The sequence below is a fragment of the Streptomyces sp. NPDC037273 genome (assembly GCF_055603625.1).
In genome coordinates, this window is sequence record NZ_JBVJVO010000007.1 from 342,696 (window position 1) to 398,698 (window position 56,003).

The 56,003-nt window shown below is 72.0% G+C and carries 48 protein-coding genes and 1 pseudogene (1 of these 49 only partly in view); 20 read left to right on the top strand and 29 right to left on the bottom strand.

Annotation, left to right across the window (positions count from 1 at the left end; genetic code table 11):
- Nucleotides 1-1,169, bottom strand: partial view of an adenylosuccinate lyase gene (gene purB / locus ACZ7G1_RS21170; RefSeq protein ID WP_470872821.1) — the 5' portion only. 103 nt of this gene lie to the left of the window's left edge; only the first 1,169 of its 1,272 coding nucleotides appear in the window; it begins with the start codon at nucleotides 1,167-1,169; its stop codon lies beyond the left edge, outside the window.
- A 64-nt stretch (nucleotides 1,170-1,233) separates the two neighbouring features.
- Complete coding sequence (locus tag ACZ7G1_RS21175) at nucleotides 1,234-1,497, bottom strand: hypothetical protein (protein WP_470872819.1); 264 nt, start codon at nucleotides 1,495-1,497, stop codon at nucleotides 1,234-1,236.
- A gap of 247 nt (nucleotides 1,498-1,744) precedes the next feature.
- Between ACZ7G1_RS21175 and ACZ7G1_RS21180 the strand changes: the two genes are divergently transcribed.
- Nucleotides 1,745-2,926 carry a glycosyltransferase gene (locus ACZ7G1_RS21180; RefSeq protein WP_470872818.1) on the top strand — a complete coding sequence of 394 codons (1,182 nt, stop codon included), beginning with the start codon at nucleotides 1,745-1,747 and terminating at the stop codon, nucleotides 2,924-2,926.
- Between the two features lie 253 nt (nucleotides 2,927-3,179).
- On the opposite strand, the gene ACZ7G1_RS21185 is transcribed toward ACZ7G1_RS21180, so the two are convergent.
- Complete coding sequence (locus ACZ7G1_RS21185) at nucleotides 3,180-4,253, bottom strand: nucleotide disphospho-sugar-binding domain-containing protein (protein WP_470872817.1); 1,074 nt, start codon at nucleotides 4,251-4,253, stop codon at nucleotides 3,180-3,182.
- A 71-nt stretch (nucleotides 4,254-4,324) separates the two neighbouring features.
- Entirely contained in the window at nucleotides 4,325-5,194 is an 870-nt protein-coding gene (gene rfbA, locus ACZ7G1_RS21190; RefSeq protein WP_470872816.1) for a glucose-1-phosphate thymidylyltransferase RfbA, read from the bottom strand.
- 206 nt (nucleotides 5,195-5,400) lie between these two features.
- Here rfbA and ACZ7G1_RS21195 point away from each other — a divergent pair, with 206 nt between their 5' ends.
- The gene (locus ACZ7G1_RS21195) at nucleotides 5,401-6,405 is read left to right on the top strand and encodes a Gfo/Idh/MocA family protein (RefSeq protein ID WP_470872814.1); all 1,005 of its coding nucleotides are present in this window, start codon (nucleotides 5,401-5,403) and stop codon (nucleotides 6,403-6,405) included.
- A gap of 67 nt (nucleotides 6,406-6,472) precedes the next feature.
- On the opposite strand, the gene ACZ7G1_RS21200 is transcribed toward ACZ7G1_RS21195, so the two are convergent.
- The 4 genes from ACZ7G1_RS21200 to ACZ7G1_RS21215 all read right to left on the bottom strand — a co-directional run bounded on the left by ACZ7G1_RS21200 (nucleotide 6,473) and on the right by ACZ7G1_RS21215 (nucleotide 8,771).
- Entirely contained in the window at nucleotides 6,473-6,928 is a 456-nt protein-coding gene (locus ACZ7G1_RS21200) for a nitroreductase/quinone reductase family protein (RefSeq protein ID WP_470872812.1), read from the bottom strand.
- Nucleotides 6,929-7,037: 109 nt separating this feature from the next.
- Nucleotides 7,038-7,634, bottom strand: a complete 597-nt coding sequence (locus tag ACZ7G1_RS21205) for a dTDP-4-dehydrorhamnose 3,5-epimerase family protein (protein ID WP_470872810.1) — start codon at nucleotides 7,632-7,634, stop codon at nucleotides 7,038-7,040.
- A gap of 18 nt (nucleotides 7,635-7,652) precedes the next feature.
- On the bottom strand, nucleotides 7,653-8,315 hold the full coding sequence (locus tag ACZ7G1_RS21210; RefSeq protein WP_470872809.1) for a sulfotransferase family protein: 663 nt from the start codon (nucleotides 8,313-8,315) through the stop codon (nucleotides 7,653-7,655).
- An 18-nt stretch (nucleotides 8,316-8,333) separates the two neighbouring features.
- On the bottom strand, nucleotides 8,334-8,771 hold the full coding sequence (locus ACZ7G1_RS21215) for a carboxymuconolactone decarboxylase family protein (protein WP_470872807.1): 438 nt from the start codon (nucleotides 8,769-8,771) through the stop codon (nucleotides 8,334-8,336).
- 187 nt (nucleotides 8,772-8,958) lie between these two features.
- Between ACZ7G1_RS21215 and ACZ7G1_RS21220 the strand changes: the two genes are divergently transcribed.
- The 6 genes from ACZ7G1_RS21220 (at nucleotide 8,959) to ACZ7G1_RS21245 (ending at nucleotide 15,258) form a co-directional block, all read left to right on the top strand.
- On the top strand, nucleotides 8,959-10,380 hold the full coding sequence (locus tag ACZ7G1_RS21220) for an amidase (protein WP_470872805.1): 1,422 nt from the start codon (nucleotides 8,959-8,961) through the stop codon (nucleotides 10,378-10,380).
- Complete coding sequence (locus tag ACZ7G1_RS21225) at nucleotides 10,377-10,628, top strand: hypothetical protein (RefSeq protein WP_470872804.1); 252 nt, start codon at nucleotides 10,377-10,379, stop codon at nucleotides 10,626-10,628. The genes ACZ7G1_RS21220 and ACZ7G1_RS21225 overlap by 4 nt, the downstream gene beginning before the upstream one ends.
- Nucleotides 10,629-10,630: 2 nt before the next feature.
- Complete coding sequence (locus ACZ7G1_RS21230) at nucleotides 10,631-12,136, top strand: glutamine synthetase family protein (RefSeq protein ID WP_470872802.1); 1,506 nt, start codon at nucleotides 10,631-10,633, stop codon at nucleotides 12,134-12,136.
- A gap of 75 nt (nucleotides 12,137-12,211) precedes the next feature.
- A complete protein-coding gene (locus ACZ7G1_RS21235; RefSeq protein ID WP_470872800.1) occupies nucleotides 12,212-13,006 on the top strand; it encodes a DUF3050 domain-containing protein in 795 nt (264 codons plus the stop codon).
- A gap of 30 nt (nucleotides 13,007-13,036) precedes the next feature.
- Complete coding sequence (locus ACZ7G1_RS21240) at nucleotides 13,037-13,372, top strand: 4Fe-4S dicluster-binding protein (protein ID WP_033205660.1); 336 nt, start codon at nucleotides 13,037-13,039, stop codon at nucleotides 13,370-13,372.
- Entirely contained in the window at nucleotides 13,369-15,258 is a 1,890-nt protein-coding gene (locus ACZ7G1_RS21245) for a hypothetical protein (RefSeq protein WP_470872798.1), read from the top strand. Before ACZ7G1_RS21240 ends, ACZ7G1_RS21245 begins: the two co-directional genes overlap by 4 nt.
- Nucleotides 15,259-15,331: 73 nt before the next feature.
- Here the strand turns inward: ACZ7G1_RS21245 and ACZ7G1_RS21250 are convergent, their stop codons facing one another.
- The 6 genes and pseudogenes from ACZ7G1_RS21250 to ACZ7G1_RS21275 form a co-directional block, all read right to left on the bottom strand.
- Nucleotides 15,332-16,075 carry an antibiotic biosynthesis monooxygenase family protein gene (locus ACZ7G1_RS21250; RefSeq protein ID WP_470881709.1) on the bottom strand — a complete coding sequence of 248 codons (744 nt, stop codon included), beginning with the start codon at nucleotides 16,073-16,075 and terminating at the stop codon, nucleotides 15,332-15,334.
- Between the two features lie 56 nt (nucleotides 16,076-16,131).
- Nucleotides 16,132-17,667, bottom strand: a pseudogene (locus ACZ7G1_RS21255) (FAD-dependent monooxygenase); the annotation flags it as partial.
- Nucleotides 17,668-17,671: 4 nt separating this feature from the next.
- The gene (locus ACZ7G1_RS21260) at nucleotides 17,672-18,814 is read right to left on the bottom strand and encodes an FAD-dependent monooxygenase (protein ID WP_470881710.1); all 1,143 of its coding nucleotides are present in this window, start codon (nucleotides 18,812-18,814) and stop codon (nucleotides 17,672-17,674) included.
- Complete coding sequence (locus ACZ7G1_RS21265) at nucleotides 18,811-19,770, bottom strand: aromatase/cyclase (RefSeq protein ID WP_470881711.1); 960 nt, start codon at nucleotides 19,768-19,770, stop codon at nucleotides 18,811-18,813. The genes ACZ7G1_RS21260 and ACZ7G1_RS21265 overlap by 4 nt, the downstream gene beginning before the upstream one ends.
- 29 nt (nucleotides 19,771-19,799) lie before the next feature.
- Entirely contained in the window at nucleotides 19,800-21,263 is a 1,464-nt protein-coding gene (locus ACZ7G1_RS21270) for an FAD-dependent monooxygenase (RefSeq protein WP_470881712.1), read from the bottom strand.
- A gap of 55 nt (nucleotides 21,264-21,318) precedes the next feature.
- Entirely contained in the window at nucleotides 21,319-22,347 is a 1,029-nt protein-coding gene (locus ACZ7G1_RS21275) for a methyltransferase (protein WP_470881713.1), read from the bottom strand.
- A gap of 220 nt (nucleotides 22,348-22,567) precedes the next feature.
- On the opposite strand from ACZ7G1_RS21275, the gene ACZ7G1_RS21280 reads away from it, so the two are divergent.
- On the top strand, nucleotides 22,568-23,353 hold the full coding sequence (locus ACZ7G1_RS21280) for an SDR family NAD(P)-dependent oxidoreductase (RefSeq protein ID WP_470881714.1): 786 nt from the start codon (nucleotides 22,568-22,570) through the stop codon (nucleotides 23,351-23,353).
- A 43-nt stretch (nucleotides 23,354-23,396) separates the two neighbouring features.
- Complete coding sequence (locus tag ACZ7G1_RS21285) at nucleotides 23,397-24,014, top strand: mycothiol-dependent nitroreductase Rv2466c family protein (protein WP_470881715.1); 618 nt, start codon at nucleotides 23,397-23,399, stop codon at nucleotides 24,012-24,014.
- Nucleotides 24,015-24,034: 20 nt separating this feature from the next.
- Here ACZ7G1_RS21285 and ACZ7G1_RS21290 read toward each other — a convergent pair whose 3' ends face one another.
- From ACZ7G1_RS21290 to ACZ7G1_RS21300, 3 genes are all read right to left on the bottom strand, one after another.
- Nucleotides 24,035-24,913, bottom strand: coding sequence for an NmrA/HSCARG family protein (locus tag ACZ7G1_RS21290; protein ID WP_470881716.1), 879 nt, complete (start codon nucleotides 24,911-24,913; stop codon nucleotides 24,035-24,037).
- Between the two features lie 90 nt (nucleotides 24,914-25,003).
- Nucleotides 25,004-25,273 carry an acyl carrier protein gene (locus ACZ7G1_RS21295; RefSeq protein ID WP_367827999.1) on the bottom strand — a complete coding sequence of 90 codons (270 nt, stop codon included), beginning with the start codon at nucleotides 25,271-25,273 and terminating at the stop codon, nucleotides 25,004-25,006.
- Between the two features lie 49 nt (nucleotides 25,274-25,322).
- A complete protein-coding gene (locus ACZ7G1_RS21300; RefSeq protein ID WP_470881717.1) occupies nucleotides 25,323-26,066 on the bottom strand; it encodes an SDR family oxidoreductase in 744 nt (247 codons plus the stop codon).
- 248 nt (nucleotides 26,067-26,314) lie between these two features.
- Here ACZ7G1_RS21300 and ACZ7G1_RS21305 point away from each other — a divergent pair, with 248 nt between their 5' ends.
- From ACZ7G1_RS21305 to hemG, 3 genes are all read left to right on the top strand, one after another.
- Nucleotides 26,315-27,865, top strand: coding sequence for an FAD-dependent monooxygenase (locus ACZ7G1_RS21305; RefSeq protein WP_470881763.1), 1,551 nt, complete (start codon nucleotides 26,315-26,317; stop codon nucleotides 27,863-27,865).
- Between the two features lie 29 nt (nucleotides 27,866-27,894).
- Nucleotides 27,895-29,370 carry an FAD-dependent monooxygenase gene (locus tag ACZ7G1_RS21310; RefSeq protein WP_470881718.1) on the top strand — a complete coding sequence of 492 codons (1,476 nt, stop codon included), beginning with the start codon at nucleotides 27,895-27,897 and terminating at the stop codon, nucleotides 29,368-29,370.
- 125 nt (nucleotides 29,371-29,495) lie between these two features.
- Nucleotides 29,496-30,974 (top strand): protoporphyrinogen oxidase, encoded by a 1,479-nt coding sequence (gene hemG, locus ACZ7G1_RS21315; RefSeq protein WP_470881719.1) that lies wholly within the window; start codon nucleotides 29,496-29,498, stop codon nucleotides 30,972-30,974.
- Between the two features lie 124 nt (nucleotides 30,975-31,098).
- On the opposite strand, the gene ACZ7G1_RS21320 is transcribed toward hemG, so the two are convergent.
- The 9 genes from ACZ7G1_RS21320 to ACZ7G1_RS21360 form a co-directional block, all read right to left on the bottom strand.
- Nucleotides 31,099-32,850, bottom strand: a complete 1,752-nt coding sequence (locus tag ACZ7G1_RS21320; RefSeq protein WP_470881720.1) for an FAD-dependent monooxygenase — start codon at nucleotides 32,848-32,850, stop codon at nucleotides 31,099-31,101.
- Nucleotides 32,851-33,007: 157 nt separating this feature from the next.
- Nucleotides 33,008-33,463 (bottom strand): pyridoxamine 5'-phosphate oxidase family protein, encoded by a 456-nt coding sequence (locus ACZ7G1_RS21325; RefSeq protein WP_470881721.1) that lies wholly within the window; start codon nucleotides 33,461-33,463, stop codon nucleotides 33,008-33,010.
- Nucleotides 33,464-33,479: 16 nt separating this feature from the next.
- Nucleotides 33,480-34,586, bottom strand: coding sequence for a threonine aldolase family protein (locus tag ACZ7G1_RS21330; protein ID WP_470881722.1), 1,107 nt, complete (start codon nucleotides 34,584-34,586; stop codon nucleotides 33,480-33,482).
- A 6-nt stretch (nucleotides 34,587-34,592) separates the two neighbouring features.
- A complete protein-coding gene (locus ACZ7G1_RS21335; RefSeq protein ID WP_470881723.1) occupies nucleotides 34,593-35,996 on the bottom strand; it encodes an aldehyde dehydrogenase family protein in 1,404 nt (467 codons plus the stop codon).
- Nucleotides 35,993-37,093 (bottom strand): hypothetical protein, encoded by a 1,101-nt coding sequence (locus tag ACZ7G1_RS21340; RefSeq protein ID WP_470881724.1) that lies wholly within the window; start codon nucleotides 37,091-37,093, stop codon nucleotides 35,993-35,995. The genes ACZ7G1_RS21335 and ACZ7G1_RS21340 overlap by 4 nt, the downstream gene beginning before the upstream one ends.
- Nucleotides 37,032-38,879, bottom strand: coding sequence for an asparagine synthetase B family protein (locus tag ACZ7G1_RS21345; RefSeq protein ID WP_470881726.1), 1,848 nt, complete (start codon nucleotides 38,877-38,879; stop codon nucleotides 37,032-37,034). Before ACZ7G1_RS21345 ends, ACZ7G1_RS21340 begins: the two co-directional genes overlap by 62 nt.
- Nucleotides 38,867-39,922, bottom strand: a complete 1,056-nt coding sequence (locus tag ACZ7G1_RS21350; protein WP_470881727.1) for an alpha/beta hydrolase — start codon at nucleotides 39,920-39,922, stop codon at nucleotides 38,867-38,869. The genes ACZ7G1_RS21345 and ACZ7G1_RS21350 overlap by 13 nt, the downstream gene beginning before the upstream one ends.
- Nucleotides 39,919-41,328: an MBL fold metallo-hydrolase gene (locus ACZ7G1_RS21355; RefSeq protein ID WP_470881729.1), complete on the bottom strand. Its 1,410-nt coding sequence runs from the start codon at nucleotides 41,326-41,328 to the stop codon at nucleotides 39,919-39,921. The genes ACZ7G1_RS21350 and ACZ7G1_RS21355 overlap by 4 nt, the downstream gene beginning before the upstream one ends.
- Complete coding sequence (locus ACZ7G1_RS21360; protein WP_470881731.1) at nucleotides 41,328-42,695, bottom strand: SUMF1/EgtB/PvdO family nonheme iron enzyme; 1,368 nt, start codon at nucleotides 42,693-42,695, stop codon at nucleotides 41,328-41,330. The genes ACZ7G1_RS21355 and ACZ7G1_RS21360 overlap by 1 nt, the downstream gene beginning before the upstream one ends.
- A 323-nt stretch (nucleotides 42,696-43,018) precedes the next feature.
- On the opposite strand from ACZ7G1_RS21360, the gene ACZ7G1_RS21365 reads away from it, so the two are divergent.
- Entirely contained in the window at nucleotides 43,019-43,816 is a 798-nt protein-coding gene (locus ACZ7G1_RS21365) for a phytanoyl-CoA dioxygenase family protein (RefSeq protein WP_470881732.1), read from the top strand.
- A gap of 204 nt (nucleotides 43,817-44,020) precedes the next feature.
- On the opposite strand, the gene ACZ7G1_RS21370 is transcribed toward ACZ7G1_RS21365, so the two are convergent.
- Entirely contained in the window at nucleotides 44,021-45,283 is a 1,263-nt protein-coding gene (locus tag ACZ7G1_RS21370; RefSeq protein ID WP_470881734.1) for an ATP-grasp domain-containing protein, read from the bottom strand.
- Between the two features lie 77 nt (nucleotides 45,284-45,360).
- On the opposite strand from ACZ7G1_RS21370, the gene ACZ7G1_RS21375 reads away from it, so the two are divergent.
- Complete coding sequence (locus tag ACZ7G1_RS21375; RefSeq protein ID WP_470881735.1) at nucleotides 45,361-46,581, top strand: MFS transporter; 1,221 nt, start codon at nucleotides 45,361-45,363, stop codon at nucleotides 46,579-46,581.
- 74 nt (nucleotides 46,582-46,655) lie between these two features.
- The gene (locus ACZ7G1_RS21380) at nucleotides 46,656-47,984 is read left to right on the top strand and encodes a nucleotide disphospho-sugar-binding domain-containing protein (protein WP_470881737.1); all 1,329 of its coding nucleotides are present in this window, start codon (nucleotides 46,656-46,658) and stop codon (nucleotides 47,982-47,984) included.
- 225 nt (nucleotides 47,985-48,209) lie between these two features.
- Here the strand turns inward: ACZ7G1_RS21380 and ACZ7G1_RS21385 are convergent, their stop codons facing one another.
- A complete protein-coding gene (locus tag ACZ7G1_RS21385) occupies nucleotides 48,210-49,751 on the bottom strand; it encodes an alpha/beta fold hydrolase (RefSeq protein ID WP_470881739.1) in 1,542 nt (513 codons plus the stop codon).
- Nucleotides 49,752-49,913: 162 nt separating this feature from the next.
- Here ACZ7G1_RS21385 and ACZ7G1_RS21390 point away from each other — a divergent pair, with 162 nt between their 5' ends.
- From ACZ7G1_RS21390 to ACZ7G1_RS21405, 4 genes are all read left to right on the top strand, one after another.
- Entirely contained in the window at nucleotides 49,914-50,270 is a 357-nt protein-coding gene (locus ACZ7G1_RS21390) for a VOC family protein (RefSeq protein ID WP_384902740.1), read from the top strand.
- Between the two features lie 204 nt (nucleotides 50,271-50,474).
- A complete protein-coding gene (locus ACZ7G1_RS21395) occupies nucleotides 50,475-52,871 on the top strand; it encodes an ATP-binding cassette domain-containing protein (RefSeq protein WP_470881740.1) in 2,397 nt (798 codons plus the stop codon).
- Between the two features lie 203 nt (nucleotides 52,872-53,074).
- Nucleotides 53,075-54,055, top strand: a complete 981-nt coding sequence (rfbB, locus tag ACZ7G1_RS21400) for a dTDP-glucose 4,6-dehydratase (protein WP_470881741.1) — start codon at nucleotides 53,075-53,077, stop codon at nucleotides 54,053-54,055.
- Nucleotides 54,052-55,440, top strand: coding sequence for an NDP-hexose 2,3-dehydratase family protein (locus ACZ7G1_RS21405; protein ID WP_470881743.1), 1,389 nt, complete (start codon nucleotides 54,052-54,054; stop codon nucleotides 55,438-55,440). Before rfbB ends, ACZ7G1_RS21405 begins: the two co-directional genes overlap by 4 nt.
- An 80-nt stretch (nucleotides 55,441-55,520) precedes the next feature.
- Here ACZ7G1_RS21405 and ACZ7G1_RS21410 read toward each other — a convergent pair whose 3' ends face one another.
- Complete coding sequence (locus ACZ7G1_RS21410) at nucleotides 55,521-56,000, bottom strand: carboxymuconolactone decarboxylase family protein (RefSeq protein WP_470881745.1); 480 nt, start codon at nucleotides 55,998-56,000, stop codon at nucleotides 55,521-55,523.
- Between the last annotated feature and the right edge of the window lie 3 nt (nucleotides 56,001-56,003).

Here is a 56,003-nt window from a genome sequence, read left to right on the forward strand (position 1 = left end):
CTGAGCAGGGTGAAGAAGTCCTCGCCGTTCGCGGCGTCCTGGATCATGCGGTAGGTCTTCTCCCGCTCGCTGCCGCTCTCCAGGAGGTCGGCGAGGACCGCCGAGCTGTAGGCGAGGCCATTGGTCTGGTCGATCGCGGCCCGCATCCGGTCCGGGAACACCTGGAGGTTCCGGACCAGTTCGGCCGCCGCGGTCACCTGGTAGTGCGCGAGGGTGAACGCGTCGGGCAGGACGACCCGTTCGACCGACGAGTGGGACAGGTCCCGCTCGTGCCAGAGCGCCACGTTCTCCAGCATCGTCCCGGCGTACCCGCGCAACAGCCGGGCGATGCCGGAGAGCCGCTCGCTGGTCGTCGGGTTCCGCTTGTGCGGCATGGCGCTCGACCCCTGGTACGCCGCCGTGCGGGGCTCCTCCACCTCGCGGACCTCGCTGCGGGAGAGGAGCCGGATCTCGACCGCGATCTGCTCGACGCAGGCGCCGAGCGTCGCGATCGCCTGGACCAGCTGGGCGTGCCGGTCACGGGCCACGACCTGACTCGGCGCCGGCTCCACGCCGAGCCCGAGCGCCTCGCACACGTGCCGCTCGACGAAGGGGTCGATCAGCGCGTACGTCCCCACGGAGCCGGAGATCGTGCCCACCGCGACCTGCTCCCGCGCGTCCTTCAGGCGCCGGATCGACCGGTCGACGGCGAAGGCGAAGCCGGCGATCTTGTGGCCGAAGGTGGTGGGTTCGGCGTGCATGCCGTGGGTGCGGCCGATGCACGCCGTGTCCCAGTGCTCGACCGCCTTGTCGACCAGCACCCCGCGCAGCCGCTCCGCCGCGCCGGTCAGGAGGTCGCAGGCCCGGGCCAGGGTGTGCCCGAGCGCCGTGTCCACCAGGTCGTAGCTGGTCATCCCGAGGTGCACCCACCGGGCGGAGTCGTCCGGCAGGTCCTCACAGAAGGCGGCCAGGAAGGAGAGGATCTCGTGGTCCCGGTCCCGCTCCAGCTCCGCCACGCGCGCCGCCGCCGGCACCCGGGCCCGCCGGATGTCCGCGAGGGCTGCCTCGGGAACCCGCCCGAGCAGCGCCTGGGCCTCCGAGGCCAGCACCTCGACCTCGGTCCAGGTCGTGTAGCGGGCCTGGTCGGACCAGAGCTCCGCCATCTCGGGCAGTGAATATCGGGCGATCACGACCGTCGTACCTCCTCAGGAATGGCCGCGGGCCCGCCGAAGCGACGGCGCGGCGCACCGGATTTCAGGCGACCTTGCGGACGATCTCCACGACGCCGGAGTTCACGAGGGTCTTGATGTCTTCGTCGCCGCCGGCGAGCGCCAGGTCCATGTCGTGCAGACGCTCGACGATTCCGTGGACGACCTTCTCGGTGTGGGTCTCCTCGGTGCCCTCCCAGATCAGGTCGGGGAAAACGGTCAGATACACCTTGTCGTTGCCCTGCGTGTAGATGTTGACTTCCATGACGTCCCGGAGAGCCATTCGGGCGTTGTAGATCAGCGTGTTCATGGAGACCACCGACTTTCTGTATCCGCTTTTTAAGAGGCTTTCTCGCCTGCACGTCCTGACCATATGGTGGTCAGGACCCGGTGCGGCGGCAACAGGGTCGAGTGTTCACCGTGTTCAACTGCGCGAAATCCGCAATCGAACGCTCTCGCCTTTTCGAGGCCGATTGACAGAAAAAGCGCGCGCTGTGGAACATCGGTGCTGTTCACAAATACGTCAGGCCGCGTCTACGAAAAGCATCCGGAGTGCCATGAAAATCCTGTTCATCACCACGGGCAGCCAGGCCACCTTCTACGCCGCCGCACCGCTGGCGACGGCCGCACGGAACGCGGGACACCAGGTCATGCTGGCCGCCCACGAACCGTGGGTGGACACCGCTGAGGCCATCGGAATCCCCACGTTCTGCTACACGGTCGACCCGATCCGGCACTTCATGCGGATCACCAACCCGGGCAAGGGCCTGCGGTTCCCCCGCGAGCTCGGCGACGAGGAGATGTTCGGCCAGGGCCGCGGCTTCGCCCGCATGGGCCTGGCCGGCGTGGAGTCCCTCCTCGCCCTGTCGAAGGACTGGACCCCCGACCTCATCGTCGGCAGCTCGCAGAGCTACGCGGCGATGCTGCTCGCCGCCCACCTCAAGGTCCCCTACGTCCGTCAGGTCGAGTACCTGGGCATCCCGCTCACCGGCATCGACCCGGGCGCCGAGGCGGAGCTGCGTCCCGAGCTGGAGCGCCTGGGCGTGGACGGGCTGCTCAAGCCCGACCTGCTCCTGGACTCCACCCCGCCGTCGCTGCGCCCCTCGCACGACCCGTCGGCCCAGCCGATCCGCTGGATCCCCAGCAACCCGCAGCGCCGCCTGGAGCGCTGGATGTACACGAAGCCCGAGGGCCGTCGTCGTGTGCTCGTCACCTCCGGCTTCCGCAGCCTGATGTTCCGCGACCCGGGCTGGTCCATGCCGCTGCTCGTCAGCGAGCTGAACAAGCTGGGCGCCGAGGTCCTCATCGCGGCCTCCCCCGGTGCCGCCGAGCGCTTCGGCGGGGAGCTGGGCGACGCCCGCGTCGGCTGGATCCCGATGGACGTCGCCGCGGCCACCTGTGACCTGGCGGTCCACCACGGCGGTGCCACCACGGCCACGACCCTGATGGCCAACGGCGTGCCGCAGCTGATCATCCCGGAGAACCCGCCGGAGTTCCCGCCGAACTACCACCGCGAGTCGATCGCCAAGGCGATCACCGACTTCGGTGCCGGCAAGACGCTGTGGCCGGTGGAGGAGCGGCCCGACCAGGCGCCGGGCGCGACCATCGCCGCCGCCTGCAAGGAGCTCCTGGAGACCCCGAGCTACACCGAGCGGACGCAGTTCCTCGCGAAGGAGATCTCGACGCTGCCGACGCCCGCCGAGATCGTCCCCAAGCTGGAGGCCATCGCCTCCCGCTGACCGCGCATCGGCGCACCGGGATCGCCCCGGGACCACGGAGAGCCCCTCTCCCCGGTCCCGGGGCGATCCGCGTTCCCGGGGGCCGGGGTGCCGGGGTGGTCCGCGCCCTCGGGGGCCGGGGCGCGGGGGTGATCCGCGCGCTCGGGGGCCGGGCCGCGGGGGTGGTCCGCGCGCTCGGGGGCCGGGCCGCGGGGGTACGCGGAAGGGCCGGTCGGTCGTGATGACCGGCCGGCCCTTTCCGTGGACGTACGGCTCAGGCGGCGACGAGCGCTTCGAGTTCGGCGAGCACCTCGGCGGGGGTCGGCAGGGAGACGGACTCCGCGGCGAGGAGCCGGGTCCGCTCGGCGTAGCCGGGGTCCGAGAGGATCGTCAGGCAGGCCTCGACGATGACCTCGTCGGCGTCGCGGCCCGCGAGGCGGTGCTTGTCGACCATCAGGGCGGCGCCGCCGGCGGCCACCGACTCGGCGACGGCCTTGCCGTATCCGTTGTCGGGGATGATCACCTGCGGGACGCCCGCGTTGATCAGCGTCATCGCGGTGGTGGCGCCGCCGTGGTGGACGGCGAGGTCGCAGGTGGGGGCGACGACGTCGAGGGGCAGCCAGCCGATGCGGACGTCGCCGAGCTCGGAGCCGTACTTCTCGGCGGCCTCGGGGAGCGCGGCGATGAGCACCTCGGCGCCGGTGCCGGTGAGTTCGTCGACCAGCTTCCGCAGCGAGCTGCCGGGGGTGTCGAGCATGAGGTTGCGGGTGCCGGCGGTGATGAGCACCCGGCGGCGGCCCTCGGGCTTCGTGTACATCCACGGTTCGAGGCGGCGCTGGCTGACCCGGGGGACCCAGCGCATCGACCGGGCGGCGGGGGCGCCCTCGGGGCGGACGGACGGCGGGCAGAGGTCGATGAAGAGGTCCGGGTCCGGCAGCGCGTCCAGGCCGAGGCGCTCCAGCTCCGGCTGGAGTTCGGCCACCGCGGTGCGGTCGCGGCGGGCCATCGGGGCGATGTGCCAGATGTGGCGGACGTACGGGACCTTGAGGCGGGCGGCGAGGAGCCGCGGGACGTGCGAGAGGCCGCCGACGACGAGGTCGGGCGTCCAGGAACCGGTGAGTTCCAGGAGGGCGTCGAGCCGGACGCCGGCCGTCATGGACTCCTGGCCGTAGCGCATGCGCTCGGGGGTGATGCAGACGGCGGGGAGACCGACGGAGGCCGCGGCGGCCATCAGCGGCTCGTCGGCGGCGAGGAGGATCTCGTGGCCCGCGTTCCGCGCGGCCGAGGCGAGGGGGGCGACGCCGAAGACGGCCGCCTGGCTGCCACCGACGGTGAACAGGATTTTCATGGAGGTCGAACCTCTTCCGTGAGAATGCGGATCAGTTGATTCCGGGGCCCCTTTCCGGGGCCCTTCGGGGGTCAGCCCGCCTCGGCCATTTCCATGATGTATTGGCCGTAGGCCGATTTCGCGAGGCGGCTGCCCAGCCGGTAACAGGTCTCGCGGTCGATGTAGCCCATGCGCCAGGCGATCTCCTCGAGGCAGGCGATGCGCACGCCCTGCCGGTGTTCGAGGACCTGGACGTAGTCGCCGGCCTCCATGAGCGCGTCGTGGGTCCCGGTGTCGAGCCAGACGAAACCGCGGCCGAGCGGGATCAGCGTGGCCTCGCCCCGCTCCAGGTAGACGCGGTTGAGGTCGGTGATCTCCAGCTCGCCGCGCTCCGAGGGCTTCAGCTCCCTGGCGATGTCCACGACCTGGTTGTCGTAGAGGTAGAGCCCGGTGATGGCCAGGTTCGTCTGCGGCTTGGCGGGCTTCTCCTCCAGGGCGATCAGCCGCCCCCGCGCGTCGAGCGTGCCGACGCCGTACCGCTCCGGGTCGCGCACCGGATAGCCGAAGAGGACGCAGCCGCGCAGGTCCTGCGAGGCGCGCTGGAGCATGGGGCCGAACTCGTAGCCGTGGAAGATGTTGTCGCCGAGGACCAGGGCGACGGAGTCGTCGCCGATGTGGTCGGCGGAGACCAGGAACGCGTCGGCGAGACCACGGGGCTTGTCCTGCTCCGCGTAGGTCAGGTTGATACCGAGCCACGAGCCGTCCCCGAGCAGCCGGCGGAACATCTCCTGGTCCTCGGGGGTGGTGATGATCTCGATGTCGGTGATCCCCGCCAGCATCAGCGCCGACAGCGGGTAGTAAATCATCGGCTTGTCGTAGACCGGCAGCATTTGCTTTGATACACCGAGGGTGATCGGATGGAGCCTCGTACCATTGCCGCCGGCCAGGATGATGCCCTTCACCGTGGCGCCTCCTCAATCTATTCGGTGCCAATTTGGCGGATGCCCGCACTTTATATCGGGAGAACGCACGGCCGAAAGCCACCTCGCTCGCGGGCGGGAAGAGCGAATACCGGCGGCATTGACGAACAATGCGCCACCTCTCCATGCTGGCCCCATCCCGGTTCAGGCACGCGAATTCCTCTTGTCGTTTAGGTGGATCTGTGAAAATGGAAGCTCTGACACCCGTCCAGGAATCCGATCGGAAGCCCGGCGTCGGCATCGGCGTCATCGGGTGCGCCGACATCGCCGTGCGGAGGGCAATCCCGGCGATCCAGAACTCGCCGTTCCATCTGGTGGCGGTCGCGAGCCGCTCCCTGGAGAAGGCCGAGGGCGTCGCGGGACCGCTCGGCTGCGCGGCCGTCGAGGGGTACGAGCGGCTGCTCGAGGAGCCCGGCGTCGACGCGGTCTACCTCCCGCTGCCCAACAGCGAGCACGCCGCGTGGGCGCGCCGGGCACTCCTTGCCGGGAAGCACGTCCTGATCGAGAAGCCGGCCGTCTCCACCGAGGAGACCGCAAGGGAGCTCGTCGCGCTCGCCGAGGAGCGCGGGCTGCTCGTCATGGAGAACTTCGCGTTCCTCCGGCACCCCCAGCACGATCTGGCGCGGTCCCTCCTCGCCGACGGCTCCATCGGCGAACTCCGGGCCTTCAACGGCGTGTTCGGCATTCCGCCGACCGACCCGAACGGGATCAAGTACCAGGCGGAGCTCGGTGGCGGGTCGCTGTGGGAGGTCGGCTGTTACCCGGTGCGCGCGGCCCAGGAGTACCTGGCGGCGGCGCCGGAGGTGCTGGGGGCCGGTCTGGAGTTCTCCGACGGGCTCGGGGTGGACGTGTCGGGCGTGGCGCTGCTGCGCGACGAGGCCGGGGTGACGGCGAACTGCTCCTTCGGGCTCTCGCACAGCTACCGCTCGACGTACGACCTCTGGGGCACCGAGGGGCGGCTGACCCTGGAGTGGGCCTTCACCCCCTCGCGGGACGCCCGTCCGGTGCTCGTCCTGGAGCAGCGGGACCGGGTGACGCGGATCGCGGCGCCGGCCTCGGACCAGTTCCTCGGGGTGTTCTCGACCTTCCACGAGGCCGTCGTCGACCCGGCGGCGCGCGCCCGGCACCACCAGGACCTGGTGCGCCAGGCCGAGTTGATGGCGCGGATCCGCGCGCACGCCACCGCCCGCTGAGCGGAACGCAGAAGAACGGCAGCCGGTGTCCTCGGACACCGGCTGCCGTTCTCGCGTACGAGCCGCCTTACTGGGGAGTCATCTTCACGATCGGGTACTGCCGCTCGGACTTGCTCTGGTACTTGATCATCCGGGGCTGCGCGGTGGAGATGAGCTTCCACGCGGCCTCCCGCTCCTCGCCCGCGAGCTTGACGGGCGTGATCTTCACCGGGCCGCTGCCGCCGGGCAGTTCGACGGTGGCCCGCTCCGGGTTGGCCATGAGGTTGGTGTACCAGTCCGGGTTCTGGGTGCCGCCGCCCGAGGCGATGCTCAGCCAGGCGTCCTTCCCGTCACCGAACCAGGCCACCGGCGTCACCCGCGGCTGGCCGCTGCGGCTGCCGACCGTATTGAGGATCAGCACGTCCATGCCCATGAACGTGGCCTTGCCGTCGCGCACCTTGCGGATCATTCGGGCATTCATTCGCTTCTGCATCCACCGGGAGAACGCCCCCGGCGTTCCCGGCTTGCGCTTGGTCTCCGCCATGTCCACCTCCACACATTTCCCGCGCCTCACGGCGCGATATCAAAGACGAATTCTTGCGTTCAACCGACCGTCCCGCCACCCGAATGCGTTCACAGCGCGTCCGGTGCGTTCACAGGGCGAGGAAGGGCCGGGGAAGGCACTGCTCGTACGTCGGGAGCAGGCCGGCGGCCGCGGCCTCGGCCAGGGTGGGGGCCACCGCGTCCTTGTCCGAGCGGATCGGGGCTTCCGTGAGGTTCCACGGCAGGGCGAGCTCCGGGTCCAGCGCGTCGACGTCGATCATCGTCCCCGGCACGTACTCCTGCGAGCAGAGATAGCTCATGCACGTGTCGTCGGTGAGGGCGAGGAACGCGTGCCCGACGCCGTCGGGCAGGTACACCGCCGTCCCCGACTCCGGGCTCTGGTAGGTGACGTCGTAGTGGCCGAACGTCGGCGAGCCCACCCTGAGGTCGACCGCGATGTCCAGGGCGCTCCCCCGGACGCAGGTGACGAACTTCGCCTGGCCGGGCGGGACCTTGGTGCCGTGGATGCCCCGGAGGGTGTTCCGCTTCGACACCGAGTAGTTGACCTGCCGGACCGAGAACTCCCAGCCGCTCTCGGCGAGGAGCGCGCTGGTCTTCACCGACTCGAAGAAGTACCCGCGCCGGTCGCTCAGCGGCTCGGGCTCGACGCGGTACGCGCCGGGCACCGCCATTTCCGTGATCAGCACCGCATGCTCCTCGCTGACTCAGCCGGCGGAGACCGGGCCGGCTCCGGCCGCCGCGGCGATCCGCTGACGCATGGCCGCGGAGTCGTTGGCGTGCGGGAACTCCTCCTGGGGGACGTCGACACCGAGGAAGGCGCACAACGGCTCCCACCCCTGCTTCACGTCGTAGACGAGGACGTTGTCCGCGCCGAGGGCGCGCACGACCTCCTCGTTGTGGCGGTGGTACGCGGCGATGGCGTGGTCCTTGTCCTCGAACCGGCCGTCGAAGACGCCGTCCCACACCATGGTGCGGGTGAGGTCGAGCAGCCGGGCCTGGCGGGAGCCGGGCTCCGGCGGGTGCTCGGCGCTCTTGAGCACGAACTGGTAGAGCGTGTCGTACGTGCTCCGGTACCAGCCCTCGGCCTCGCGGACCGTGAGGATCACCTTGGCGTCGGGGAACGCCTCGCCGATCTGCCGGTAGTAGACCGCGCAGGGTCCGTCCACGGCGGAGGTGTAACCCTCGTACAGGGCGGCCCAGTCGGGCTCCTCGCCGTCACAGACGATCTTCGCCCACTGTTCGAGGCGCTCGCCGTCGCCGACGATGTCGAACATGTGGAAGCAGGTCCCGAGACCGAGCCGGTCGAGGGCCACCTTGAGGGACGTGGTGCCGGTCCTGCCGAGACCGGCGTTGATGAGCTTCAGCACGGTGCCGTGTCCCCTTCCTCAGCGAAAGGCCGCGGGTTCCTGGAGGGTCGCCACGTTCACGCGGTTCCAGAAGTTGACCAGGCCGATGTGCATGACGATGGCGCCGAGCTGCTCGTCGTTGTAGTACTTGGCGGACTCCTCCCAGACCTCGTCGGGGGCCATGTCCACCGGGTCCGTCATGAGGGTGACGGCCTCGGCCATCGCGAGGGCGGAGCGCTCGGCGGCGTCGAAGACGGTCTGGTTGCGCCAGTCCGACACCTGGGCGAGGCGCTTGTCCTCCTTGTCCGCGATGTCCTCAAGGGTGTAGATGCGGCCGTTGATCTCGCTGACGAGCAGCCGGACCAGGTCGAGCGTCGTCTGCGGTACGCCGACCTTGCCGATGACCTCGGTCAGGTCGAGCAGGGGCTGCAGGGCGCCGGGAACGACCAGCGAAGGGTTGTCCATCCGTGGACTCATCGGGTCTTCTCCTGTGCGATTAAGTAGCGCGTGAGTGCGTGTCAGTACGTTTGAATTACCTCGGAAACATGCTGCTCTCCACCCTTCACCTGCGCAAGAAATCCCGTTCAAGTGCGGAATGCAGCAGATGCAACGCGATGCAATCCGTAAGTTGCCAGGAATTCAGACGATGACTTGTAGTGGTCTCGTGTCAGAGTCCACCGCAACGAAGAGCAGGCAGCCGATCTGCCACGGCATTCAGGAATCCCGCCAATTACTTCTCGAAGGTCATTCCACGGTCACCGGGCACGTCGAGGACGTGCTCGGTGCCATCCGTGCGACGGACCCGGAGCTCGGTGCGTACGTCGAGGTGGCCGAGGCCCGTGCGCTGCGCGAGGCCGCGACGGCCGACCTGCTGGTCGCCCGGCTCGGCCCGGCCGCCTTCCGCGGCCGGCCGCTGCTCGGCGTCACCGTGTCGGTGAAGGACCTCATCCAGACCGAGGAACTCCCCACCCGGCGCGGGTCGTTGCTGCCCAACCACCGTACCGCCGCCGACGCGCCCTCCGTGGCGCGGCTGCGCGCGGCCGGCGCGATCGTGGTGGGCAAGACGACCACATCGGAGTACGGGTGGAGCGCGAGCACCGTCGGACGGCTCGGCGCCCCCACCCGTAACCCCTGGTCGCCCGACCGGACGGCCGGCGGTTCCAGCGGCGGTTCGGCCGCGGCGGTGGCGGCGGGCCTGTGCACCGCCTCGCTCGGCACCGACGGTGCCGGATCGGTGCGCATTCCGGCCGCGTTCTGCGGGGTCGTGGGGTTCAAGCCCTCGTACGGGCGCATCCCCTACGTGCCCGCCTGCGCCGAACGGCTGTCCCACGTGGGACCGTTGACCCGGAGCGTGGCGGACGCCGCCGAACTGATGGCGGTGCTCGCGGGGCCCGACGCCCGCGACCCCGACTCGTGGGCCGCACCGCCTCCGGCTCGGGCCGCGCTCGGGCCGCTGCGGATCGGCTGGATCGAGTTCCCCGGGACGTCACGGCCGGTCCGCGACGTCACCGAGGGCGTCCTGCCGGTCCTGACGGCGCTCGGACACCGCGTCGAGCGCATCGAGGTCCCGTTCCCCGACCCGTACGGCGCGCTGGTGGACATCCTCGCCGCCGCGGACGCGCACGGCACCGCGCCCGAGGACGAACCCCGCTGCGACCAGGGCCGGTTGGCGGTCGTGCGGTACGGGCGCTCGCTGAGCGCCGCCGCCGTCGCGCGCGCCGAGGCGGTCCGGCTCGCCCTGCGGACCCGGCTCGCCGCGGTGATGGAGACGTACGACCTGCTGGCCATGGCGACGGTGCCGATCGAGGCGTTCGCCGCCGAGGCCATCGCCCCGCCGTGGGCCGCCGACCCCGCGGACCTGCGGTGGCTGTCCTGGTCCCCGGCCGCGTACCCCTTCAACCTGACCGGCCAGCCCGCGCTCTCGCTGCCCGTCGGCCTCACCCCGGCCGGGCTGCCGGCCGGGCTCCAGCTCGTGGGCCGCGTCGGCGACGACGGCCTCGTCCTCTCCGCCGCGGGCCTCCTCGAGACGGCCCTCGGCCTTTCCCTGACTCCCCCCGGCACCACGACGGAAGGAAGACGCCCATGACGCCCAGGACGCTCGACGACGACCTCATGATCTCCGCCGCCGCACTCTTCGGGTCGGCGCTCGCCGCGCTTCCGAAGGACGCCGGGCGCCCCTTCCCCGCCCCCGTCCCGGTCCCCCCGGCCCCCTCGGCGCCCGAGCCCGCGGAGCCGGCCGACGACGACCTCTTCGCCCTGTCGGCCGCCGGGCTCCTCTCGACGGCGCTCGGCCTCACCCTGCCCCGCCCCGGCGTCACAGCGAAAGGCAACTGATCATGGCTTCGAGAACGTGGTCCCGGATCGGCGGTGACAGCGGCGTCGGACGCCCCTCGTTCGTCGCCGAGTTCGGACTCTGGGACGACCGGCAGGCCGCGGCCGCCGAGCAGGTCGAACTCCAGCTGGACGAGGTCGACCTCGTCCGGGTCGTGTTCTGCGACCCGCACGGCCTGGCCCGCTCCAAGACGGTGCCGGCCGACGTCTTCCGCTCGGTCCTCCGCAACGGCATGGACTTCAGCGCGGGCCCCTTCCTCTTCGACACCGGTCACGCGGTGGCCGTCGAGTTCCTGGAGGACGCCGGCGTCGGCGTCGGCGAACTGCTCGGCGCGGGCGACTTCGTCCTCGTCCCCGACCCGCGCACCTTCCAGGTGCTGCCCAGGGACGGCGCCAGGACCGCCTGGGTGATCGGCGACGAGTACCTGCGCGACGGCACCCCGCACCCGCTGTCCGCCCGCAACGTGCTGCGCCGCGTCTGCGCCGCGTACCAGCGCGAGGACCTCGCGCCCGTCATCGGACTCGAACTCGAGTGGTACCTCACCAAGCTGACCGGTGGAGGCCCGGTCGGGAACGCCGGCAACGGCTTCGGCCTCCAGGGCGCGGCCCCCGAGGTGACGGCCGTGAACCCCGGCTACCAGTTCAACCTCGACAGCGCCTACGACTCCGTCGCCGACATCGCCGACCCGCTGGCCGCCCTGCTCATCCGACTCGGCCTGCCGCTGCGGTCGTTCGAGCACGAGTCGGGCCCCGGGCAGCTGGAGACGACCTTCAACCCGATGCTGGCGCTCGACGCCGCCGACGCGATGCTGCTGCTGCGCACCCAGCTCAAGCAGGAGTGCCGCCGGCGCGGCCACCACGCCTCGTTCATGACCCTGCCGCGGATCGAGGGCTTCGACCCCAGCGGCTGGCACCTCCACCAGTCCGTCAGCAGCACCAAGACCGACGTCAACCTGTTCGCCGAGGGCGACGGGTACCAGGACGCCATCTCCGCCGAGGGCCAGGCCTACATCGGCGGACTGCTCTCCCGGGCCCGCGAGCTGTGCCTGCTGTCCGTACCGACCGTGAACGGATACCGGCGCCTCTCCCCCGAGTTCGCGCTCGCCCCGACCTCCGTCGACTGGCGGTTCGAGGACCGCAGCGCCATGGTCCGGGTCCTCGCCGGCGGCAGCGCGACCCACGTCGAGAACCGCATCGGGGAGCCCAACGCCAACCCGTACCTCGCCATCGCCTCCCAGCTGCACGCGGGCCTCGAAGGGCTGCTCTCCGGCGTCCCCGCCGACCGCGTCCCCCGTCCCCCGCTGCCCGGCACCCTCCCCGAGGCCGTCGAGGCCTTCCGCGCCAGCGAAAGCGCCGAACGGCTCCTCGGCGCCCCGCTCAAGGAGTGCCTCGCCCGGCTCAAGGAGAGCGAGGCCGCCCGCTACGCCGCCTGGTGCGCCGCCGAACTGCCCGGGGGCCCCACCGCCGAGGTCACCGAATGGGAGCACCGCGAGTACTTCGGCGCCTTCTGACCGACCTCCACCCCGCAGACCCCGCACGCCGTACACGCACACCCCTCATCAGATCCGACCCTAAGGAGAACAGTCATGTCGCGGTACGAATGGGACGGCACGAACCCCGCCATCGAGACGCTCAAGGGCGCCATCGAACCGTCCCGCCAGAAGGTGCTGAGCCACGCGATCTACCACCAGCTGGACTCGGTGGACGCGGTCGTCACCTTCATGGAGCACCACGTCTTCGCCGTGTGGGACTTCATGTCGCTGCTGAAGTCCCTCCAGCGCGAGCTGACCTGCGTCGAGGTGCCGTGGCTGCCGTCGGCCGCCACCGGCAGCCGCAGGCTCATCAACGACATCGTGCTCGTGGAGGAGAGCGACGAGCTGGGCGACGGCTTCATCAGCCACTTCGAGCTGTACGTGGACGGCATGCGCCAGGCCGGCGCGGACACCACCCGCATCGACGCCTTCATCGGCCTGCTCCGCGCGGGCCGTCCGGTGCCGGCCGCCCTCGACGAGGCGGGCGTGCCGCGTTCGGTGGCCGAGTTCGTGGGCACCACCTGGGACTTCATCGACAACGCGCCGGTGCACTGCCAGGCCGCGGCCTTCGCCTTCGGCCGCGAGGACCTGATCCCCGACATGTTCGACCAGGTCGCCGCGCTCGACGCCGGCCACGGCACGCTGTCCACGTTCGTCGACTACCTCCGCCGCCACATCCAGGTGGACGCCGAGGAGCACACCCCGATGGCCATGCAGATGCTGGCCGACCTGTGCGGCGACGACGAGGCCAAGTGGGTCGAGTGCGAGGCGACCATCGACCGCGCGCTCGCCGCCCGGACCCGGCTGTGGGACGGCATCTCCGACGCGATCACCGCGAACACCCGCTGACGGGCCGACTCTTGTGAGGAGAGCACACACATGGCGAAGGTGAAGGAGACACCCGCGGTCACCGGGAGCGGACGCGCCGAGCGGATCGCCTCGCGGACGCGGGACGAGAACTGGAAGAAGCCGCCGCGGCGGATCGAGACGTCGGAGTGCATCACCTGCGACACCTGCCTGCGCAGCTGCCCGTCCGAGTTCGGGGCGGTCTTCGACGACGGTCTCAACGTGGTGATCGTGCCGGAGCTCTGCTCGGGCTGCCCGGTGTGCGTGATGGTCTGCCCGGTCGACTGCATCTACGTCGACGAGGAGTGGACGGCGACGGAGGCCCGCATGTGGGAGCACATCGACCTGACGGCCGGGGGTGCGGCATGAGCTTCCCCACCGAGCGGGACGGCACCATGTCCCGCCGGGCGGCCCTCGCCAAGGCGCGGCAGAGCCGCCGGCCGAGCCGTCTCGGCCGGGCGGCCGGGGCCTCGGAGGAACCCGACTACAAGGTGCCCGAGAACTCCGGCTTCCCGGCCCTGCTGCGGCAGACCTGGCAGCGGGCGGTCGACGCCCCCGACCTGGCGACGGCCGTCGACACGCTGCTCACGCTCGCCGGGCACGTACCGGCGGACATCCAGCTGCGGGCGCTGCCCGTGGAGGACGAGACCGCGCTGAAGGTGCTGGTCGGCCGGTCGTGGCGGGACGACGCCAGGACCGTCGACCGGCCCGACGGGGCGGCGACGGCGTTCCTCGGCGAGATCGGTCTCGACCGGAGCGGCCGGCTGGTCGTCCGGGTCCCCTCGAAGGGGCCGCTGAGCGGCGAGGCCGAGCTGGTCGACGGCGTGCTGCGGGTGCCGTGGTCCGCCGAGGACCTCGCGGACTACCAGGTCGAGCTGGCCCTGGCCGACGACCGGTGGCACGCCTCGGTCGCCGACTGCCGCCAGTACCTGTTCGCGGCGGGCGCGGACGGCCGCCGCGGGCTGCTCGACGACCTCACGGAGGCGGCCCTGCGGACCGCGCCGTTCATCCTGTACGCGGGCGAGCGGCAGTACACCAACTTCCGCGACCGGAACACGCTGACCGGCAAGACGCTGCGGCCGGGGCACCCCGACTGCGCGCTGAGCACCCTGGCGACGGTTCCGCTGGAGCTGTGGTCGGACAGCGACGTGCTGCTCGTCGTCTGCCTCACGCTGCTCGTGCGGTCGTCGGGGTACGGCCGGATCGAGGAGGCCAACGGGACGCAGCTCACGCTCGACCACGTGGCGCTGCTCTTCGAGCGGACCCGGACCGCGTACAACGCGGCCGACACCTCGCTGCCCCCGGTGCCGGCCCCCGCCTCGCACGGGGTGGGCGCGCTCGGCGAGCTCGCCGGCGCGCTGGCCGCCCGGCGCCGGGAGCTGATGGCGACCGGCACCGTCCGGCTCTACCGGGAGATCTACGGCCCGCTCATGCACAAGATCGAGCGGGTCGCGGGGCCCGTCAAGGACGACGCCGAGCAGCTGGAGGCCGCGCTCTGCGCCCGGGTGCGGGAGCGGCTGCCGCTCACCGGCGCCACCCTGGCGGAGCTGTCCGCCGAGCTCGAGGCGGCGCCCGGCTGGCTGGCCGAGCCGCACGGCTCCTTCGGCTCGGGCCTGGAGTCCCTGGTGTACGAGTCGGTGCGGGCGGCGACGGCGGTGTTCGACGCCGACTTCGCGATGAGCCGCGGGATGCGTTCGCTGCCCGCGCTGATCGAGGCGCTGCGCGCGGAGGAGTTCCCGAAGATCGCCGCGTGGGAGATCCCGCACTTCTTCTGCTGTGTGGTGCCGTCGCCGGAGGCCCCGCGGCTGTTCGGCGGTTCCGTCTCGCACCTGGCGGACACCGCGTGGGCCATCTCCTCGCGGATGCAGTACAACTCCTGGCACTTCCTGGTCGGGAACCTGCCGAAGGTGCCCGAGATCGCGGCGCGCGACCACTTCGTGCCGCCGGCGATCCCGGACATCGCGTACTACTCCGACCAGCACCACAACGGCCACGTGGCGGCCAAGGTGCGCTTCACCGTGCGCAGTCCGCAGGCGGTGGAGGTGCTCGGCCGGCGGTTCAACGGGTTCATGGACCTGCGGCTGCTGCGCTGCGAGGGGCTGCCGTTCGACGAGCAGGACCTCCTGGCGGCGGACCGGCTGTCCGCGTTCGTCGCGCGGGCGACGAGCCTGGCGGCCGGCCTGGTCGCGGAGGGCGCGCACATCGAGGTGACGTCGTTCGACTCGCAGTGGCACTGGGACCAGATCGCCGCGTGACGCGGAAGCACCGGAAACCACGTGGGGCCCCTGGCGAAAGCCAGGGGCCCCACGTGGTGGTGTGTCCGGGAGGTCAGACCGCGACGGGCTGCTCGGCGGAGCGGGTGTGGACGGCGCGGTAGCTGTTCCAGTCGATGCTGGTGATCAGCGCGTACTGCTTGCTCTGGAAGGCGCTGCGGGCCGCGGACCAGTCGGCCTCGGCCTGGTTGCGGTGGGCGTCGTAGGCCGCCTTGGAGGCCCACTGGGAGTAGACGATGACGAAGTCGTTGTCGGTGCCGACGGTCGCCAGGGTGCCCTCGCCGCCGTCCAGGTTGCGGGAGCGGATGCCGCGCATGACGGTCTGCGAGCGGTAGCCGGGGACGTCCACCAGCCAGTCGTGGGTGGTGTCCAGCGTCTTGACCAGGGTGGCCTGCTGGTTCGGCTTCACGCCGAGGATCTCGACGACCGTGTAGTCGTCGCGCTCGGGCGAGACCTCGGTGACGTCGCCGAGCTCGGGGTGGCGCCGGGTGAACTCCACCTCGTTCTGCATGAGGCGGACGTAGGTGGTGATCTCGCGGAAGACCGGGACGGTGTGGTGCTTGAACTCGCTGTCGTTGTAGCGGGATTCCAGGTCGTCCATGCCGCGCCACTGGATGAAGTTGAGGGTGCCGGGGTTCTGCTCGCCGCGGTGCACGGTGCTGGAGATCCAGCCCGGGTAGGCGGCGACGTCGACGATCTTCTTCATCTCGGTGACGAGCGTGTCGACGCGGTCGCGCGAGTCGGTCTTGAACAGGTTGAGGACGGTCAGGTGCCCGGCCTCGGGGCTGATGATCGGCATGGTCGCTCCTTGGGAAAAAGGGGTGGACGCCCCGCGGCGCGGGGCGTCTGGGTGTCCTAGAGGTCGGCGGCCCGGCCGAACCAGCGGGTGAGGGCGTCGGTGAGGGGCGCGGTCTCGTCGCCGGCGATCCAGGCGGTGTAGCCGTCGGGGCGGACCAGGACGGCGTCGACGTCCGCGAGCGGGCCCTCGGGCCGGGCGGCGGCGGTGACGGTGTCGACCCGGTCGCTCCACGGCCGGGCCGCCGCGGTCAGGGCGGCGTCGCCGCTCAGGTCGAAGAGGACGGCGCGGCCGCCGTGCAGGGCGCGGTACGCGGTCGTCTCGCCGTCCGGTCCTGTGAAGGCGAAGTCGGGCAGGCGGCGGCCGAGCAGCGGGTGCTCGCCGGCGCCGGCGTCGTAGGTGATGTCGAGTCCGGTGACCATGCCGACGAGGTGCTTGCGGACCTCGTCGTACGCGAGGAGCTCGGCGAAGACGGCCCGCATCGGGTCCATCTCGGGGCCGCCGAGGTACAGGCTGCGCTGGGTGAGCGTGTTGGCCAGGATGCGGGCCGCGACGGTGTGGCGCTCGGTGTGGTACGTGTCGAGCAGGCCCTCGGGGGCGGTGCCCTTGATCTCGGCGGCGAGCTTCCAGCCGAGGTTGACGGCGTCGCCGAGGCCCGCGCTGATGCCCTGCGCGCCGATCGGCATGTGGGTGTGGGCGGCGTCGCCGGCGAGGAAGACCCGGCCCTTGCGGTACTGGGCGGCCTGCCGGCTGGAGTCGGTGAAGTAGCTGAGCCACACCGGCTTGCCGGTGCTGATGTCGTCGCCGGTGACGCGCTTGAAGGCGTCGGCGACCTGCTCGAAGGTGGGCGGCTCGGTGGTCGGGCGGACGCCCGCGCCGCGCTCGTACACCACGACGCGGGTGGTGTTGGGGCCGACGGGGAGGACGACGACCATGCCCGCGTCGCCGAGCTCGCCGGTGGGGCGCAGCCGCACCTGGACGTCGGTGACGTCGGCCATCAGCATCTCGATGGTGGCCGTCTGGCCGGGGAAGTCGATGCCGGAGAGCTTGCGGACGACGCTGCGGCCGCCGTCGGCGCCGACGGCGTAGCGGGCGCGCAGGGTGCGCGGTCCTTCGGGGGTGTCGGCGGTCACCTCGACGCCTTCGGCGCCGTCGGTCACGCCGGTGACCTCCCAGCCGCGGCGGATGTCGGCGCCGAGGCCGGTCGACCACTTGTTGATGATGGCCTCGGTGAGGGCCTGCGGGACGCCGCGCACGCCGAAGTTGCCGCCGGGTATGACGGTGTAGTCGAGCGGCATGCCGCCGAAGTGGCCGATCGGGATGACGCCCATGTCGCCGAACGCGCCGAGGAGTCCGCGCTGGTCGAACTCCTCCATGGTCCTGGCGGAGAAGCCGAGTGCGCGCGACTGGCGCATCGGCTCGGTGAGCCGCTCCAGTACGACGGCGTCGACCCCCGCGAGGCGGAGTTCGCCCGCGAGCATGAGCCCGGTGGGGCCCGCTCCCACGATGATGACGTCGGTGTCAAAGTCCTGCGCTGTCACTGTCTTTCCCTGCCTTCCATGCGTGTCCGTACTTCCCGTGTGTTCTTCGGATCCGGTGTCAGATCCGGTGGTCGAGGTTGCTCGCCCTGGCGGTGAGGTGGGCGCGGACCCGGTCGAGGCCGATGAGTTCGGCGAGCACCGTGCGCAGCGGCTCGATGCCGGGGCCGTCGAGCATCAGCTGTTCCTGGGCCGCGACGTGCTGGAGCACCCGTGCGCCGACGGGGTGCCGGGTGTCGTGGTAGGTGTCGAGGGTGCGGGGGGCGGCGCGGTCGTGGACGGCCGCGGCGAGCCGGGGGCCCAGGTCGGCGGCGTCCTGGAGCCCGGTGTTGAGGGCCTGGCCGCCGACGGGCGGGTGCCAGTGGGCGGCGTCGCCGGCGAGCAGGACCCGGCCGTGGCGGTAGGTGTCGGCCTGGCCCTTGGCGTTGTCGAAGGCGTCGAGCCAGACGGGGGTGCCGGTGGAGATGTCCTCCCCGGTCACCCGCCGCCAGGCGTCGGCGACTTCGTCGAAGGCGGGCGGCCCCGAGCGTGCGGCGAGGGGGGTGCCGAACGCGTGGACCATCACCCGGGTGATGCCGTCCCGGGTCATGGCCACGGCGAAGCCGCCGGCGAGGCGTTCGAACCGGCGGTCGCGGACGGTGAGGCCCGTGACGTCGGCCCTGAGGAGTTCCTTGGTCGCCGGTGTGGAGGTGACGGGGATGCCGGCGAGGCTTCGGACGGTGCTGTGGGCGCCGTCGCAGCCCACCACGTAGTCGGCGCGGAGGGTCAGGGGCCCGTCGGGCCCCTGGATGCCGCACCGGACGTGGTCCGTCTCCTCGGTGAGGGTGGTGAGTTCGTGTCCGCGGAGCACGGTGGCGCCGAGTCCGGTGGCGCGGGCGCCGAGTTCGGCCTCGGTGCGGTACTGGGGCACCTTCCAGTTGCCCCCGTACGCGCTGTCGACCGGGGTGAGGGCGAAGCCGAGCCCGCCGAAGTGGGTGCGCGGCTCGTGCGCGGCTTCGGCGAGCAGGGCGTCGAGGCCGTGCTCGTGGAGGATTTCGGCGGTGCGGCTGCTGAGCTGGCTGGCCCGGGATTCGGTCATCGGCCGGGCCAGCCGTTCCACCACGACCGTGTCGACCCGGGCCCGTGTCAGCTCGCAGGCCAGCAGGAGCCCGACGGGGCCCGCGCCGACGATGACGACCCGCGCGTCCGCCCGGGGCGGTGTCACTGTGCCGTGCGTCCGCCGCCGACACCCTCGGCGTACGCCTTGGCGAGGCGGAGGGTGGCGAGGCTGTTGCCGCTGAGGGCGGTCTGGACGTACTCGCGGGCGGTCTGGACGGTGACGCCCTCGCCGAGCACCGTGGTGATGTTCTCGGTGTTGATCCGCACGGTGTGGCGGGAGGTCACGGAGACGCCGCCGCCGGGGCGGTCCTCGATGAGCCAGCGGCCGGTGTGCAGGGTCATCAGGGCGGGCAGGACGATCTGCTTGTACACGATGGTGGTCGCGGTCTTGCAGACGCGGACGGACTTGGTGGTGTGGGTGGAGCCGTCCTTGGTGCGGGTGTCCATCTCCAGGATCTGGAGGCCGGGTTCGTCCTCCTCCAGGGTGACCCGGGCGACGTGCGGGAGGCGCTCGCGCCAGTACTGGGCGTCGTTGAGGAACTCGTAGACGTCCTTGCCGCTGCCCTCGACGGTGACGGTGTCGTCGAAGACGAGGAGGTCGTCGGGGCCGCCGGCCTCGGCGCTCGCCTTGAGGGCCTGGAGTTCGGAGGCGCTGTTGCGGTCGACGGCCTGGGTGATCCATTCGAGGTCGGCGGGGTCGTCGCCGGCCGCGTGGAAGTCGTGCAGCAGCCGGACCCGGCAGGTGTCGTCGGTGACGGGCTCGACGATCCAGGCGCCGCCCATGCCGCCGACGGGGTGCTGCGAGCGTTCCTGACGGAACGTCACGCTCTTGTTGGCGGCGTCGTGGACGCGGCGCGAGGTCCAGGTCTTGGCGGTGCCGTTGGCGGTGGCCCAGAGCTGGATGAGCTCGTCGTCGCCGTCGCGTTCGACGACCTCGGCGTGCACGGTCGGGGGGAAGGTCTCCGGCCACCTGGCGACGTCCGCGATCAGTGCGTACACCAGTTCGGCGGGGGCGGAGACGTTGATCTCGTGTTCCGTTTCACGTACCGCGTTCTCGGTCACGTTTCTTCTCCTCTCGGTAAGCGGGGCCTCTAGCCGGCTTCGCCGAACCAGCGGTGCAGGGCGGCCTGGAGGTCGCCGCCGTCGGGGGCGGTCCAGGCGATGTAGCCGTCGGGGCGGACGAGGACCGACCCGGTCGGGGCGCCGCCCTCCTCGGGTCCCGCCGGGAAGCTCTTCACCCGGACGACGTCGACGCGGTCGGCCCAGCCGGCGGCGGCGCGGGCCGTCTCCTCGTCGGAGGTGACGAGGACGCCCCGGGCGGCGTGGAGCAGCCGGGCGGTCCGGTCGCTGCCGCCGTCGGCGAGTTCGAGCTCGCGGTCGGCGAGCCGGGTGCCGAGCAGCGGGTGCGCGGCGTCGCCGGCGCCGGTGTCGTACCGGATGTCGAAGCCGCTGACCATGCCGGACAGGTGCCGGGCCACCGGAAGGAGCGCGACGAGCTCGGCCATGACGGCCCGCATCGGCTCGACGGACTTGCCGGTGAGGTTGAGCGTCCCCTGCGCGAGGGTGTTGCGCAGCAGCCGGGCCCCCACCGGGTGGCGTTCGGCGTGGTAGGTGTCGAGCAGCCCCTCGGGGGCGGTGCCCCGGACGGTCGCCGCCAGCTTCCAGCCGAGGTTGTAGGAGTCCTGCACGCCGACGCTGAGCCCCTGCCCGCCCGCGGGCAGGTGGATGTGCGCGGAGTCGCCGGCCAGCAGGACCCGGCCGCGCCGGTACTCGGTGGCCTGGCGGGTGGCGTCGGTGAAGGCGCTCACCCAGCGGGTCTCCCCGTGGTGGATGGAGTCGCCGGTCAGCCGCTGCCAGGCGTCGGCGACCTGCGGGAAGGTGACCTCGCGGCGGTCGGGCGGGGTGCCGTTCTCGCAGACGATGATGCGGGTGTAGCCCTCTTCGAGCGGCGCGGCCATGACCATGCCGTTGGGCCGCAGTTCGCCGATCATGCGGGGCTTGATGTCACAGCCGCGGACGTCGGCGAGGTACATCTCGCGGGTGGCGTCGGAGCCGGCGAACTCGAAGCCCGCCTGGCGCCGTACGGTGCTCCGCCCGCCGTCACAGCCCACCAGGTAGCGGGCGGAGTGCTCCTCGATGCCCTCGGGGCCGCGGACGGTGACGGTGACGCCGTCCTCGTCCTCGGTGAAGCCGGTGAACTCGTAGCCTCGGCGCAGGTCGGCGCCGAGTTCGAGGGCCCGCTGCTCCAGCATCTCCTCGATCTTGTACTGGGGGGCGCCGCGCACTCCGAAGTGCGAGCCTTCGAGCACCCCGTAGTCGATCGGGAGGCCGCCGAAGTGGCCCTGCCGGGTGACCTCGATGTTCTCCAGGCGTTCGAGGATCCCTCGCTGGTGGAACATCTCGGTGGCGCGCGCGGTGAAGCCGATGCCGCGCGACTCCCAGCTCCGCTCCCCCCGCTGCTCGAAGACGACGACGTCGGCGCCGCCGAGGCGGAGTTCGGCCGCGAGCGTCAGCCCCGCCGGCCCCGCACCGATCACGATCACATCGGTATCCATGTTTTCCTGTCCTGAGCCTCGACCTCTGCGATGGGGGGACCGGCGGTACGCGGAATCAGACCGCGATCGCCTCGATGATGGAGATCGGCGCGCTGGTGGGGACGGCGCGCGTGACCTGGAAGCCGGCCTTCGCGAACAGCTCGGTGTACTCGGCGAGCGTGCGGTCCTGGGCACCCAGCATCAGCATCAGCCAGAGGTCGATGGTGTGGCCGAGGTGGTGCTCGTTGTTCTCGGGGAGCACGTACTCGATGACGAGGAGCTTGCCGCCGGGGGCGATCGCCTCGCGCGCGTTGCGCAGGGCGGTGACGGCGTCCTCCTCGGAGAAGTCGTGGATGATGTGCTTGAAGACGTAGGCGTCGGCGCCCGAGGGCAGCTTGTCGAGGTAGCCGCCGTGCTCGATGGTGAAGCGGTCGGCGACGCCGGCCTCCTCGAAGAGCGACTGCGAGTCGACGGTGGCGACCTCGGAGTCGTACAGCACGCCCTTGACGTCGGGGGCCTGCTGGAGGATGCCCGCGAGCAGGTTGCCGCGGCCGGCGATGACGTCGACGACGGTGGAGAACTGGGTGAAGTCGTAGGCGTCCAGGATCGGGCCGGTCTCCGAGAGGGAGAGGCCGCCGAAGGCCTGGAAGAAGACCTGCGCGTACTCCGGGGTGGCGTGGAAGAAGTCGAGCGCGCCCATGCCGCGCAGCTTCGGCAGGTTGGGCTCGCCGGTCTCGACGGTGGTGGCGAGGTGGCCCCACTCCTCGTGCAGCAGCGGGTGGCTCATCAGCACGGCGAAGCCGCGCATCGAGTCGGGGGCGTCCTCGCGGAGCTTGTCCGAGAGCGGGGTGTTCTCGTAGCGGCCGTCCGCGGTGGCGGCGAAGACGCCGTGGCCGGCGAGGGCGCGCAGGACGCGGTGGGTCGCCTTGGCGTCGGAGCCGACGCGGCCCGCGATGTCGGCGGCGGACAGCGGGCCGTCGGCGAGGACGTCCGCGACACCGAGCTTGGCCGCGACGGAAAGGGCCTGGGTAATGACGGCACCCTGGATCAGGTCGAGCAGGGCGTACGAGTCGGACTGGTCGCGGACCTCGGTCTTTTCGGACATGACTTTCCTTCCGGAGCACCTTTTTCGTGGATTTCCCGAAGATAGGTCGGCGCTTCTCGGACCCGCAACCAGACACTTTTGAAATTGTTGACTCGAACGTTCAACCGGAGAATCTGTGCGGTTGAACGCACCGTTACCTCCACTGCTCCTCGACCGGGATTCCGGGCCTCCTTGTCAGATTGGCAAGGCCCCACATACATCCCGAGAAGGAGCAGGCGGAATGGCCGAGAACGGACAGCAGGTAGCGCTGATCACCGGCGGAACGAGCGGCATCGGCCTGGCCGTCGCCGAGAACCTCGCGGGCCAGGGGCACAAGGTCTTCCTCTGCGCGCGCAACGAGCAGAACGTCCAGGAGACGGTCGCCAAGCTCCGCGCCGCGGGTCACGACGCCGACGGGCTGGCCGCCGACGTCCGCAAGCCCGCCGACGTGGACCGCCTGGTCGGCGAGGTCGTCGAGCGGTACGGCCGGATCGACATCCTGGTCAACAACGCCGGCCGCAGCGGCGGCGGCGAGACCGCGGAGATCGCGGACGAGCTCTGGTACGACGTCATCGACACCAACCTGAACAGCGTCTTCCTGATGACGCGCGCCGTCCTGAAGAAGGGCGATCCGGTCGGGCGCGGCTGGGGTCGCATCATCAACATCGCCTCCACGGGCGGTAAGCAGGGAGTCGTCCTCGGCGCCCCCTATTCGGCGTCGAAGCACGGTGTCATCGGTTTCACCAAGGCGCTGGGCCTGGAGCTCGCGAAGACCGGCGTCACGGTCAACGCGGTCTGCCCCGGCTATGTCGAGACCCCGATGGCGCAGCGGGTCCGCCAGGGCTACGCCGCGCACTTCGAGACCTCCGAGGCGGAGATCCTGGAGCGCTTCGAGGCGAAGATCCCGCTGGGCCGCTACTCCACCGCCGAGGAGGTGGCCGGCCTCGTCTCGTACCTCGTCTCCGACGCGGCGGCCCCCGTCACCGCGCAGGCCATGAACGTCTGCGGCGGCCTGGGCAACTACTGACCGAGCCGACGGACACGAGCACGCACACTTCGAGGAGCCGACGTTGCCGCACACCACCCCGACCCCGGTCGACTTCTGGTTCGACCCGACCTGCCCGTGGGCGTGGCTGACCTCCCGCTGGATCCACGAGGTCGCGCGGCACCGGCCCCTCGACGTGCGCTGGCACATCATGAGCCTGACCGTGCTCAACGAGGGCCGCCCCGACCTGCCGGAGCGCTGGCACCGGGACCTGGCCCTGCGGATGGAGCCGGTCCGGGTGCTCGCCGCCGCCGAGAAGGAGTACGGCTCCGAGGTCATCGGCGGTCTCTACACCGAGCTCGGCACCCGCTTCCACCTCGGCAAGGAGCCCAAGGAGCGGGCCACCTACGCGGCGGCGCTGACCGCCGCCGGCCTCGACCCGGCGCTCGCCGAAGCGGCCGGGTCCGACGCGTACGACGCCGCGGTGCGGGCCTCGCACCAGGACGGCATCGGCCGCGTCGGCACCGATGTGGGCACCCCCGTCGTCGCCGTGGGGGACGTGGCGTTCTTCGGTCCCGTCGTGACGCCGACCCCGCGCGGCGAGGCCGCCGTGCGGCTCTGGGACGGTGTGCTCGCGGTGGCGGGGACCGACGGGTTCTTCGAGCTCAAGCGCACCCGTACCCGCGATCCGATCTTCTCCTGAGAGCTCCGCGAGCCATGTCGTCAGCGTCGGGCCCCCACGAGGGGGGCGGTCCAGTTGTCGTTCAGCCATGCCTCGAGGGAGACCAGGTTCGGCCGGATGCGGCGGAGTTCGGGCAGGTCGGCGTGGTAGCCGTCGCGCTCGAACCAGTCGAACATGTTGGCCAGGTCCTCGCGGTGGGCGCGCAGCGGCTCGATGGGCAGCTGCTGGTAGCGGGTCGGCACCCCGGACGCGGCCTCGAAGGCCGCGGCCATCTGCGGTCCGGTCAGGGCCTCGCCGGCGATCTCGACGACCCGGCCGAGCCAGGCCTCCGGGTGCTCGAAGGCCTCCGCGGCGAAGACGCCGATGTCGCTGGTCGCGATGAGCTGCACGGGCGTCGCCGGGTCCAGCCACATCGACAGGACCAGCTCGCCCTCGACCGGGCGCGGGGCGATGTCGAGGAGGATGTCGTGGAACATGACCGGCCGCAGCACCGTCGTCGGCAGGTCGAGCGTCCGCAGGTACTCCTCGACCTCCAGCTTGCTCTCGAAGTGCGGGACCCTGGTGTCCCGGTCCGCGCCGCCGACCGAGCTGTAGACGAAGTGCCGGACCCCGGCCTCGACGGCGGCGTCGGCGACCGCCTTGCCCTGGCGCACCTCCGCCTCGCAGCCGCCGGGGCCGCGGAAGGTCTGGACGCTGAACACGCCGTCGGCGCCCCGCATGGCCGCGAGCAGCGAGGCCGGGTCGTCCAGGTCGCCCTGGACGAGGACGGCGCCCGCCTCCGCGAGGGCCCGCGCCTCCTCCTTGCCCGGGTCCCGGACCAGGGCGCGCACGCCGGCGCCGCGGCGCAGCAGTTCGCGGGCGACCGCCCCGCCCTGCCGGCCGGTACCGCCGAGCACCAGGATCGTTCCTTCAACCGCCACTGTCTTCCTCCGTGTGAGTCGCCCGGCGGGTTCCCGCCCGGCGTGACGTTCCGATGGGGTGGCCGCGAGCGGCCGCGATCCCGCGCGGGATCAGGCCGCCGACATGACCTTCAGCTGGAGCAGCGAGTTCACGAACTCGACGAGGTCCCCGGCGGTGTTGATCAGGCCGATCTCGTCCTCGTTCAGCTCGATGCCGAAGTCCCGCTCGATCCGGCTGTACGTCTCCAGGAGCGCGAGGGAGTCGTAACCCAGCTCGTCGAAGGGGCTGTCGGGCGCCTGGTCGAGGGGCAGCGCGTCCTCGGCCTCGCCCGCGCACTGCCGCATGATGGTCTGGAGGTCGCCGATCGTTATCTGGAGCACAGCCGTTCCTCTTTCTCTGTGGGTGACTCTCGGTCGGAGCCGAGCCGCGCTACCACGGCACGGTTCCGTCGTCCGCCAGGCAGGCCCCCGAAGGGCCGGCCTCGTCGAGCAGGGCGAGGCGGACCGCGATCCCGGCGCCCTCGGCGGGAGTGCGGTGGCCGCGATGGTGGTTGATGTCCGTCGCCACCACTCCGGGGAGGGCGGCGTTGACCTTGACCGCTGTCCCGCGCAGCGCCTTCGCGTAGGCGACCGTCAGCGCGTTGAGCGCGGTCTTCGAGGACTGGTAGGCGATCATGTCGAGGCCCGCGAGCGGCGAGCCCGGATCCGAGTTGAGGGTCAGCGACCCCACGTGGCTGGACAGGTTGACGACGCGGCCGGCCGCGGAGCGGCGCAGCAGCGGCAGCAGCGCGCGGGTCACGGTGACCACGCCGAAGACGTTGGTCTCGTAGACCTCCCGCAGGTCGTCCGCGGTGGCCTCGTCCGCCGTGCCGTGGAAGCCGCCGGCGATCCCGGCGTTGTTCACCAGGATGTCCAGGCGGCCGTACCGCCGCTCGATCGCGTCGGCGGCCGCGGCCACGGAGGCGGGGTCCGTCACGTCGAGGAGCAGCGGCTCGGCGGTGATCCCGTCGGCGACGAGCGCGTCCGCGGCCTCCTTGCCGCGGACCTCGTCCCTGGCGCCGACGAGGACGGTGACGCCCCGCTCGCCGAGCTGCCGTGCGACGGCGAATCCGATGCCCTTGTTGGCGCCCGTGATGAGCGCGATCTTCCCGTCCGGCACGTCATTTCCTTTCATGAGGGGCGTTCCAGGTGAGGCGCGCCGAATTGCTCAGGACTCGAAGGTAGTAAGAGGCAAAACCCGGGAGCACCTCCGACATTGCCATTCGGTCCCGGCGTTCAAGCGTTCAATAGCGGCGTTCAAGCAGGACTATTCCGCGGTCGAACGCCGCATCAGCGCGCCCGCATTCTTTTCATTGCAGTCGAACACGGCGCTGAGTAGCTTCACCCTGGCCAACCATTGCCACAGCGCAGAGGGTCTTAATGATGAAAACTACTGACGTCATCGTGGTGGGCGCCGGGCCCGTCGGCCTGTTCCTCGCCGGGGAACTCCGGCTCGGCGGCGTGGACGTGGTCGTCTACGACAAGCTGCCCGAGCCGAGCGGCGAGTCCCGTGCCCTCGGCTTCAACCGGCGGGCCGCCGAGACCCTGGGGCAGCGCGGTGTGCTGGCCCGGATCGGCGAGTTCCGGTGGGGCCCGATGGGGCACTTCGGCGGGGTCCGCTTCGACCTCGGCATGCTCGACGAGGACCACAGCGGCGTCCTCGGCCTGTCCCAGGCCAGGACCGAGGAGGCGCTGGCCGGCTGGCTGGCGGAGCTCGGCGTGCCGGTGCGGCGCGGCCGTGAGGTCACCGGACTGCGCGAGACCCCCGAGGGCGTCGTGGTCGCGTACGAGGGTCCCGGCGGGCCCGGCGAGGAGACCGCCGCCTATGTGGTGGGCTGCGACGGCGCCGACTCCACCGTCCGCGCCCTCGCCGGCATCGCGGCCCCCGGCACCCCGGCCACCCGCGGCATGTACACCGCTGAGATCACCGGTGTGGCCCTGCGGCCCCGGCCGATCGGCGAACGGCTGCCCGGCGGCCGCATGGTGGTGTGCACCCCGGTCGGGCCCGGCCGGCTGCGGATCGTCGTCCACGACCCCTCGCTGCCCGCCGCCCCGGCGCCGGGCGCGCTGACCTTCGCCGAAGTCGCCGCCGCCTGGAAGCGGCTGACCGGCGAGTCCATCGACGACGCCGAGCCGCAGTGGGTGTGGGCCACCGGCAACTCCACGGCGCACGCGGAGACGTACCGGCGCGGCCGGGTCCTCCTGGCGGGCGACGCGGCCCACGAGATCCCGCCGCTGGCCGCCTGGGGGCTCAGCGCCGGTCTCCAGGACGCCGCGAACCTCGGCTGGAAGCTGGCGGCGACGGTACGGGGCTGGGCGCCCGAGGGCCTGCTCGACACGTACCACGCCGAACGCCACCCGGTCGGCACCGAGTTGATCCGCAACGCGCGGGCCGCGCAGAAGGTGTACCTGGGCGACGACGCCATGGACCCGATCCGCGAGGTGATGGGCGAACTCCTCGCCCACAAGGACGCGGCGGAGCAGGCCGCCGGCATCGTGAGCGGCCTCGGCATCCGGTACGCCTTCGGCGCGGACGGCCACCCGCTGCTCGGCCGCCGGCTGCCCCCGCACCGCGAACTCGCCCTGCCCGACGGCACCCGGGCCCGGGTCGCCGACCTCCTGCGCTCCGGCCGCGGCCTGCTCATCACCACCGGCGAGGGCACCACCGGCGACGGCATCACCGGCGAGGGCACGGTCGGAGAACTCGTGGCGGGCCTGGGTGACCGGGTCGACCTCGTGACCGGCACCTGGGTCACCGAGCCGGCGGCCGGACTCCCCGCCACCACCACCGACCCCGTCTCCGCGCTCGACGCGGTGCTCGTCCGCCCCGACGGCTACGTCGCCTGGGTCTCCGCCGGCGGCGCCGACGGCCTCGCCGAGGCCCTCGGGCGCTGGTTCGGCACCGCACGCGTCCCCCAGCCCGCCGGCCGTTGACCGGCCGCCTCGAACCAAGGAGTGCACGTATGCCCAGGGACACCGCCCGGGATGTCGTCGTCGTCGGCACCGGCCCCGTCGGGCTGATGCTGGCCGGCGAACTCGGCCTGCGCGGCGTGGACGTCGTCGTCTACGACCGGCTGCTCGCCCCGGCGCGCGAGTCGCGCGGCGCGAGCTTCACCCAGCGCACCGCCGAGTGCTTCGACCAGCGGGGCCTGCTCGGCGGGCTCGGCGCGACCGAGCCCGCCGACAGCCACTTCGGCGGGGTGCCGATCGACTTCTCCGCGCTGCCCGAGAACCACTACGGACACCGGGGCGTCTCCCAGTTCCGCACCGAGCGGATGCTGGAGGAGTGGGTGACCGGGCTCGGCGTGCCGATCCTGCGCGGCTACGAGGTGACCGGCTTCGAGGAGACCGCCGACGGCGTCGAGGTGGCCCTCGAAGGACCCGACGGCGCGGCCGCGGCCACCGCCCGCTATCTCGTCGGCTGCGACGGCGGGCGGAGCTCCGTCCGCAAGCTGGCCGGCATCGACTTCCCCGGCACGCCCGGCGGCCGCGGCTTCCTGACCGCCGACGTCACCGGCATCGAGACCCGCAAGCGCCGCATCGGCGAGAACCTGCCGGGCGGCAGCATGATCATGGCGATGGACCTGGAGAACGGCGTCACCCGCGTCGTCGTCCACGAGGCCGGGACGGCGCCGCGCGACCGGGACACGCTGACGTTCACCGACCTCGCCGACGCCTGGGAGCGGCTGACCGGCGAGTCCCTGCACCACGGCGAGTGCCGCTGGATCAGCTGCTTCACCGACGCCTCCCGGGCCGCCGCCGCGTACCGCAGCGGCCGGGTGTTCCTGGCCGGCGACTCGGCGCACATCCAGCCCCCGGCCATGGCGCAGGGGCTCAGCGTGGGCGTGCAGGACGCGGTCAACCTCGGCTGGAAGCTGGCGGCGACGGTACGGGGCTGGGCGCCCGACGGCCTGCTCGACACGTACCACGCAGAACGCCACCCGGTAGGCGCGCAGTTGGCCCGCAACGCCCGCGCGGCGATCGAACTCCGGCTCACCGGCGAGGACATGGACCCGGTCCGCTCCCTGATGACCGAGCTCGTCTCCCACCCGGACGCCGCCGGGCACCTCGCCGGCATGCTGAGCAACCTCGGCGTCCGCTACGACCTGGGCAAGGGCGACCACCCGCTGCTCGGCCTCCGCATGCCGCCCGCCCGCGCCCTCGACCTGCCCGACGGCACCCGCGTCCGGGTCGCCGAGCTGCTGCGCACCGGGCGCGGCCTGCTGATCACCACGGGCGACGCCGGCCCCGCGGAAGCCGCGGCCGGTCTGGCCGACCGGGTCGACGTCGTCACTGGCACCTGGGCCGACGCTCCGGAGCCCGCACTCGACGCGGTCCTGGTCCGCCCCGACGGCCACGTCGCCTGGACCTCCCCGGGCAGCGTCGACGACCTCACGGACGCCCTCACGCGCTGGTTCGGCACGGCGCGGCGGCCCTAGAGCCGCACTCGACCGGGGTTCTTGGAGCGCCGGTCAGACTGCCGAAGCCTGCCGTGGTGCCGACCCGTCGGCGCCGGGGCGGGCCCTACGACACCGTATGCATCATTCATCAAGGAGCTGGTGGAATGGCCGGGAGCGAACGGGATCAGGCGAGCGGAAAGCCCCATGTGGTCATCGTCGGAGGTGGCATCGCGGGCCTGTCCGCCGCGTTCTACCTGCGGAACGAGCCGGTCCGGGTGACGCTCCTCGAGGGCTCGGACCGGATCGGCGGCAAGCTGAAGGTCTCCGAGGTGGCGGGCGTGCCGGTCGACGAGGCCGCCGAGTCGCTGTACGCCAACCGCCGCAAGACCACCGGTCTGATCAAGGACGCGGGGCTCGGCGAGCGCATCATGTCGGCGGGCGTCACCGCCTCGGCGATCCTCACCAAGGACGGCATACGTCACCAGCCGGACCGTCAGTTCATGGGCGTGCCCTGCGACATGGACGATCTGGCGCGCTCCGGCGTCCTCTCGGCCGCCGGTCTCGAGCGGGCCCGCCAGGACCTGGCGCTGCCCTCCTTCGACCGCGAGGGGGACGTGTCCGTCGCGTCCTTCGTCGGCGGGCGCCTCGGCCAGGAGGTCGTGGACAAGCTCGTCGACCCCTTCCTCGCCGGGGTGTTCTCCGGGCGCGCCGAGGACCTGTCGTTCGAGGCGACGCTGACCCCGCTGGCGATGGCGTCCCGCAACCACGCCTCCCTCGCGGACGCGGCGGGCTCGCTGACGCCGGTGCTCGCGGAGGGCGAGAAGCCGCCGCCGGTGAGCGTCGCCACCCTGGAGGGCGGCTTCGGTTCGCTGCCGCCCACGCTGGTGCGCGAGGTGCTCGCCGCCGCGCCGGACGCCTCGCTGCGCACCGGGGCGTCCGTGCGGGAGCTCACCCGGACCGCCGACGGCTGGCGGCTGACGGTGGGCCCGGCCGGCGACCCGGAGTACCTGGACGCCGACGCCGTCGTCATCGCCGTACCGGCGGGACCGGCGGGCCGGCTGCTCTCCGGCGTCCCCGGCACCTCCGCGGCCGTCTCCGCGCTCGCCGAGGTCCCGTACTCCAGCGTGGCGACGGTGACGCTCGCCTACCCGCACGCGGCGTTCGCCAACGGCGGCCTGCACGGCCGTGGTTACGCCGCCTACCGGGTGCCCGCGACGGAGGGGAAGGTCGTCAAGGAGGTCACCTTCACCACCGTGAAGTGGCCCCATCTGGCCGGCGAGGTGGAGATCGTCCGCTGCGCCCTCGGCCGCTACGGCGAGGACCACCTGCTGCGCGACGACGCCGACCTGGTCGCGGTCACGGCGGCCGAGCTCGCCGAGGCCATCGGCGTCACCGGCCCGCCGGTGGCGAGCCGGGTGAGCCGCTGGGACGACGCCCTCCCGCAGTACACGGTCGGCCACTTCGACCGGGTGAAGCGGATCCGCGAGTCGGTGGCCGAGCAGCCCGGTCTGGCGGTCTGCGGCGCCCTGTACGACGGTGTGGGCGTCGGTGTCTGCATGGCCACTGCCCGCAAGGCGGCCGACCAGGTCCTCGGCTTCCTGAAGAAGGAGGCCGCGGCCCGCGAGGTCGCGGTGGGCGTCTGACCCGGGCTTCCCGCCCCGAGGGCGACGAGAAGGGGCCGTACCCGATCGGGTACGGCCCCTTCTCGTGGTCCGTTTCTCGTGGTCCGTCGCTCGTGGTCCGTTTCTCGTCGTGCCGGGAGAGGGGTCAGCGGTCCAGGACGGACGCGAACACCTCGGACAGGATCTGCTCGGGGTCCTCGCCGGCCTCCGTGGCGCGGTAGGCGACGTGCTGGTCCGGGCGGACCAGGAGCGCGCCGGCGCCGGTGATCTGCCGGACGGCCTGCCATCCGCCGTCGACGTCCTCGTAGTCGCCGCCCGCGCCGATCCGGGCCGTGACGAGCGGCACCGAGTACTTCTCCGCCACGCGCTCGGCCGCCTCGCACCAGGCGGTGCCCTCGGGGCCGGTGATCAGCGTGTAGCCGCTGGTGCCGGTGAGGTCGAGGGTGGAGAGGAGTTCGCCGTCCTTGCTGATCCAGGCGTGCGGCAGCCGGTGCCCGGGGCGGGAGGTCGGCGTGTGCTCGTTGCGCATCGGGACGCGGCCCGGGCGCTCGGTGCCGTCGGGGACGAGCGCGCCCGCCTCGTAACCGAAGCCCACCTCCATGTCGAGCGACTGGCAGCCGCCCCTGTGGGTGTGGAAGATCTCCAGGGCCCGGGCGCGCACGGTGTCGCCGTCCTGGCCGGGGGCGAAGTAGGCCTCCAGGCGCTGGAGGCGGCGGCCCGCCGGGATGTTGTGGCCGGCGCCGATGGCGTCGATGACGACCTGGTGGTGGGAGGCGGCGGAGACGGCCCAGTCGACGTTCTCGCGGCCGACGGGACGGCGCTCGGCCTCGTAGGTGTCGATGAGGCTGTCGGGCGAGCCGTCGTTGATGACGGCGGCCAGCTTCCAGGCCAGGTTGTGGGCGTCCTGGATGCCGGTGTTGAGGCCGAGGCCGACGGCGGGCGGCTGGCGGTGCGCGGCGTCGCCGGCGATCAGCACGCGGCCGACGCGGTAACGGTCGGCGAGGTGGGCGTGCACGATCCAGTCGGTGACCTTGTGCACCTCGATCTCGAGGTCCGGCAGGTGCAGCAGCTCGCGGATGCGGGGGATGACGGTCTCGGCGTCCCAGCGTCCGGGCGGGCCGGGCGCGAAGTGCAGGCCCCACTGCTCGCAGGCCTTGCCCCAGCTCGGCCCCATCTCGATGAGGTTGCTGGAGAGGTCGGGGTCCTCGGGGCTGAGGAAGTGCGTGATGAGCGTGCCTTCCTCCCACCACTCGGACAGGTCGGCGGAGAAGTAGGCCGTGGTGGTGTTGACGAGTCCGGGCGGGCCCTCCAGCTTGATGCCGACCTCGGGGCCGACGAACCGGCCGCCGTCGGCGCCTATCAGGTACTGCGCCTTGACGGTGGTGACCTCGCCGGTCTCGACGTTCCGGATCTCGGCGGTGACGTGGTCGCCCTCGTCGGAGAAGGTCGTCAGCTCGTGGTGGAAGAGGATCCGGCCGGGGCTGCGGTTCTCCGCGTGGCGGCGCAGGATCGGCTCCAGCCACATCTGCGGCAGCTTCGCCGGCAGGACGGGCCCCACCTCCTCGTAGCTCTCGCGCAGTTCGCCGCCGCCGAAGGCGTCCATCTCGTGGATCAGACGGCGGTCCATCGGACCGTCGCCCGCGAGCGTCGTCATCCAGCGCACCTTGCCGAAGAGCTCGAGCGGTGCCGCCTCGGCGAGCACGTCGTCGGCGATCCCGTGCTGCCGGAAGATCTCCATCGTGCGCTGGTTGAGATAGTGCGCCTTCGGAATCCTCGACGTGTCCGGGTGCCGTTCCACCAGCAGATGGTCGACGCCCTGGTCGGCCAGGAAGACGGAGGCGGACAGACCGCATCCGCCACCGCCCACGATCAGGACCGGAACCTCGATTGTCCCCATGTTCGCCCTTCCAGAAATATCGACGGATGCATTGCCGTCGCAGCCTGACAAAGGACTCTTCAGGGCCGGTCAAGAACGACTGGACCCCGGCCGGGCCGCACGGCCGCCGGCCGGTCACGGGGTGACCGGCCGGCGGCGGGTGGGGCGGTGGGGTGGGTCAGCCGAGCCAGGCGCCGTCGCGCATGAGGCTTCGGCCGGCCAGTTCGTTGGCCTCGCGCCAGGCCTGGGTGCGCTGCGGGCGGATGCGGAAGTACTGGTAGGGCTGGTCGAGTTCGCGCGGGTCGAAGCCGGTCTTGGCGGCGAAGGCGTCGCCCGCTCCCTCGCCGAGGTCGGCGATGTCCACCGGCTCGGCGAGGCCGTCGACGATGACCACGTCGCGGGTGGGGCCGAGGCCGAGGCGGACCCGGCCGTCGGCGAGGAGGTTGCGGCCGGTGACCGAGGCGCGGGGCGTCGAGATGAGGAAGGCGGTGCCGTCCCACAGGTAGGAGAGCGGGATGAGGTGGACCCCGCCCTCGGCGCCGGCGGTGGCGACCCAGAGGTCGACGTCGTTCTCCAGCCTGGCGCGGGTGTCCTTGAGCCGCTCTTCGAGACCGCGCGGGGGCAGGTCGGTCATGTTTCCTCCATCGATGTCACGGAGCCTCCCCGTCGGGGGTGGGCTCGTTCGGTTGTCGGCTCGGCCCGGTGGGCAGTGTGGCCGCCACGGCCCTCAGCGCACTGACGGCCGCGCGCACACTGATCATGTCGTGTGACCGGTGCGCCACGAAGCGGACATGGCCGTTCGGCAGGGGGAGAACGCGAACTCCGTGCTCGGCGAGGCGTGTTGCGCAGGTGTCGGCGGCGAGTCCGGCGAGTCTGGCCATGACCATGTTGGTGGGCCGGGGCGGGCGCAGCACCTCGGCGCCTGGCACCGTGGCGAGTCCGTCGGCGAGCAGGGCGGCCTTCTCGTGGTCGGCGGCGAGTTCCGGCAGGCGGCCGAGGGCGACCAGGGCGGGCGCGGCGACGATCCCGGCCTGGTGCAGGGAGCCGCCGAGCCAGGTCCTCAACTCCCGTGCGTACGAGAGGAACGCGCGGGTTCCGCAGAGGAGTCCGCCGACCGGGCCGCCGAGTCCCTTGGAGACCGAGAAGGACACGCTGTCGGCGGGCGCGGCGAGTTCGGCGGGCGGGACGCCGAGGGCGACGGCCGCGTTGGCGAGCCGGGCGCCGTCGAGGTGGAAGTGGGCGCCGTGGCGGTGGGCGAGGTCGGCGACGGTACGGGTGGCGGCGGCGTCCAGGGCGTTGCCGGAGCGCATCATGCTGGTGTTCTCCAGGCACACCACGGTGGGCCGGCCGTCGGTGCCGGCGGTGAGCAGCGCGGTGAGGGCGCCGGGGTCGGGCAGGCCGTCGGGGCCCTGCTCGACCGGCACGAGGGTGACGCCGCCGAAGCGGCGCAGGCCGTCCGCTTCGAGGAACGCCATGTGGGTGTCGGCGCCGACGATCAGCCGGGGCGGGGGTGATCCGGGGGGTCCGGCGGCGGCGAGCGGGGCGACGAGGTTCGCCATGGTGCCGCTGGGCATGAGCAGCGCGCCCTCGGTGCCGAGGAGCGCGGCGGCCGTCTCCTCCAGGAGCGTGACGGTGGGGTCGTCGCCGTAGACGTCGTCGCCGACGCTGGCCTCGGCCATCGCGGCGCGCATCCGGGCGTCGGGCAGGGTGCGGGTGTCGCTGCGGAAGTCGAGCCGCGGGGAGGTGGTGGTCGCCATCGGCGGTTACCTCCCCGGCCGGTGGGCGACCCAGACGGCGCGGGGCCTGGTGTAGCCCTCGGCCGCGTGGAGGCCCAGCTCGCGCCCGTATCCGGACTGGCCCATGCCGGAGACGCTGACGGTCTCCTCGGTGTCGCCCCAGGTGTTGATCCACACCATGCCGGCCCGCAGGTTCCGTCCGAAGTGTTCGACGCGGTCGGCGTCGGAGGTCCAGACGGACGCCGAGAGGCCGTAGGCGGTGTCGTGGGCGAGGGCGAGGGCCTCGGCGTCGGTGTCGAAGGCGGCGACGGAGAGCACGGGGGCGAAGATCTCCTCGCGCCAGGCGCGGCTGTCGGCCGGTGTGCCGTCCAGGATCACCGGGTGGACGTGGAAGCCGCCGTCGAGGTCGTGCCGGACGCCGGTGGCGCCGGGCGGCAGGACGATCCGGGCGCCCTTGGCCGCCGCCTCCTCGACCACCTCGGCGGCGCGGTCCGCGGCGGCGCGGCTGATCAGCGGTCCGAGGTCGGTGGCGGGGTCGGCGGGCGGGCCGACGCGGAGTGCGCCGGCGAGTTTGGCGACGCGTTCGACGAACTCGCCGTGTACGGCCCGGTCGACGACGAGGCGGGAGGCGGCGACGCACATCTGGCCGGTGTTGCCGGTGAATCCGGTGACGACGGCCCGTGCGGCGGCGTCGAGGTCGGCGTCGCGGAAGACCACGACGGGGCTCTTGCCGCCGAGTTCGAGCGTGACGGGTGTGAGGCCGTCGGCGCAGCGGCGTGCGACGTCACGTCCGGCGGCGGTCGATCCGGTGAAGGACACCATGCCGACGTCCGGGTGTTCGCAGAGCAGCCGGCCGGTGGCGGCGCCTCCGTACACGCCGGTGAGGACGCCCTCGGGGAGGAGTTCGCGGGCGCGGTCGACGAGGCGGCGCAGCGAGAGCGGGGTCTCGGGGGCCGGTTTGACGATGACGGTGTTGCCGTGGGCGAGGGCCGCGGCGATCTTCCAGACGGCGAGGAGCAGCGGGTAGTTGTTGGGGACGATGGCGGCGCAGACGCCGACGGGGACCCGGTCGGTGTAGGTGCGCATGCCGGGGCCCGCCGGGTGGGTCTCGCCCATCGGGTGGCGGGCGGCGGCGGCGAACCAGTCGAGGACGCGGGCGGCGAAGTCGACCTCGCCGAGGGCGCGTGCGGTGGGTTTGCCGGCGTTGCTCCGCTCCAGGTCGGCGAAGACCTCGCGTTCGTCGCGGAGCAGGTCGCCGAGGGCGCGGAGCAGGTCGCCGCGCCGGGCCGGCGAGGTGTCGGCCCACGCGCCGCGGTGGGCGGCGTCCGCGCGGGCGACGGCGTCGTGGACGCCGGTCTCGTCGGTGTCCTTGAGGCGGGCGAGGAGGCGTCCGGTGGCGGGGTCGAGGACGGCCCGTCCCTTGCCGGTCATCCGAGCACCTCCGCGTTCCCGGCGAGGCGGAGTCCGGCGTCGATGGCGGCGACGAGGCCGAGGAAGGTCTCGCGGCCCATGCCGGCGCCGGAGCTGCCGAGCAGGCGGAGTTCGTAGCCGTCGGGGTGCTGCCACCAGGCGTCGCAGGCGCCGTACTCGGCGTCGAGGTGGCCGAGGTGGAGGGGGCGGCCGCCGAGGTCGTGGAGTTCCTCGGTGGCGGGGTGCTTCTCGCGGGCGGGCGGGAACTCCAGGCGGCCGCCGCCGGTGCGCTGGGCGGTGAGGCGCAGTTCGTGGCCGGCCGGGGAGCCGTAGACGACCTCCAGTTCGCGGACGGTCCGGCCGTCGCCGAAGGTGGCGGCGCTCTCGGCGCGGAAGCCGCCGGCGGTGACCGGTACGCCCTGTGCGGTGAGGAAGGCGGTGACGTCGGCGCTGGGCACCCAGTCGCCCTCGTGTTCCTTGCCGCGCCGGTGGAAGGAGAAGACGCCGGTGGGCACGGACACCATGTCGGCCCGGTGCCTGGCCCAGTAGCCGAGTTCGGCGAACGGGGTGGCGAGGATCCGTTCCTCGGCCTCCGGTACGGCCGGGCGCAGCCCGGCGAACAGGGCGATGAGCTCGTCGTCGGTGAACTCGCCTTCGAGGACGGAGAGTTCGACGGTGGTGCGGGACATCCGGGCGCTTCCGGCGGCGTGCCCCAGGTAGTCGGTGCCGAGCCAGGCGACGCGGCCGCCGCCGATCTCGTACGGCCGGGTCTCGCTGCCCCACAGGCAGGGGTGGTCGGCGGCGGGGAAGGCCCAGTCGTAGTGGAACTGCTTGAGGCGCAGCCGTCGGCCGCCGCCGGAGATCTCGGTGCGGTAGCCGGCGGGGTTGGCGTCGCTCCAGGGGGTGCGGCCCTCGGCCTCGACGCGGCCGGGGGGTGCCTCGCGGCGGAGGGTGCCGACGCTGGTGTCGCAGCCGGCGGGCAGGACGGTCGGCCGCCAGACCGTGAAGTTGCAGCCGTCCTGGGCGGCGGCCTCGGTGAGCACCGGCGGCACCGGGTCAAGGTCGGCCGCGTGCTCCAGGATCCGCCAGTGCCACTGCGGTACGGGACTGTTCACCATGACCATGACTCCTCGGTTCGGTTCTGAACTCCGCGAGGTGGTCGAGCCAGGCGGAGGAGGACGCGAGAAACATCCATTCGCCGACGCCCAGTTCGGCGCGGAGGGCGTCCGGCAGCGGCGGCAGCCCGAAGGGGGTGCCGAGTCCGTCGGCGAGTTCGGTCAGCCGCTGGACGTATCGGGGGTCGGTGGGGGTGGGGAAGCCCTGCTTGCGGCGGTACCGCACCGACTCGGGCATCAGGTCGGCGAGCGCCGCCTTGAGCAGGCCTTTGTGGCTGCCGGGTTTGTTGCTGTCCTTGAGGTGTTCGGGGCAGCGGAAGGCGAGCTCGGTGAGGGCGACGTCCTGGAAGACGGGCCGGTCCTCCAGGGTGAAGGTCGACGAGGTGGCGTCGACCATGTCGTTGACGTAGACGAGGAAGCGCCGCATGAGGTGGTGCCGGCCGCGTTTGAGCGGTGACGCCGTCTTCAGTGCCCGGTACTCGTCCATGGTGCGGGACCACACCCGGTCGGTGACGACGCTCATGTCGACGTCGAGTTCGTGTGCCAGCCAGGTCACGAGGCTTGCCCAGACGGGGCGTTCGTCGGCGTGCAGCTGGTGGGTGAGGTAGTGCCGGCCGTGGATGTACGTGGGGGCGAGGGGGTCGACGACGGGGAAGTAGCGGCCGTCCTGGTAGCCCCAGAGTTCGTCGGCGCCGTGGCCCGAGTAGACGACGACCTTCCGGTCGGCGGCGATGGTCCCGTAGAGGTGGTGCATGGCGAGTTCGGCGCCGTGCAGCAGCGGCCGCATCAGCCGGGTGGGCAGGACGGGGATCAGGTCGGCGGCGGCGTGCCGGTCGAGGTCGCAGACGGTGAGCCGGACGCCGAGGCGTTCGGCTACCTCGGTGGCGTGGGCGACGTCGTCGCCGGAGCCGCCGATGCCGTCCTGGTAGCGGAGCACGTAGCCGTCGAGGGGTACTCCGGCGGCGGTGAGTCCGGCGGCGATGGCGGTGCTGTCGACGCCGCCGCTGAGGACGGCGGCCCGGGGGACGTCGGAGACGGACCGCTGTTCGACGGCCCGGTCGAAGGCGGCCCTGATCTCCTCGGGTTCGACGATGCCGTCGACGGAGGCGGGCCGCCAGTAGCGGTGGGTGCGGGTGCGGCCGCCGTCGGCGACCAGGTACTCGGCGGGCTGGAGGGAGCGGATGCCGCGCAGCCAGGTGTGGTCGTCGGCCGCGTCCATCCGGATCCACGAGCGCAGCAGGTACTCCTCGGCGTCGACCTCGGGGGTGATCAGGCCGGTGCGGAGCAGGACCTGCTGCTCGGAGGCGAACAGCAGGCCGCCGTGGGTGAAGGTGTAGAACAGCGGCTTCACGCCGAAGTGGTCGCGGGCGAGGACGACCCGTCCGGTGGAGGTGTCGTGCCAGGCGAGCGCGAACATGCCGTCGAGCGGCCGCAGCGCGTCCGCCGGGTCGTCCTCGCGGCAGACCTGCTGGAGGGCGAACTCGGTGTCGCAGGTGGTGCGGCGCGGCCACAGCGGCGGGGCGGGCGAACGGGAGCCGTACACCTCGCCGTTGTGGACGAGCACGACGCGTCCGGTGGGGTCGGCCATCGGCTGGTCGCCGGCGTGGCTGCGGTCGCGGACGGCGAGCCGGGTCGCGCACAGCATGACGGTGCCGCACTCCGACACGTAGGGGGCGCAGGCGCCCTCGCCGCGGTGCGCCATGGCCCGCGTCATGGTCCGGCCGAGCGCGTCGAGCCAGCCGGGGTCCCGGCGCCCGTCGAAGCTGATGAAACCCGCTATACCGCACATATGCCACTCACCCAAGTCCTCCGGAGGGGCTCGCCCGCCGGCGCCGCGGGCCGGGAGGGCGCCTCCCGCCACACCTTCCACAACCCGGCCAGAGCCTCGGTGAAGACGTGCTCGATGCCGTGGTGGCCGCCCTCGTGCTCGCGGTAGACGTGCGGGACGCCGTGCGCGTCCAGGGCGGCGTGCAGGGCGCGGACGCCCCAGTGCATGCCGTACTCGTCGCGCTGTCCGACGTCGAGGTGGAGCAGGCCGAGCCGGGCGAGGCGCCCCGCGTGCTCGGGCAGCATCCGCACCGGGTCGAGGGTGAGCCAGCGCTGCCACACGTCGTCGCGGAACAGGCCGGTGCCGGGGTCGCAGGGCAGCGCGTCCGAGGGGCTCGTCCCCGGCTTCTCGGCGTAGCACATGCCCATGGCGACGATGCTCATCGCGACCATGAACGGCACGTCGTGCGGGCCGGACGCCCGGCGCGCGAGCAGCCCCTCGACGCCGCCGGCGGCCCGCACGGTGTCGAGGGTGCCGGGCAGCAGCGGAAGGTAGCAGTGCTCGAAGCCAGCGTCGGGCGAGCAGGCGACGACGGCCCCGAAGAGCTCGGACGTCATGCCCGCGAGCAGGGCTCCGTAGCCGCCGCTGGACTTCCCGCCGACGGCCCGCCAGGCCGCCTCGGGCCGGGTCGCGAACCGCCGGTCGACCTCCGCGACGACCTCGGCGAGATAGCCGGCGTACTCCCCCGACGCGGCCGAGTCCAGGTACTGCGAGCCGCCGTAGGCGGTGGTGCAGTCCGGTACGACGAGCAGCGCGGGCGGCACCCGGCCGTCCTCCATCGCCTGCCGCAGCCGGTCGGCGACGGAGGCGCCGAAGGCCAGCGCCCTGCCGGTGAGGCCCGGGTGGGCGCCGAAGCCCGGCAGCCAGTACACGACGGGGAAGCGGCGGACGCCGTCGTACCCCGGCGGCAGGTGCACCTCGATCCGGCGCTTGTACGGGTCCCCCAGCGGGTTCCCGCGCAGGCGGACGCTCTCGTGGTCGACCAGGACGGTGGAGTCGCTCATGGCCGGGCCCCCTCCCGCAGCTCGCGGTCCACATGGCGGGTGTAGAAGGACGGGTGGTGGAAGACCGCCGAGAGCAGCACCCCGTCGCTGGCCCACAGGCCGAAGGAGCTGCCGAACAGCAGCTCGGCGCCGAGCATGGCCTCCAGGGTGCTCGCCGCCATCTCGGTCCAGCCCTCGCCGCCCGCGACGTGGCTCCGGGCCGGTCCGGGGCCGAGCCGGGTCACGCGCCCGGCCACCGGGTCGAGGAGGAACGCGGTCTCGCCGCCGGTCCCCTCCTCGTACAGCGAGACCACGTGGCGGCCGGCGCCGTCGTCGAGCGCCCGGTACCAGTAGTCGGTGGCCACCAGGCGGTCGAGGACCTCGCGCAGCAGCTCGTCGGCCGGGCGGGTCTGGGTGCCGAGCCGGTCGAGGGAGGCGTCGAAGGGCGGCACCGGCGTACCCGGGTCGAGCCGCACCTCGGCGTACACCTCGTCGAAGTCGTACGCGTCCGGGGCGACGGGCCCCTCGGTGAGCACCGCCTTGCCGTCCACCACCTCCATGACCTGTCCCGGGCCCCACAGCAGGCCCTCGCGGCCCTGCTCGCGGAGGCGCGCGAGGGCCTCGGCCGGGGTGAAGGGGAACATCGTGCGGTTGCACCAGGAGTAGTCGCGCTCGCCGTCGCCGCTGACCTTCCAGCCGAACGAGGAGGGAACGGTCACGGCCGCCGGGAGCGTCGACACGTACCGGTCGAAGGTGGCGACGGCGCGGGCGCGGACCGCTTCCGGGTCGGTGAGCGCGCGGCGCTCGGTCAGCACACCGGGCGGCGAGACGCTGTGCGCGGGCACGAACACGGCGTCCAGGCGCGGCGCGTCCTCGCGCGCGAAGGCCGCGACGGTCGCCTCGTGCAGCAGGGCGTCCCCGCAGATCATCACGGCGGCGTCGGCGGTCTCCACCAGCACGCTCATCTCGGGGAACGACACGGCCGAGGGGAAGGTCCGCAGGGTCGCCCCGCCGAGCGTGACGGTGTCGCCGGGCGTCACCGGGTGCAGCCGCTCGAAGCCGAAGCGGCGCAGCGTCCAGGCGATGGCCTGGTGGCCGAGGCCCGAGGCGGTCAGCTGCGGGGGCACCGGGCCCGCCGGGTAGACGCAGGTGACGCCGGAGCTCTGGCGCGGGCTGTCGTCGAAGTCCACGTCGGCGCCGTCCACCAGCCGGAGCAGCGAGGGGAAGTGGTGGTGGTCGTAGTGGTGGTGGCTGAGGACCACGTAGTCGACGCCCTCGTCGAGCACCCGGCCGACCAGGTCGTCGGGCAGCGGCGGGTGGTGCTCCCAGAAGCGGTCGAGGCGCTGGGTGAGCCACGGGTCGAAGAGGATGCGTTCGGTCCCGGTGTCGACGAGGACGGCGGCGTGGCCGAGCGAGGTCAGGCGCATCAGCCTGCCGCCTCGTACACGCAGCGGAAGCCGACCTCCATGTGCCGGTCGGTGATGAGGTCCTTGCCCCGGTAGAAGGTGGTGAGGCAGGCGGGCGGCGAGGTCCAGGTGCCGCCGCGCAGGACGTGGAAGGCGTCCTTGCGGTTCATGAAGTCCAGCGGGTGGCGGCCCTTGAAGAAGGGGTCCATGTCCTCGCCGGTGTAGAAGTTGGTCCGGGTCAGCTCCCAGACGTTGCCCGAGGTCTGCAGCACGCCGTAGGGGCTCGCGCCGGCCGGGAGCGCGTCGGCGGCGAGGATCGGGTGCTCCGGGCTGACGCCCTGCTCGACGGTGACGAGGAGCGCCTCGAGGGAGTCGAGGTCGGCGACGTTCTCGCCGAAGGCCCGCTCCACGTAGTTCACCCGGGCCGGGTCCCAGTCGTCGCCCCACGGGAAGCGGCGGCCGTCGGTGCCGCGCGCGGCCTTCTCCCACTGGTTCTCGCTGGGCAGCGCGCCGCCGGCCCACTTGGCGAAGGCGTAGCCGTCGTACCAGTCGACGCCGACGACCGGCTGGTCCGGCGCGTTGAAGCGCGGGTCGTGCCAGTGCGCGGGGCGGTGCGAGCGCTCCTCCGGCTGGTCGGGGTGGTCGAACTCGCCCGAGTCGCCGACCTCTTCGAGGAACGCGCGGTAGCGGGCGTTGGTGACGGTCGTCCGGTCGACGAGGAACGCGGGCACGTCCACCGCGCTCAGCGACAGGTCGTCGGTCAGCATCCGGAAGGCGTCGCTCTCCTCGACCGCGCCGATGATCGCCGGGCCGCCGGGCACCAGGACGACGTCCTCGTGGCGCCGGGGCCGCTTGCGCGCCGCGTCGATCCGGGCCCGCATGTCGGCGAAGTACTCGTCCTCCAGGACGCGCAGTTCGGCGGAGTCGCGGGTGCCGAAGATGCTGATGAGGGCCCGCTTGGTCAGGGCGGCGCCACAGCCGACGGGCTTGCGCGCCCAGCCGGGCTTGGTGAAGTTGCTGGGCCAGCCGGAGATGCGGATGAGGTCGGGCACGGCGGCCCTGATGCGGTACTCGGTGATGACCTTCAGGGCCGTGAAGGCGACCCAGTCGACGGTGTCGTGCGTCGAGGCGGCGACGGCGCTGTCGGCCGCGGGGTCGCCCGCGTGGTGCTCGGCGAGCAGCCGTACGGCTCCGGCGCGCACCGGCCACTCGGGGTGCGTGATGGCGAGGGTCGCGAGCAGGGGTACGCCGTCGGCGGCCCGGCCCTTCGCGCGCGCGAGCTCGATGACGCGTTCCACCGACGCCCAGTAGCGGTCGTCGGTGGAGTCGTCGATGACCAGCATGTCGGCGGGAATGTCGATGACGTGCGAAACGCGATTACCTACCATCTCAACCTCTCTCTCGGGACGATGGACGACGAGCCGCCCGTACGGAATGCGAATCCGTACGGGCGGCGCAATTCGCTGGTCAGCGGATTACCACTTGCTGGTCTCCTGCTGCGCGTCACGGGTCTCCATGAAGGTACCGTCGCTCATTGTGAACTCCCTCCGGTATTCCGATTCATGCGGTCGGTCGACCTCATGACCAGAAGATTAGGCAGTTCCGATAAGGCGCCACAACGGAAAAGGCCGCGAACGCCGAAAGAGAGCATTCTGCGATATATCAGGGGTCGGTTCGCGCCGACCCGGCACCGGCAGAGAGGACAGGAAGAATGGTCGACACCGCATCCCGTGACCTGCGGGAGAACGGCTTCACCCGGCTCCCCGAGCTCGTGGACGGCGACGCGCTCGCCCGGCTCCGGCGGGCCGTCGGACACCTGGAGGAACTCGCCCGCGACCGCACGGCCTCCAGCGGGGACTTCGTCCTCGAAGCGCCGGGCATCGGCGGCTGGGCGGCCTGGCAGCAGGGGGCGGGGGCGCTCGCCGGCGTGCTGCGCTCGGCGGACCGCATCCACGAGCACGTCCCGGAGTTCGACGCGGTGCAGCGGTCCCTGGGCCTGGCCGACGGGCCGGTCGCCGAGGCCTCCGGAGGGCATCCCGGCACGCTGGTCAACGCGTTCCTGTGGGCCAAGCCGCCGGTGGTGGGCTCGGCGAAGCCCTGGCACCAGGACCTGGCGTTCGCGCCGCCCGGCTTCGGCGCGGACGAACACGGCATCGTGACGATCTGGATCGCGCTCGAACCCGCCACCCCGCGCAACGGCTGCCTGGAGTTCCTGCCCGGCTCGCATCTGCTCGGGCTGCTCCCGCACACCGGCGACCGCGAGCGGCTGCCCGGCGAGGCCCCGCTCGCGGCGGCGGTCGAACCGCACGTGGCGGACGCGGACCTGCCCGGGACCGCGCCGGTGGCGGTGCCCCTGGCGCCCGGCTCGGCCGTCATGTTCGACGGGATGGTGGTGCACCGCTCGGCGCCCAACACCACGGCCGCGGAGCCCCGTACCGCCGTCAGCTTCGTCTACCGGGTGCCGCGGCCCGCCTGGACGCGCCGCGAGCCGGCCGCCGCCTCCGCCTGAGGCGTTCGACCGCCGCCGGTCCGCGGTCGAACGGGGGGAGGGTCGGCCACCGCTCGCCCGCCGGTGGGCCACCGCTCGGCCCGCGGTCGAACGGCGCCCGGAACCGCGAGGGCCCCCGCCGGCAGAACCGGCGGGGGCCCGGTGGCGGCCCAGTGGGGCCCGCGGGAGGTCCGCCTCGGGCCTCCGCCGGGGTTCGGTCGGGGTTCAGTCGAGGGCGTAGAACCCGACGCCGTCGAGGTGGCGGACGGTGTTGAGATCGCGTCGCACGACCTCCTCCAGGTCGTGCAGCAGCGTCACCACGACCGGGTACGTGAGGTCGTCGACGGTCCTGCGGATCTCCTGGCCCGGCTTCACCGGGGTCGCCATCGCGTGGAAGCCCTCAAGCCGCTCGATCTCCTCGATGCCCCGGTACTCGCGGAGCACCCCCTCCACCGGCGAGACCATGCCGGCGATGGCGCAGTACCGCCTCACCTCGTACGGGGTCCCCGCGCGCGCGTGGAACCGCTCCGGCCGCAGATAGGCCTCGACCGTCCATTCGAGCTGCGACTCCCCGATGCCGAGGCCGGCGGCGGCCGGGATGCCGCCGCCCGCGATCCGGGCGCCGACCTCGACCAGGCACGGCCCGTCCGGGGTCATCCTGATCTCCAGATGGGCGGGCCCGTGCCGGATGCCGAGGGCGTCGAGGACCTGGAAGCCGTACTCCTTGAGCGGTTCGACGACCCGGCTGCCGGAGTCGACGAGGGACAGCGCGTCGCAGAGGTCGACGACGCCGTTCGCGCTGACCCGGTCCGTGCGCCAGACGTCGCAGACGTGGTGCCGGCCGTCCCTGCTGACGGTGTTCACCATGTACTCGGTGCCCGCGAGGTACTCCTGCGCCACGGCCCCCCGGTTGGGCTGCGAGAAGACGTCGTCGGCGTCGGCGAGGGACCGGTAGGCGGCGACGGACTCCTCCGGGGTGTCGCAGAAGGAGACGCCCTGGCTGCCGGCGCTGCGCGGCGGCTTCACGACGACCCGGCCGCCGAGCTCGCGGTGCCAGGCGGCGAGTTCGTCCGCGTCGGTGGCCCGCAGCTGCCGGGCGGCGCGGAGCCCGGCGGCGCGCAGGGTCTCGATCATGAGGTGCTTGTCGCGGCGGGCGGCGCTGAGCGCGGAGCCGTTGCCGGGCAGGCCGAGGCGCTCGGCCAGCAGGTCCGCGAGCTCCACGCCGCTCTCGCCGCCCGAGATCACCGCGATCGGCGCGAAGGCCGCGACCGCGTCGGCGGTGGCCGCCACATCGCCCTCGTGGAGGAGGTCGGCGAGGAAGTCGTCGGGGACGTGCGGGGCCGAGCGGTAGACGTACGGCACGTCACGCGTGCTCTGCACACGGACGACGGAACACCCCTGCGCACGGAATTCGAGAACGAGCGAGCGGACGGCGGCATAGGCATCGACCATGACGATGCAGGGGCCGCCCTGTATGGCTGCTGTCATGTGTTCAAGATAGACAGACTTCCCCTTGGCCGAAATCCGTTCAGCTCTGTCATCCTCCAGCCCTGGAGGGATACTTCATGACGTTATTTCCCGCGGCATTCCGGTCGCCTCATTTCACTCCCGCATTGCTGTTCGTCAACACGTGCGGGAGTTTTCTGCTTCTTGTGAGCCTGTCCACGCACGTGGGCTCGGTCACCGGCTCCGGCCTGCTCGCCGGCGCCGTGCTGAGCGCCCCGTGGCTGCCCGCGCTGCTGCTCGCCGCGCCGCTCAACCGGCTGCTCGCCCGGCACGCGCCCGAGCGGCTCGTGCGGATCGCCGAGGCCGCGAGCCTGCTGCTCACGGCGGCGGCCCTGCTGGCGCCGGGCTCCGTGCTGCTCACCGTCGCCACCGGACTCGTCCTGGCCCGCGGCTTCTTCGAGGCCGTGACCCGCTCGGCGACCTCCGTGGTGCTGCGCGGCGCGGTCCCGGCCGAGCGGCTCGACCGGGCCAACACCGTCGCCGAGATCGGCAAGCTGACCGGGCTCAGCGTCGGCGCCGCCCTCGCGGGACCGGCCGGGGCCGTCCTCTCGCCGCGCGGCCTGATCGCCCTGAACGTGGCGACCCTCGCCCTCTCCGCGCTCCTGGCCTGGGCCCTTCCGGCGACCGAGGGCGTGACCCCCGGTGCGAAGGACGCGGGACGGGAGAAGGGAACGGAGACGGAGGCGGACCCGGCCGCCGTCCGGCTGCGGGTCGAGGATCCGGTGCTGCGCCGGCTGTTCGCCCGCTTCCTGCTCGTGGCGTTCTGGCAGGGCTTCCACACGGTGGCCGTCACCGTGATCCCGCTGACCCTGCTCGACGGCGGGACCCGGCTGGTGGGGGTGTTCGTCGCGATGTCGGCGGTCGCGATCTTCGCCGGTTCGCTGGCCGCGCTGCCCGCCCAGCAGTACCTGGACCGGGTCCCGTCGGCCGTCTGGGCGGTGCTGCCGATGCCGCCGCTGCTCGCCGCGGTCCTGGCGGGGCGTACCGCTCCGACGCTCGCGCTCTACGCGGTGTTCCTGGTCCTCTTCGAGGTTGCCTTCGTCCACTTCAACAACCGGCTGCTCGCCGCCGCCTCCGCCGAGGAGCTGTCCTCGGTGGTGACCCTCAGGGCGACGCTGCTGCCCTCGGGCGTGGCGGTGTCGATCCTGGTCATGGGCGCGCTGTGCGATCTGGCGGGCCCGGTCCCGGCGGCCCTGGTGGTCGCCGCCGTCACGTTCCTGGTCACCGCCGCAACCGGAGGCACCCGGCAAATCTGGAGAAGAACCGTGCCGGACGCCTGAGCATGATGATCAGGACCGGCAAGGGCGGAGTACCCCCATGAACTCCCCCGGCCCCGACACCAAGGCGGTCCGTCATGCGTGTACTCATCGTGCCGTTTCCCTTTAAGACACACCTGTTCAACCTGATTCCGCTGGCCTGGTCGCTGCAGACCGCCGGCCACGAGGTACGCGTGGCCGGCTGGCCCGACCTCCTCGACGACGTCACCGGAGCCGGCCTCACCGGCATCAGCGTCGGCCCGGGCGAGACGGCGGAGGTGCGCAGGGAGCGCGACCAGCGCGACCAGCGGAAGAAGGCCGCCGCGCCGGCGGCCGGCGGCGCGGGTCCGCAGCAAGGCGGCGGGCTCGACCCGCTGTTCGACGTGCGGCCCGACCGCGACCGGCTCGACTGGGAGCAGGCGACCCGGGTCTTCGAGAACCTGGTGCTCCCACAGGCCCGGCGGTCCAACGACACGATGATGGACGACGTCGTCGGCTTCGCCCTCGAATGGAAGCCCGACCTGGTGCTCTGGGGCGCGAAGGCCTTCGCGGGGGCCGTGGCCGCGGCGGCGGTCGGCGCGGCGCACGCCCGGGTGCTGTACTCGGTGGACGTCTACAGCCGGATGCGCGAGGACTTCCTGCACGCCCAGGCGGGTCAGCCACCGGAGGACCGGGCCGACGGGCTGCGCGACTGGCTGTCCGGCTGGGCCGCGAAGTACGGCGTCGAGTTCTCCGAGGACCTGGTGAACGGCCAGTTCACCATCGACCCGCTGCCCGGGGCGTTCCGTCCCGACAACCGGCCGACGACCCTCCCCATGCAGTTCGTGCCCTACAACGGGCCCACAGTCGTGCCCCGTTGGCTGGCCGAGCCGCCTCGGGCGCCGCGGGTCCTGATGACCTTCGGCGACGCCGTGAACGACGGGCCGGTGCGCCAGCTGCTGCCCGTGGAGAAGATCCAGGAGATCCTCGACTCGGTCGGCGACCTGGAGATGGAGCTGGTCCTCACCCTGCCCCGGGAGTCCCAGGAGAAGCTGCGCCGGGTGCCTGACAACACGCGCCTCGTGGAGTCCGTGCCCCTCGCCGACGTCCTGCCGACCTGCGCGGCGATGGTGCACCACGGCGGCACCTGGTCGTTCGGCTGCGCGCTGCGCTACGGCGTGCCCCAGCTGCTCGTCAGCCGGGCCTTCGACGTACCGCTGAAGCTCCAGTGCCTGGAGCGGTCGGGGGCGGGGCTCGCCATGAAGCCCGCCGAGGTCGACGGCCCCGGGGTGCGCGCCGCGATCGTCCGGCTGCTTGAGGACGAGACCCTGCGCGCCAACGCCCGGCGGCTGCGTCTCGAAGTGCTCACGATGCCGGCTCCGAACGAACTCGCCCGCACACTCGCCCAGTTGGCCGAGGCCCATCGGGCGGGGGCGGGCACGCGCTGAGCGGGAGCGGCGCTCTCCGGGCGAAGCCTTCCCGGAGAACGCCGCTCCACGTCACCACGGAGACCACGGGCCTCGCATGTCTCGCTCATGCGAGGCCCGTCCGTGACCCGCGTGTCTCGCTCACGCGCGGGTCATCGTCCCTCCGTGAACCGCATGTCTCGCTCATGCGGTTCACCGTCCGCGTCCCGCATGTCTCGCTCATGCGGGACGCGGACGCGTCCGTGCTCAGGCGCCGGCCGGCACCGGGTCGGGAGCCGCCGCGCAGGTGGCGTCCACGCCCCACTTGGAGGCGGGCCGGGTGCCGTCCCTCAGGTAGTCGCTGAGGTAGGCGTTGAGGCAGGTGTTGCCGTTCGCCGACAGGGCCGCGCCGACGCTGTGTCCGCCCTTCTCCAGGATGAACCGGGAGTTGGGGAAGCGCAGGTGCGTGTCGTAGGCGCCGACGACGCCGTGCGCGGTGTCGAACTCGGGCTGCACGATGAGGACGTCCACCGAGGAGTTGCCGACCTGGACCGGCGTCTGGGAGGCCGCGGGCCAGAAGGCGCACGGCGCGGTGTACCAGGCGTTGTTCCAGGTCAGGAACGTGGTCCCGGTGGCGTACTGGGCGGAGTAGGCCGCGCTGTACGCGTTCCAGTCCCGCGGCCACGGGCCGTCGGTGCAGTTGACCGCGTTGGTCATCGTGTGGCGGTTCTGGTGCGGGAAGCCCGGGTCGGAGAAGTTGGCCTTCAGCGACGTCGGGTCGTTGTTGACGACGAAGTCCGACAGGATCTTCGCGCGGTTCAGCCAGATCCAGTGGCGGTAGACGACCGGCTCGAAGACGTCGGCCCACTCCGCCGGGCCTATCTTGCCGTCGATGGGCGCGTCGCGGAGGCTGTTCTGGGCCGCGTAGTACTTCGCCTCGACCTGCGCGGCGGTGGTGCCCAGGTGGTAGACCGAGTCGTACTTGGCGACCCAGGCGAAGAAGATGCCGGCGTTCTGCTCGGTCGTGAAGTTCTTCCCGAGCTGGTTCAGGAAGCCCACGCCGCTCGGGCTCGGCACGCTGTCGACGATCAGCCGCTGCACCCGGTTCGGGTACAGGGTGGCGTAGACGGAACCGAGGTAGCCGCCCCAGTCCGTGCCGAAGTAGGTGATCTTCTCCTGGCCGAGCGCGATGCGCATCTGCTCCAGGTCGCGCGCGGAGTCCCGGGTGGTGAGGTGCTTGAGGACGTCGCCGTACTGCTGGCCGCAGCTCTGCGCGTACGAGCGGGCCCGGTCCACCAGGGCCTGCTCGGCGGCGGGCGAGCCGGGGACCGGGTCGGGCAGGGCGTGGCCCGGGTTGATGTAGGTCGGGTCGCAGACGATCGCCGGCTCGCTGGCCCCGACGCCGCGGGGGTCGAAGCCGATGAAGTCGTAGGCGGCGCCGACGTCCTGGGCGAGTCCGGTGGTGCCCTTGGCGTACCGGGTGGGCAGGTCCCGGGCGATCGGGCCGGGCCACTGGCCGCGGTGCAGGAGCACGACGCCCTTGTACCCCGCCTCGGCGACGGTGTGCTTGGCCCGGGTCAGGGCCAGGCTGATCTTCTGGCCCTCGGGCTGGGAGTAGTCGAGCGGGACCTGGACCGTGCCACACTCGAGGCCCTTGAGCATGGCTCCGAGGGTCGGGTCGTTTTCCGGACACGGCGACCAGGCCACGCTGGCGGCCGGCGTGACCGCCTCCGCCGCCGCCACCGGGGTGACGGCCGGACCCACCAGGCCGGTCACGATCACCGTTGTGACCAATGCGAGCTTCTTCACGTGATTCCCCTTCTGGATGCAACGCGGTCGCAGCCTGACAAGGGGCTCTGTAATTCGGGTCAAAGATGGCTGGATTCCCACTTGAGTGAGCAAGAACGGAGAAGCATTCGGAGAGGGCTTTTCCCTAGCATGCGGACACACGATCCCGACCTAGGAGTGATCATGTCCCACCCCGCCACCCAGGGAATCAAGACGGTGCTCCACCCCGTCAAGGACCTGGCGACGGCCAAGACGGTGTACACCGCGCTGCTCGGCGTCGAACCACAGACCGACGAGGACTTCTACGTCGGTTTCGACGTCGCGGGACAGCACATCGGCCTGGTCCCCGGCGCGGGCACGCAGGGCATGGCGTCCCCGGTGGCCTACTGGCACGTGCCGGACATCGAGGCCAAGTTGGCCGAGGTGATCGCCGCCGGCGCCGTCGTGCAGAACCCCGCGGCCGAGGTCGGCGGCGGCCGCCTGGTGGCCACCGTCACCGACGTCGACGGCAACGTCCTCGGCCTCCTCCAGGAGCGCTGAGCCCCTCCCCCGCGGCGCCGCCCGCCCCGGCCGGCGCGGACATCCCCCCATATCGCTCGAATCCCCCTGGATTCCCACTCGAATTCACCTCAAGCCCCCCGCGAGGGAAATTCGAGTGGGATTCGAGGGGGATTCGAGCGTGTCCGCCTAAGCTCGCCGATGGGGCCGGGCAAGGGCGGTCCCGCCGGGAGAGATGGAGAGACCATGAGCAAGGACACCGGGACGGACGCGCGCTCCGAAGAGCCGCACGTCGCCGACCGTCACGACCTGATCCGCGTGCACGGGGCACGGGTGAACAACCTCAAGGACGTCAGCGTCGAGCTGCCCAAGCGCAGACTGACGGTCTTCACCGGGGTGTCCGGCTCGGGCAAGAGCTCGCTGGTGTTCGGCACGATCGCCGCCGAGTCACAGCGGATGATCAACGAGACGTACAGTGCCTTCGTCCAGGGCTTCATGCCCTCCATCGCCCGCCCCGAGGTGGACGTCCTCGAAGGCCTGACGACCGCGATCGTCGTCGACCAGCAGCGGCTCGGCGCCGACCCGCGCTCCACGGTCGGCACCGCCACCGACACCAACGCGATGCTCCGCATCCTCTTCAGCCGCCTCGGCACGCCGTACATCGGCCCGCCCAGCGCCTTCGCCTTCAACGTCCCCAAGCGGACCGCCAGCGGCGCCATGACCGTCGACAAGGGCAAGGGCGAGAAGCTCGTCGTCACCAAGGCCGTCTACCACGGCGGCATGTGCGCGCGCTGCGAGGGCCGGGGCACCGCGTCCGACATCGACCTGACGCAGCTGTACGACGAGTCGAAGGCGCTCGGCGACGGCGCGTTCACCATCCCCGGCTGGAAGCAGGACAGCTTCTGGACCACCCGGGTCTACACCGACTCGGGCATCCTCGACCCGAAGAAGCCGATCCGCGACTTCACCGCCGAGGAGATGGCGGAGTTCCTCCACGGCGAGCCGCGCAAGGTCAAGGTCGACGGCGTCAACCTCAACTACGAGGGCCTGATCCCGAAGATCCGGAAGTCCATGCTGGCCAAGGACAAGGACTCGCTCCAGCCGCACATCCGGGCCTTCGTCGAGCGCGCGGTCACCTTCACCTCCTGTCCCGAGTGCGGCGGTACGCGGCTCAGCGAGGAGGCCAGGTCGTCGAAGATCGGCGGCATCGGCATCGCCGACGCCTGCGCGATGGAGGTCAGGGACCTCGCCGCGTGGATCCGCGGCCTCGACGAGCCTTCGGTCGCCCCGCTGCTCGCCAAGCTGCTGCACACCCTGGACTCGATCGTGCGGATCGGCCTCGGCTACCTCTCCCTGGACCGCGCCGCGGGCACCCTGTCGGGCGGCGAGGGCCAGCGCATCAAGATGATCCGCCACCTCGGCTCCTCGCTCACCGACACCACCTACGTCTTCGACGAGCCCACCACCGGTCTGCACCCGTACGACATCAGCCGGATGAACGACCTGCTCGTCGAGCTCCGGAACAAGGGCAACACGGTGCTCGTCGTCGAGCACAAGCCGGAGACGATCGCGATCGCCGACCACATCGTCGACATCGGCCCGCGCGCGGGCTCCGGCGGCGGCCAGGTGATGTACGAGGGCACCCTCGAAGGACTCCGTGCCAGCGGCACCCTCACCGGCCGCCACTTCGACGACCGCGCCGCCGTCAAGGACACCGTGCGCAAGCCCACCGGGCACCTGGAGATCCGCGGCGCCTCGACGCACAACCTCCAGGACGTCGACGTCGACATCCCGCTCGGCGTGCTCTGCGTGGTCACGGGTGTCGCGGGCTCCGGCAAGAGCTCGCTGATCCACGGCTCGGTGGCCCGCCGGGAGGGCGTGATCTCCGTCGACCAGGCGCCGATCAAGGGTTCGCGGCGCAGCAACCCGGCGACGTACACGGGTCTGCTCGACTCGATCCGCACCGCCTTCGCCAAGGCCAACGGCGTGAAGCCGGCGCTGTTCAGCGCCAACTCGGAGGGCGCCTGCCCCACCTGCAACGGCGCCGGCGTCATCTACACCGACCTGGCGATGATGGCGGGCGCCGCCACCACCTGTGAGGACTGCGAGGGCAAGCGGTTCGAGGCCTCGGTCCTGGAGTACCGCTTCGGCGGCCGTGACATCGCCGAGGTCCTCGCGATGCCGGTCGACGAGGCCAAGACCTTCTTCGGCGCCGGCGAGACCCGCGTCCCGGCCGCGCTGCGCGTCCTGGAGCGGCTCTCCGACGTGGGCCTCGGCTACCTGGACATCGGCCGGCCGCTGACCACCCTGTCCGGCGGCGAGCGCCAGCGGCTCAAGCTGGCCACGCACATGGCGGAGAAGGGCGGCGTGTACGTCCTGGACGAGCCGACCACCGGGCTGCACCTGGCCGACGTGGAGAACCTGCTCGGGCTGCTCGACCGGCTCGTCGACGCCGGCAAGTCGGTCATCGTCATCGAGCACCACCAGGCCGTGATGGCGCACGCCGACTGGATCGTCGACGTCGGCCCGGGCGCCGGCCAGGAAGGCGGCCGGATCGTCTTCGAGGGCACGCCCGCCGAGCTGGTGGCGAACCGCTCGACCCGCACCGGCGAGCACCTGGCGGCCTACGTCGCCAAGCAGTAACGCCTCGCGGAATCAAGGGGGTTGGTCGCGGAATTCATTTTCGCGGCCAACCCCCTCCGCTTTTTCAGCGGTTGAACCCGCAATCTGAAAGATGCCTCTCATCAGGCGTTTCTCTAGCGTGAATTGCATGCCATCCGTCCCCCTCATCGAAAAGGGTTAAGACACATGTTTCGACCGTCGAATTCCGACTGCGATGTGATCTCATGAGAATCCTCGTCACCGGCGGAGCCGGATTCATCGGCTCGCATTATGTGCGGACCATGCTCGAAGGGGGCTACCCGGGCTACGAGGACGCGCACGTCACGGTCCTCGACCTGCTGACGTACGCGGGCAACCGCGAGAACCTCCCGGCCTCCCACCCCCGGCTCACCTTCGTCCACGGCGACATCCTCGACCGCGACCTGCTGCGCCAGGTCCTCGAAGGCCAGGACGCGGTCGTGCACTTCGCCGCCGAGAGCCATGTGGACCGCTCCATCCAGAGCGGCGCCGCGTTCGTCCGCACCAACGTCGAGGGCACGCAGGCCGTCCTCGAAGCGGCCCTCGCGGCCGGCGTCGAGCGGGTCGTGCACGTCTCCACGGACGAGGTGTACGGCTCCATCGACGAGGGCCACTGGACCGAGGAGTCGCCGCTGCTGCCGAACTCCCCGTACGCCGCCTCCAAGGCCGCCTCCGACCTGGTCGCGCTGGCCTACTTCCGTACGCACCGGCTGAACCTCTCGGTGACCCGCTGCTCCAACAACTACGGGCCGTACCAGCACCCCGAGAAGTTCATCCCGCTCGCCGTCACCAACCTCCTCGAAGGCCGCCGCATCCCCGTCTACGGGGACGGGCAGCAGGTCCGCGAGTGGCTGCACGTGGACGACCACTGCCGGGCGATCCAGCGGGTGCTGACCGCGGGCCGGGCCGGCGAGGCGTACAACATCGGCTCCGGCTCCTCCGTACCGAACCTGACGCTCGCCCACCGCCTCGTCGAACTCTGCGGCGTCTCCCCGGACCTGATCGAGCACGTCGCCGACCGCAAGGCGCACGACCGGCGCTACGCCCTCGACCAGACCAAGATCGAGGAGGAGCTCGGCCACCGGCCGCTGACCTCCTTCGACGAGGGCCTGGCGGCGACCGTCGACTGGTACCGGAACAACCCGCAGTGGTGGAAGCCGGTCAAGGAGAGCGGTGGTCGGCCGTGACCGTCGAGACACGCCTCGTGCCGCGCCGCAGGGCCGGCGTCACCGAGCGCCTCGCGCTCTCCGCCGGGACGCCCGAGGGCTCGCACATCGCCACGGCCGACATCCCGGGCTGGCTGGAGTTCCACCGGCTGACCTGCGGGACGGAGATCCGCCGCATCCCCTTCGCCGAGCTGAACCACTGGTCCTTCGCGCCGGACACCGGCAACCTGCGGCACTCCAGCGGCAAGTTCTTCACCGTCGAGGGACTGCACGCGGTCCGCCCCGAGGGCGAGTGGCAGCAGCCGATCATCGTCCAGCCGGAGATCGGCATCCTCGGCATCCTCGCCAAGGAGTTCGACGGCGTCCTGCACTTCCTCATGCAGGCCAAGATGGAGCCGGGCAACCCGAACCTGGTGCAGCTCTCCCCCACCGTGCAGGCCACCCGCAGCAACTACACGAAGGCGCACGGCGGGGCCGAGGTGAAGTACCTGGAGCACTTCCTGGACCCGGACCGGGAGCGGGTCCTCACCGACGTCCTGCAGTCCGAGCACGGCGCCTGGTTCTACCGGAAGCGCAACCGGAACATGATCGTCGAGGCGGTCGGCGACGTCCCCGTCCACGAGGACTTCCGCTGGCTCACCCTCGGCCAGATCACCGCGATGCTCCGCATCGACAACGCGGTCAACATGGACGCGCGCACGGTCCTGGCGAGCGCCCCGATGGCCCCCGCCGAGACCGGGGCGCTCAGCTCCGACGCCGACCTGCTCGCCTGGTTCACCGGCGAGCGGGCCCGCCAGGACATCCACGTGCGCCGCATGCCGCTGCGGGACATCTCCGGCTGGCGGCGCGACGACTACACCGTCCGCCGCGAGGACGACCGGTTCTTCCGGGTCGCGGCGGTCTCCGTCGAGGGCGCGGGCCGCGAGGTCGCCGGCTGGACCCAGCCGATCATCGAGCCGGTCGGCCAGGGGATCGTCGCCTTCGCCCGCCGCTCCTTCGACGGCGTCCCGCACGTCCTCGTGCACGCGCGCGTGGAGGGCGGCTTCCTCGACACCGCGGAGCTCGCCCCCACCGTGCAGTACGTCCCCGAGAACTACGCCCACCTGCCGGCCGAGCACCGCCCGCCGTTCCTGGACGCCGTCCTGGCGGCCGGGCCGGACCGGGTGCGCTACTCGACGGTCCTCTCCGAGGAGGGCGGCCGGTTCCTCAACGCCGACAGCCGCTACCTGATCGTCGACACCGACGAGTCCACCACTCCGGCCGTGCCGCCGCCCGGCTACCACTGGGTGACCACCGGCCAGCTCAACTGGCTCGCCGGGCACAGCCGTTACGTGAACGTGCAGGCCCGTACCCTGCTCGCCGTCCTCACCACGCACGCGGCGGACGGCATACGCTCCGCCCGCTGATCCCGCACAAAGCATCAGGCCCTGTTCGGTGGATTTCCCACCGGACAGGGCCTGATTGCGAATGCCTGAAACGAAAGCGGTCAGTTGGAAGCGGCGGCCGAGGCCTGGGTCTGCGCCTGGGCGAGCCGGGAGGTCATCGGGGTCCACTTCTTGGGGTTGATGCGCCAGTCGACCGGCTCCTGCTTGGTGGCGACGTTGACGCGGTTCCACAGGTTGACCAGACCGATGTGGAGGACGATCGCGCCGAGCTCGACCTCGTTCCAGTGCTTGGCGGCCTCCTCCCAGACGTCGTCCGGCACCGGGTCGACCCGGTCGCTCAGACGGGTGGCGGCCTCGGCGAGGGCCAGGCAGGAGCGCTCGGCGTCGGTGAAGCAGTCCTGCTCGCGCCAGGTCTCCACCACCGGCAGACGGTGGTCCTCCTCCCCCGCGGCCTCGAACTCGGCCTGCTTCTTCGGGATCTGGACCGGACGGCCGTTGATCTGGCTCACCCGCAGGTGGATGAGCACGAGCGTCTTCAACGGCACACCGACGCTGTTGACGGCCTTGACCAGTGCGCGCATCGG

Bases quoted from the DNA above. Each gene is read 5' to 3' on its own strand.
- ACZ7G1_RS21175 (WP_470872819.1), bottom strand. From the start codon at position 1,497: ATGAACACGCTGATCTACAACGCCCGAATGGCTCTCCGGGACGTCATG.
- ACZ7G1_RS21180 (WP_470872818.1), top strand. From the start codon at position 1,745: ATGAAAATCCTGTTCATCACCACGGGCAGCCAGGCCACCTTCTACGCC.
- ACZ7G1_RS21185 (WP_470872817.1), bottom strand. From the start codon at position 4,253: ATGAAAATCCTGTTCACCGTCGGTGGCAGCCAGGCGGCCGTCTTCGGC.
- ACZ7G1_RS21195 (WP_470872814.1), top strand. From the start codon at position 5,401: ATGGAAGCTCTGACACCCGTCCAGGAATCCGATCGGAAGCCCGGCGTC.
- ACZ7G1_RS21200 (WP_470872812.1), bottom strand. From the start codon at position 6,928: ATGGCGGAGACCAAGCGCAAGCCGGGAACGCCGGGGGCGTTCTCCCGG.
- ACZ7G1_RS21215 (WP_470872807.1), bottom strand. From the start codon at position 8,771: ATGAGTCCACGGATGGACAACCCTTCGCTGGTCGTTCCCGGCGCCCTG.
- ACZ7G1_RS21225 (WP_470872804.1), top strand. From the start codon at position 10,377: ATGACGCCCAGGACGCTCGACGACGACCTCATGATCTCCGCCGCCGCA.
- ACZ7G1_RS21230 (WP_470872802.1), top strand. From the start codon at position 10,631: ATGGCTTCGAGAACGTGGTCCCGGATCGGCGGTGACAGCGGCGTCGGA.
- ACZ7G1_RS21235 (WP_470872800.1), top strand. From the start codon at position 12,212: ATGTCGCGGTACGAATGGGACGGCACGAACCCCGCCATCGAGACGCTC.
- ACZ7G1_RS21240 (WP_033205660.1), top strand. From the start codon at position 13,037: ATGGCGAAGGTGAAGGAGACACCCGCGGTCACCGGGAGCGGACGCGCC.
- ACZ7G1_RS21245 (WP_470872798.1), top strand. From the start codon at position 13,369: ATGAGCTTCCCCACCGAGCGGGACGGCACCATGTCCCGCCGGGCGGCC.
- ACZ7G1_RS21250 (WP_470881709.1), bottom strand. From the start codon at position 16,075: ATGCCGATCATCAGCCCCGAGGCCGGGCACCTGACCGTCCTCAACCTG.
- ACZ7G1_RS21270 (WP_470881712.1), bottom strand. From the start codon at position 21,263: ATGGATACCGATGTGATCGTGATCGGTGCGGGGCCGGCGGGGCTGACG.
- ACZ7G1_RS21275 (WP_470881713.1), bottom strand. From the start codon at position 22,347: ATGTCCGAAAAGACCGAGGTCCGCGACCAGTCCGACTCGTACGCCCTG.
- ACZ7G1_RS21280 (WP_470881714.1), top strand. From the start codon at position 22,568: ATGGCCGAGAACGGACAGCAGGTAGCGCTGATCACCGGCGGAACGAGC.
- ACZ7G1_RS21300 (WP_470881717.1), bottom strand. From the start codon at position 26,066: ATGAAAGGAAATGACGTGCCGGACGGGAAGATCGCGCTCATCACGGGC.
- ACZ7G1_RS21305 (WP_470881763.1), top strand. From the start codon at position 26,315: ATGAAAACTACTGACGTCATCGTGGTGGGCGCCGGGCCCGTCGGCCTG.
- ACZ7G1_RS21310 (WP_470881718.1), top strand. From the start codon at position 27,895: ATGCCCAGGGACACCGCCCGGGATGTCGTCGTCGTCGGCACCGGCCCC.
- hemG (WP_470881719.1), top strand. From the start codon at position 29,496: ATGGCCGGGAGCGAACGGGATCAGGCGAGCGGAAAGCCCCATGTGGTC.
- ACZ7G1_RS21320 (WP_470881720.1), bottom strand. From the start codon at position 32,850: ATGGGGACAATCGAGGTTCCGGTCCTGATCGTGGGCGGTGGCGGATGC.
- ACZ7G1_RS21325 (WP_470881721.1), bottom strand. From the start codon at position 33,463: ATGACCGACCTGCCCCCGCGCGGTCTCGAAGAGCGGCTCAAGGACACC.
- ACZ7G1_RS21330 (WP_470881722.1), bottom strand. From the start codon at position 34,586: ATGGCGACCACCACCTCCCCGCGGCTCGACTTCCGCAGCGACACCCGC.
- ACZ7G1_RS21335 (WP_470881723.1), bottom strand. From the start codon at position 35,996: ATGACCGGCAAGGGACGGGCCGTCCTCGACCCCGCCACCGGACGCCTC.
- ACZ7G1_RS21340 (WP_470881724.1), bottom strand. From the start codon at position 37,093: ATGGTGAACAGTCCCGTACCGCAGTGGCACTGGCGGATCCTGGAGCAC.
- ACZ7G1_RS21345 (WP_470881726.1), bottom strand. From the start codon at position 38,879: ATGTGCGGTATAGCGGGTTTCATCAGCTTCGACGGGCGCCGGGACCCC.
- ACZ7G1_RS21350 (WP_470881727.1), bottom strand. From the start codon at position 39,922: ATGAGCGACTCCACCGTCCTGGTCGACCACGAGAGCGTCCGCCTGCGC.
- ACZ7G1_RS21355 (WP_470881729.1), bottom strand. From the start codon at position 41,328: ATGCGCCTGACCTCGCTCGGCCACGCCGCCGTCCTCGTCGACACCGGG.
- ACZ7G1_RS21360 (WP_470881731.1), bottom strand. From the start codon at position 42,695: ATGGTAGGTAATCGCGTTTCGCACGTCATCGACATTCCCGCCGACATG.
- ACZ7G1_RS21365 (WP_470881732.1), top strand. From the start codon at position 43,019: ATGGTCGACACCGCATCCCGTGACCTGCGGGAGAACGGCTTCACCCGG.
- ACZ7G1_RS21370 (WP_470881734.1), bottom strand. From the start codon at position 45,283: ATGACAGCAGCCATACAGGGCGGCCCCTGCATCGTCATGGTCGATGCC.
- ACZ7G1_RS21375 (WP_470881735.1), top strand. From the start codon at position 45,361: ATGACGTTATTTCCCGCGGCATTCCGGTCGCCTCATTTCACTCCCGCA.
- ACZ7G1_RS21380 (WP_470881737.1), top strand. From the start codon at position 46,656: ATGCGTGTACTCATCGTGCCGTTTCCCTTTAAGACACACCTGTTCAAC.
- ACZ7G1_RS21390 (WP_384902740.1), top strand. From the start codon at position 49,914: ATGTCCCACCCCGCCACCCAGGGAATCAAGACGGTGCTCCACCCCGTC.
- ACZ7G1_RS21395 (WP_470881740.1), top strand. From the start codon at position 50,475: ATGAGCAAGGACACCGGGACGGACGCGCGCTCCGAAGAGCCGCACGTC.
- rfbB (WP_470881741.1), top strand. From the start codon at position 53,075: ATGAGAATCCTCGTCACCGGCGGAGCCGGATTCATCGGCTCGCATTAT.
- ACZ7G1_RS21410 (WP_470881745.1), bottom strand. From the start codon at position 56,000: ATGCGCGCACTGGTCAAGGCCGTCAACAGCGTCGGTGTGCCGTTGAAG.